Source organism: Duganella sp. Leaf61 (genome assembly GCF_001421905.1).
GTDB lineage: Bacteria > Pseudomonadota > Gammaproteobacteria > Burkholderiales > Burkholderiaceae_D > Rugamonas > Rugamonas zoogloeoides.
On the sequence record NZ_LMLM01000030.1, the window covers coordinates 173,014 to 230,684 of the forward strand.

Annotated in this window: 44 protein-coding genes (2 of these 44 only partly in view); 20 read left to right on the forward strand and 24 right to left on the reverse strand. The window is 64.8% G+C overall.

Annotated elements, in window-relative coordinates; all coding sequences use genetic code 11:
• The 5 genes from ASF04_RS20980 to cphA form a co-directional block, all read left to right on the forward strand.
• A protein-coding gene (locus ASF04_RS20980) for a DEAD/DEAH box helicase (protein WP_056146616.1) crosses the window boundary here: on the forward strand, window positions 1-530 show its final stretch. It extends 3,868 nt beyond the left edge of the window; the window shows 530 of its 4,398 coding nt (coding positions 3,869-4,398); the start codon falls outside the window, past its left edge; its stop codon occupies window positions 528-530.
• Between the two features lie 75 nt (window positions 531-605).
• Entirely contained in the window at window positions 606-2,678 is a 2,073-nt protein-coding gene (locus ASF04_RS20985; RefSeq protein ID WP_056146290.1) for an AsmA family protein, read from the forward strand.
• A gap of 122 nt (window positions 2,679-2,800) precedes the next feature.
• The gene (locus tag ASF04_RS20990; protein WP_056146293.1) at window positions 2,801-4,273 is read left to right on the forward strand and encodes an iron-containing redox enzyme family protein; all 1,473 of its coding nucleotides are present in this window, start codon (window positions 2,801-2,803) and stop codon (window positions 4,271-4,273) included.
• Between the two features lie 32 nt (window positions 4,274-4,305).
• Complete coding sequence (locus ASF04_RS20995) at window positions 4,306-5,124, forward strand: cyanophycinase (RefSeq protein ID WP_056146295.1); 819 nt, start codon at window positions 4,306-4,308, stop codon at window positions 5,122-5,124.
• Window positions 5,121-7,799, forward strand: a complete 2,679-nt coding sequence (gene cphA / locus ASF04_RS21000) for a cyanophycin synthetase (RefSeq protein WP_056146298.1) — start codon at window positions 5,121-5,123, stop codon at window positions 7,797-7,799. The genes ASF04_RS20995 and cphA overlap by 4 nt, the downstream gene beginning before the upstream one ends.
• Here cphA and ASF04_RS21005 read toward each other — a convergent pair whose 3' ends face one another.
• The 5 genes from ASF04_RS21005 to ASF04_RS21025 form a co-directional block, all read right to left on the reverse strand.
• The gene (locus ASF04_RS21005) at window positions 7,800-10,184 is read right to left on the reverse strand and encodes a glycoside hydrolase family 127 protein (protein ID WP_056146300.1); all 2,385 of its coding nucleotides are present in this window, start codon (window positions 10,182-10,184) and stop codon (window positions 7,800-7,802) included.
• A gap of 107 nt (window positions 10,185-10,291) precedes the next feature.
• Window positions 10,292-11,638, reverse strand: a complete 1,347-nt coding sequence (locus ASF04_RS21010; RefSeq protein WP_056146303.1) for a sigma-54 dependent transcriptional regulator — start codon at window positions 11,636-11,638, stop codon at window positions 10,292-10,294.
• The gene (locus ASF04_RS21015) at window positions 11,631-13,496 is read right to left on the reverse strand and encodes an ATP-binding protein (RefSeq protein WP_056146306.1); all 1,866 of its coding nucleotides are present in this window, start codon (window positions 13,494-13,496) and stop codon (window positions 11,631-11,633) included. Before ASF04_RS21015 ends, ASF04_RS21010 begins: the two co-directional genes overlap by 8 nt.
• 46 nt (window positions 13,497-13,542) lie before the next feature.
• Window positions 13,543-14,547 carry a porin gene (locus tag ASF04_RS21020; protein WP_056146309.1) on the reverse strand — a complete coding sequence of 335 codons (1,005 nt, stop codon included), beginning with the start codon at window positions 14,545-14,547 and terminating at the stop codon, window positions 13,543-13,545.
• Between the two features lie 23 nt (window positions 14,548-14,570).
• Window positions 14,571-15,842, reverse strand: coding sequence for a dicarboxylate/amino acid:cation symporter (locus ASF04_RS21025; protein ID WP_019919996.1), 1,272 nt, complete (start codon window positions 15,840-15,842; stop codon window positions 14,571-14,573).
• 290 nt (window positions 15,843-16,132) lie between these two features.
• Between ASF04_RS21025 and ASF04_RS21030 the strand changes: the two genes are divergently transcribed.
• Together ASF04_RS21030 and ASF04_RS21035 are read left to right on the forward strand one after the other, a co-directional pair.
• On the forward strand, window positions 16,133-17,473 hold the full coding sequence (locus ASF04_RS21030; protein WP_056146314.1) for a TrkH family potassium uptake protein: 1,341 nt from the start codon (window positions 16,133-16,135) through the stop codon (window positions 17,471-17,473).
• Window positions 17,463-18,158 (forward strand): TrkA family potassium uptake protein, encoded by a 696-nt coding sequence (locus ASF04_RS21035; protein ID WP_229205147.1) that lies wholly within the window; start codon window positions 17,463-17,465, stop codon window positions 18,156-18,158. Before ASF04_RS21030 ends, ASF04_RS21035 begins: the two co-directional genes overlap by 11 nt.
• Before the next feature lie 2 nt (window positions 18,159-18,160).
• Here the strand turns inward: ASF04_RS21035 and ASF04_RS21040 are convergent, their stop codons facing one another.
• On the reverse strand, window positions 18,161-19,087 hold the full coding sequence (locus ASF04_RS21040; protein ID WP_056146317.1) for an alpha/beta fold hydrolase: 927 nt from the start codon (window positions 19,085-19,087) through the stop codon (window positions 18,161-18,163).
• A 118-nt stretch (window positions 19,088-19,205) separates the two neighbouring features.
• Between ASF04_RS21040 and ASF04_RS21045 the strand changes: the two genes are divergently transcribed.
• Window positions 19,206-19,850, forward strand: a complete 645-nt coding sequence (locus ASF04_RS21045; protein WP_056146320.1) for an ABATE domain-containing protein — start codon at window positions 19,206-19,208, stop codon at window positions 19,848-19,850.
• 7 nt (window positions 19,851-19,857) lie between these two features.
• On the opposite strand, the gene ASF04_RS21050 is transcribed toward ASF04_RS21045, so the two are convergent.
• Window positions 19,858-20,232: a lysozyme inhibitor LprI family protein gene (locus ASF04_RS21050; protein WP_056146323.1), complete on the reverse strand. Its 375-nt coding sequence runs from the start codon at window positions 20,230-20,232 to the stop codon at window positions 19,858-19,860.
• Between the two features lie 32 nt (window positions 20,233-20,264).
• Window positions 20,265-20,531 (reverse strand): UBP-type zinc finger domain-containing protein, encoded by a 267-nt coding sequence (locus tag ASF04_RS21055; RefSeq protein ID WP_056146327.1) that lies wholly within the window; start codon window positions 20,529-20,531, stop codon window positions 20,265-20,267.
• A 184-nt stretch (window positions 20,532-20,715) separates the two neighbouring features.
• On the opposite strand from ASF04_RS21055, the gene ASF04_RS21060 reads away from it, so the two are divergent.
• Window positions 20,716-22,257 carry a catalase gene (locus ASF04_RS21060; protein ID WP_056146332.1) on the forward strand — a complete coding sequence of 514 codons (1,542 nt, stop codon included), beginning with the start codon at window positions 20,716-20,718 and terminating at the stop codon, window positions 22,255-22,257.
• A gap of 13 nt (window positions 22,258-22,270) precedes the next feature.
• Here ASF04_RS21060 and ASF04_RS21065 read toward each other — a convergent pair whose 3' ends face one another.
• Window positions 22,271-23,569, reverse strand: coding sequence for a right-handed parallel beta-helix repeat-containing protein (locus ASF04_RS21065; protein ID WP_056146335.1), 1,299 nt, complete (start codon window positions 23,567-23,569; stop codon window positions 22,271-22,273).
• A 184-nt stretch (window positions 23,570-23,753) separates the two neighbouring features.
• Between ASF04_RS21065 and ASF04_RS21070 the strand changes: the two genes are divergently transcribed.
• Genes ASF04_RS21070 through ASF04_RS21080 form a run of 3 tightly spaced genes read left to right on the forward strand, consistent with a single transcriptional unit; the run spans window position 23,754 to window position 26,055 of the window.
• Window positions 23,754-24,050, forward strand: a complete 297-nt coding sequence (locus tag ASF04_RS21070) for a DUF3649 domain-containing protein (protein ID WP_056146338.1) — start codon at window positions 23,754-23,756, stop codon at window positions 24,048-24,050.
• Window positions 24,047-25,687: a PepSY domain-containing protein gene (locus ASF04_RS21075; RefSeq protein WP_056146339.1), complete on the forward strand. Its 1,641-nt coding sequence runs from the start codon at window positions 24,047-24,049 to the stop codon at window positions 25,685-25,687. Before ASF04_RS21070 ends, ASF04_RS21075 begins: the two co-directional genes overlap by 4 nt.
• Complete coding sequence (locus ASF04_RS21080; RefSeq protein WP_056146343.1) at window positions 25,684-26,055, forward strand: DUF3325 domain-containing protein; 372 nt, start codon at window positions 25,684-25,686, stop codon at window positions 26,053-26,055. The genes ASF04_RS21075 and ASF04_RS21080 overlap by 4 nt, the downstream gene beginning before the upstream one ends.
• Before the next feature lie 26 nt (window positions 26,056-26,081).
• On the opposite strand, the gene ASF04_RS21085 is transcribed toward ASF04_RS21080, so the two are convergent.
• The 5 genes from ASF04_RS21085 to ASF04_RS21110 form a co-directional block, all read right to left on the reverse strand.
• Window positions 26,082-27,044 carry an SIS domain-containing protein gene (locus ASF04_RS21085; protein WP_056146346.1) on the reverse strand — a complete coding sequence of 321 codons (963 nt, stop codon included), beginning with the start codon at window positions 27,042-27,044 and terminating at the stop codon, window positions 26,082-26,084.
• A 28-nt stretch (window positions 27,045-27,072) separates the two neighbouring features.
• Entirely contained in the window at window positions 27,073-28,395 is a 1,323-nt protein-coding gene (gene kdsB / locus ASF04_RS27005; protein WP_229205148.1) for a 3-deoxy-manno-octulosonate cytidylyltransferase, read from the reverse strand.
• A gap of 14 nt (window positions 28,396-28,409) precedes the next feature.
• Complete coding sequence (gene kdsA, locus ASF04_RS21100) at window positions 28,410-29,261, reverse strand: 3-deoxy-8-phosphooctulonate synthase (protein WP_056146349.1); 852 nt, start codon at window positions 29,259-29,261, stop codon at window positions 28,410-28,412.
• Window positions 29,262-29,425: 164 nt separating this feature from the next.
• Window positions 29,426-30,190: an ABC transporter substrate-binding protein gene (locus tag ASF04_RS21105; RefSeq protein WP_056146351.1), complete on the reverse strand. Its 765-nt coding sequence runs from the start codon at window positions 30,188-30,190 to the stop codon at window positions 29,426-29,428.
• 21 nt (window positions 30,191-30,211) lie between these two features.
• Window positions 30,212-34,462 (reverse strand): ATP-binding protein, encoded by a 4,251-nt coding sequence (locus ASF04_RS21110; RefSeq protein ID WP_229205149.1) that lies wholly within the window; start codon window positions 34,460-34,462, stop codon window positions 30,212-30,214.
• A 284-nt stretch (window positions 34,463-34,746) separates the two neighbouring features.
• Between ASF04_RS21110 and ASF04_RS21115 the strand changes: the two genes are divergently transcribed.
• The 4 genes from ASF04_RS21115 (at window position 34,747) to ASF04_RS21130 (ending at window position 40,119) form a co-directional block, all read left to right on the forward strand.
• Window positions 34,747-36,060 (forward strand): sugar MFS transporter, encoded by a 1,314-nt coding sequence (locus tag ASF04_RS21115; RefSeq protein ID WP_229205150.1) that lies wholly within the window; start codon window positions 34,747-34,749, stop codon window positions 36,058-36,060.
• 94 nt (window positions 36,061-36,154) lie between these two features.
• On the forward strand, window positions 36,155-36,514 hold the full coding sequence (locus ASF04_RS21120) for a hypothetical protein (RefSeq protein WP_056146353.1): 360 nt from the start codon (window positions 36,155-36,157) through the stop codon (window positions 36,512-36,514).
• Window positions 36,515-36,649: 135 nt separating this feature from the next.
• Window positions 36,650-39,808 (forward strand): MAC/perforin domain-containing protein, encoded by a 3,159-nt coding sequence (locus ASF04_RS21125; RefSeq protein WP_162241464.1) that lies wholly within the window; start codon window positions 36,650-36,652, stop codon window positions 39,806-39,808.
• 122 nt (window positions 39,809-39,930) lie between these two features.
• Window positions 39,931-40,119, forward strand: coding sequence for a hypothetical protein (locus tag ASF04_RS21130; RefSeq protein ID WP_056146359.1), 189 nt, complete (start codon window positions 39,931-39,933; stop codon window positions 40,117-40,119).
• 12 nt (window positions 40,120-40,131) lie between these two features.
• On the opposite strand, the gene ASF04_RS21135 is transcribed toward ASF04_RS21130, so the two are convergent.
• On the reverse strand, window positions 40,132-41,961 hold the full coding sequence (locus ASF04_RS21135; RefSeq protein WP_056146362.1) for a glycoside hydrolase family 28 protein: 1,830 nt from the start codon (window positions 41,959-41,961) through the stop codon (window positions 40,132-40,134).
• 153 nt (window positions 41,962-42,114) lie between these two features.
• Window positions 42,115-43,857, reverse strand: coding sequence for a M14 family metallopeptidase (locus ASF04_RS21140; protein ID WP_056146365.1), 1,743 nt, complete (start codon window positions 43,855-43,857; stop codon window positions 42,115-42,117).
• 68 nt (window positions 43,858-43,925) lie between these two features.
• Between ASF04_RS21140 and ASF04_RS21145 the strand changes: the two genes are divergently transcribed.
• Window positions 43,926-44,294, forward strand: a complete 369-nt coding sequence (locus tag ASF04_RS21145; RefSeq protein ID WP_019920021.1) for a Fur family transcriptional regulator — start codon at window positions 43,926-43,928, stop codon at window positions 44,292-44,294.
• A gap of 1 nt (window position 44,295) precedes the next feature.
• Here ASF04_RS21145 and ASF04_RS21150 read toward each other — a convergent pair whose 3' ends face one another.
• Genes ASF04_RS21150 through ASF04_RS21165 form a run of 4 tightly spaced genes read right to left on the reverse strand, consistent with a single transcriptional unit; the run spans window position 44,296 to window position 48,638 of the window.
• Window positions 44,296-44,682 carry a MerC domain-containing protein gene (locus ASF04_RS21150; protein WP_227012008.1) on the reverse strand — a complete coding sequence of 129 codons (387 nt, stop codon included), beginning with the start codon at window positions 44,680-44,682 and terminating at the stop codon, window positions 44,296-44,298.
• Window positions 44,683-44,684: 2 nt separating this feature from the next.
• Window positions 44,685-46,772, reverse strand: coding sequence for a TonB-dependent receptor domain-containing protein (locus ASF04_RS21155; RefSeq protein WP_056146371.1), 2,088 nt, complete (start codon window positions 46,770-46,772; stop codon window positions 44,685-44,687).
• Window positions 46,773-46,830: 58 nt separating this feature from the next.
• Window positions 46,831-47,925, reverse strand: a complete 1,095-nt coding sequence (locus ASF04_RS21160; protein ID WP_056146374.1) for an ATP-binding protein — start codon at window positions 47,923-47,925, stop codon at window positions 46,831-46,833.
• A complete protein-coding gene (locus ASF04_RS21165; protein ID WP_229205151.1) occupies window positions 47,922-48,638 on the reverse strand; it encodes a response regulator in 717 nt (238 codons plus the stop codon). The genes ASF04_RS21160 and ASF04_RS21165 overlap by 4 nt, the downstream gene beginning before the upstream one ends.
• A gap of 164 nt (window positions 48,639-48,802) precedes the next feature.
• Here ASF04_RS21165 and ASF04_RS21170 point away from each other — a divergent pair, with 164 nt between their 5' ends.
• From ASF04_RS21170 to ASF04_RS21180, 3 genes are read left to right on the forward strand one after another with little or no spacing between them, the layout of a single operon-like run.
• On the forward strand, window positions 48,803-49,942 hold the full coding sequence (locus ASF04_RS21170) for an efflux RND transporter periplasmic adaptor subunit (protein ID WP_056146380.1): 1,140 nt from the start codon (window positions 48,803-48,805) through the stop codon (window positions 49,940-49,942).
• A gap of 21 nt (window positions 49,943-49,963) precedes the next feature.
• Window positions 49,964-53,113 carry a multidrug efflux RND transporter permease subunit gene (locus tag ASF04_RS21175; protein ID WP_056146383.1) on the forward strand — a complete coding sequence of 1,050 codons (3,150 nt, stop codon included), beginning with the start codon at window positions 49,964-49,966 and terminating at the stop codon, window positions 53,111-53,113.
• Complete coding sequence (locus ASF04_RS21180; RefSeq protein WP_056146626.1) at window positions 53,113-54,522, forward strand: efflux transporter outer membrane subunit; 1,410 nt, start codon at window positions 53,113-53,115, stop codon at window positions 54,520-54,522. Before ASF04_RS21175 ends, ASF04_RS21180 begins: the two co-directional genes overlap by 1 nt.
• On the opposite strand, the gene ASF04_RS21185 is transcribed toward ASF04_RS21180, so the two are convergent.
• The 4 genes from ASF04_RS21185 to ASF04_RS21200 all read right to left on the reverse strand — a co-directional run.
• Window positions 54,519-54,773: a hypothetical protein gene (locus tag ASF04_RS21185; RefSeq protein WP_056146385.1), complete on the reverse strand. Its 255-nt coding sequence runs from the start codon at window positions 54,771-54,773 to the stop codon at window positions 54,519-54,521. The two genes, ASF04_RS21180 and ASF04_RS21185, sit on opposite strands and share 4 nt — an antisense overlap.
• A 65-nt stretch (window positions 54,774-54,838) precedes the next feature.
• The gene (cydX, locus tag ASF04_RS21190) at window positions 54,839-54,946 is read right to left on the reverse strand and encodes a cytochrome bd-I oxidase subunit CydX (RefSeq protein WP_056146389.1); all 108 of its coding nucleotides are present in this window, start codon (window positions 54,944-54,946) and stop codon (window positions 54,839-54,841) included.
• 21 nt (window positions 54,947-54,967) lie between these two features.
• Window positions 54,968-56,122: a cytochrome d ubiquinol oxidase subunit II gene (cydB, locus tag ASF04_RS21195; protein ID WP_056146628.1), complete on the reverse strand. Its 1,155-nt coding sequence runs from the start codon at window positions 56,120-56,122 to the stop codon at window positions 54,968-54,970.
• A gap of 10 nt (window positions 56,123-56,132) precedes the next feature.
• A protein-coding gene (locus tag ASF04_RS21200) for a cytochrome ubiquinol oxidase subunit I (protein ID WP_056146392.1) crosses the window boundary here: on the reverse strand, window positions 56,133-57,671 show its 3' portion. It continues 66 nt past the right edge of the window; 1,539 of the gene's 1,605 nt are visible here — the last part of the coding sequence; the start codon falls outside the window, past its right edge; it ends in the stop codon at window positions 56,133-56,135.

Genomic DNA, 57,671 nt, shown 5'->3' on the forward strand with positions numbered 1-57,671 from the left:
TCGCCGCCGGCGAACCCGCGCCAGCAAATCCCGCAAAAAAGCCGACGGCGCCGGCGAGAAGACCACGCACCGATCCCGCAACGCTCGAGCACATCGCCATGACCTTGTTGCGCCGCTATGGCGTGATGTTCTGGCGCCTGCTCGAGCGCGAGGCATCGTGGATGCCGGCCTGGCGCGAACTGCTGCCCGTCTATCACCGGCTCGAAGCGCGCGGCGACATCCGTGGTGGGCGCTTCGTAACCGGCCTGTCAGGCGAACAGTTCGCGCTGCCCGAAGCGATTCCGCTGCTGCGCGATATGCGGCGGCGCCCGCACGACGGCGCCCTGGTGTGCCTGTCGGGCATCGACCCGCTCAACCTGTGCGGCACCCTGCTCCCCGGCGACAAGGTGCCGGCGCTGGCCGGCAACCGCATCCTGTTCCGCGACGGCCTGCCGGTAGCCACACAGGCGGGCAACAAGCTGCGCTACATGGGCAATCCGGAACCGGTCGAACGCGAACTGCTGCGCGCGCACGTGCTAACCAATAGTTAGCCTTGCGGCAACCAACCTTGCGCGTATGTGGTGAAGCGCACATTAATGGGGCGTTGTCAGGCCTACCATGAAGCCATGACAAAATCACGCCCACTCAATATTTTCCTTGCGATCGTCGGCTTCCTCGTGCTGGTGCTGGTGGCGGTAGTCATCTTCATCCTGACGTTCGACTGGAATCGCGCCAAGCCCTACATCAACAACAAGGTGTCGGAGAGTATCGGCCGCGAGTTCGCCATCAAGGGCGATCTCAGCGTGCGCTTCAAGTGGAAGGAACCGAACGAAACGGGCTGGCGCCACTACGTGCCCCGGCCGCAGATCAACGCTGCCGACGTCCACATCGCCAACCCTGAATGGACCAAGGCCGGGCCGCAGCTGGTCAGCGTGGGCAACGTGGCCGCCGGCATCCACCTGCTGCCGCTGCTGCACAAGGAAGCGCACATCTCCGACCTGGCTGTCGAAAAGCTGGCAGTGGCGGCCGAGCGCCGTGCCGACGGCACCAACACCTGGACCTTCAAGGACAATGGCCCGTCGGAATGGGACGTCAATATCGACCGCGTGCAGCTGAGCGAAGGCACGGCGCGCTATATCGACCGTGGCATCGATCTCGATGTCAACGCCAAGGCGGAAACCTTGTCTGGTGACGAAGCGCAGACTTACGGCCTGCGCTTCATCCTGGGCGGCACCTACCGCGACGCCAAGATTGTCGGCGGCGGCAAGATGGGCAATGTGCTCTCGCTGCAGCAGGACCACCTCAAGTTTCCGATCCAGGCCAATGCCGCCGCCGGCAAGAACAAGCTGGCACTGGAAGGCGTGATCACCGATCCGCGTTCGCTGGCCGGTATCGACCTCAATATGTCGCTGGCCGGCGCCTCGATGGCCGACCTGTACACGATCACCGGCGTGCTGCTGCCGGCCACGCCGCCGTATGCCACCCGTGGCCGCTTGGTCGGCAAAAAAGTCGGTGCTGACTGGAACTGGGCTTACCGCAATTTCACCGGCACGGTCGGGGGCAGCGACCTCGAAGGCACGCTCGAATACAGTGTGCGCAAGCCACGGCCGCTGCTCACTGGTTCGGTGCAGTCGAAGCAGCTGCGCCTCGAAGACCTGGGCCCCACCATCGGCGCCGACTCCAACGAAGACAAGGCGGCGCGCGGCCAGAAAAAAGTCCAGCCGAATGGCAAGGCCCTGCCGGTCGAGCAATTCAATACCGAGAAATGGGACGCGCTCGATGCCGACGTCAAGTTCACCGGTAAAAAGCTGGTGCGCACGGCCGACATTCCATTTACCGACGTGGAAACCCATGTCCGCATGAAGGACAAGGTGCTCACCCTCACGCCGCTCAACTTCGCCATGGCCGGCGGTTCGGTCTCGTCCAACATCCGCCTCGATGGCCGCAACAACACCATCGATGCCCAGATGCGCGCGGCCGCACGTCACCTGAAAATCAAGCAGCTGTTCCCCAAGCTGGAATCGATGCAGGGCAGCGTGGGCGAAGTCAACGCCGACGTGGCGCTCGCTGGCAAGGGTAACTCGGTATCGACCATGCTGGCCACGTCCAATGGTGAACTGGGCGCCACCGTCAGCGATGGCACGGTCAGCAAATTCATTCTCGAAGCGGCGGGCCTGAACGTGGCCAACCTGGTGTTCGTCAAACTGTTCGGCGACAAGCAGGTGCAGCTCAATTGCGGCGCCGGCGACTTCGTGGTGGAACGCGGTAACGCGCAAATCCGCCGCTTCGTGGTCGATACCGACGAAGCGGTAATCAATGTCGCGGGTTCCGTCAACCTGGCCACCGAGCAGCTGGACCTCGACGTCAAGCCGCAGACCAAGGGCGCCCGCATCATCACGCTGCGCACGCCGCTGTACGCCAGGGGCACCTTCACCGACCCGAAAGTGGGACCGCATGCCGGACCGCTGGCGTTGAAAGGTGGCGCGGCGGTGGCACTGGCGTCCGTGGTCAATCCGCTGGCAGCGCTGCTGCCTTTGATTAACGTCAGCAAGGTGGAACCGGTCAATTGCGCTGCGGCGCTGGCCGATGCCACCCGCACCCGCAACCTGGCGCAATCGCCGTCCGCAACGCGCAATGTGCAGGCCAAAAAGCCGGTGCCCGATGCGCAGAATGTCACGCCGGTTCCCAGCAAAAAGTAAGCACTGATCCCCTGAGGCAATACGTGTAATCATCGTCTTACACAGCCTCAGGGGGAGCACCGATATCACGTCTTCCCCCCGCCCGGGATAATGCATCAAATAAACCAGTTTCCGGGCCTCCCATGCAAACCTCCCTCGCGCCACTGTTGTCGTCAGCGCCTTCGGCGTCCTCCACGCCATCGGCGAAAGAACTTTATTTTTTGCTTGAACATGGCGCATTGACCGAGCACCGCGACACTGCGCGCGGCTACCTCGACCGCCAGCTGCAAGCGGCGCGCGCGCTGCAGGACGACGTGCCGGCCGACGTCACCGCAATGGGCGAATGGATGCGCGCGCGCAGCGTGGCCGTCGGCCAGCAGTACCGCGACTATCTCGACGCTCGGCGCAGCGGCGCCCCGCGCCGCTATTTCGCCAGCAAATCCCACGCGATGTACTTCATCAAGGCGGTCGCACCAACCAAGTTGGTCGATGGCGCCTGGCTGTTTGCCCTGCTCGAGCGCTGGGAGGATCCCGATTTCCGTCCGCTGATTCAAACATACCTGGAAGAACTGGGCGACGGTATCGCTGAAAAAAACCACGTGGTCCTGTACAAGAAGCTGCTGGCCGGCCTCGAATGCGACCAGTGGCGCGGCCTCGACGACGACAAGTTCGTGCAAGGCGCCATCCAGCTGGCGCTGGCGGCGGACGCCGAACACTACCTGCCCGAAATCGTCGGCTACAACCTCGGTTACGAACAACTGCCGCTGCACCTGCTCATCACGTCATATGAGCTCAACGAGCTGGGCATCGATCCCTATTACTTCACCCTGCACATCACGGTGGACAACGCCGGCACCGGCCACGCCCACAAGGCGCTGCAAGGCGTGCAGCAGTTGATGGCCAACGCCGCCGACCCGGCCGACTTCCAGCGCCGCATGCTCGACGGCTACCGCCTGAACGACCTGGGCGCCGGCACCACGTCGGTCATCGACGAATTCGACCTGGAAGCGGAGCTGGTGCAGATCATGCAGGACAAAAGCGTGGTCGGTCAGAACATGCACTCCGATTACTGCCGCGTGGCGGGCCGCAGCATCAACGACTGGCTGGCCGAACCCGCGCAAATCCCGCACATGCTGCTGGAACTGGAAAACGCCGGGTGGATCAAGCGCGGCGAACCTGCCGAAAACAGCCGCTTCTGGAAACTGATCCAGAGCGAGCGCGCCGAGATGTTCGGCGTGTTCAGCAGCTATGAACAGCAGATTTTGCGCGACTGGATCGCCACGCCACGCGCGGCCACCGCGCAAGCACCTGCCACGGGCGCGCGCGTGATCAGCTTCCGCGCCCGCCAGCGCGCCATGGAAACGCTCGGTGACGGCGCTGCCACGCGCCCCAATGCCAACAAGCCGCGCGGCGTGATCCGCCACCATCCGGCACGCGAAGCGGACCTCGATGCCGGCGACGGCGGCTCGGAACTGCGCCGCCTGGAACAGCGCCTGGCCGCCGCCGGCAGCAAGCCAGCCGCGATGACCATGCTGATCGACCTGATGTCGCCGGCACGCCATCACAGCGCCGCCGGCCTGATGGCCACGCGCATCTTCCGCCAGCTGCTGGCGTGAGGGTGGATACAAGCGTGAGCACAGGCCACCTGATGATCATAGGCGGAGGCGAAGACCGCACCGATGACAAGAATGTATTGACCCGCTTCGTCGAGATGGCCGGCGGCGCCGAGCGCCGCTTCGTCTTCATTACCACCGCCAGCCGCGTGCCGGACAAGGTGTGGGAGATGTATGACACGGCATTTGCCGACCTCGGTGTCGCTGCCCGCAAACACCTGCATCTCGACTCGCGCGCCGATGCCAACAACCCCGAGCTGGTTGCGGAAATCGAACAGGCAGACGGCATCTTCATGACCGGCGGCGACCAGAAGCGCCTGGTGGCCATCATCGGCGGCACGCTGGCCGACGAAGCCATGCACCGCGCGCTGATCGAACGTGGCGCCGTGATTGCCGGCACCAGCGCCGGCGCGTCCGCCATGTCCAACCACATGCTCGCCGACGGCAAGACCGATCTGCATCCCGAAAAGGGCGCGGTGCACCTGGGTGCGGGCCTGGGGCTGATTAACCGCGTGGTGATCGACCAGCATTTCTCGCAGCGCCACCGGCTCGCGCGGTTGCTCACTATCGTTGCCTCCAATCCGCATTTGCTCGGCATCGGCATCGATGAAGACACGGCGCTGATCGTCACGCCGGGCTTCGGCATCGAAGTGATCGGCGATGGCGCCGTCACCATTGCCGACGGCCGCGACACCATCACCAATATCGCCGACCTGCCGCAGCACGGTTGCCCGGAACTGATCGACGTCCGGCTGCACCTGCTGCCTTCCGGTTCGCGCTACAAGACCGGCGAAGCCCCCGCGCCGCTCGCACATTTTATGCACATCGTCACCCATAGGAACACCCTGTCATGAACATCATCGAACAACGCGTGCTGCGTGGCCCCAATCTCTACAGCAGCGCGCGGTGCCTGCTCACCGTGATCGACCTGGCCGAATTGCAGGGCGTGAGCACCAGCGCCCTGCCCAACTTCAACGACGCGCTGCTGGAACTGATCCCAAGCCTGGGCCAACACTATTCACCGCCCGGTAAGCCGGGCGGCTTCGTGCAGCGCCTGCAGCAGGGCACCTACATGGCGCGCGTGGTCGAACACGTGGCGCTGGAACTGCAAACCCTGGCCGGCGCGCCGGTGGGATTCGGCCGTTCGACGCCGATCGCGGGACAACCGGGCCGCTACCGCGTCGTCTGCGGCTACCAGTTCGAGCAGGTGGCGCAGGAAGCGTTCGCCCTCGCGCTGGACTTGGTGTCCACGCTGGCCCGCGACCAGCCGTTCGACCTGGAAGAACCACTGGCAGAACTGCGCGACCACGCCGAGCGCCGCGCCATCGGCACCAGCACCGCCGCCGTGATCGACGCTGCCACCCGGCGCGGCATTCCGAGCCTGCGCCTGACCGAAGAGGCCAACCTGTTCCAGCTGGGATGGGGCTCGCGCCAGAAGCGGCTACAGGCCACCGTCACCGGCAATACGTCGCTGGTGGCCGCGAACATCGCCAGCGACAAGCAGCTGACCAAGACCCTGCTGGCAGAAGCCGGCGTACCAGTACCGCGCGGGCGCCTGGTCACCGACGTTGAGCAGGCGCAGCGCGCAGCGCGCCGCATCGGTGTGCCGGTCACCATCAAGCCGCTCGACGCCAACCAGGGCAAGGGCGTGACCACGGTGTGCGTCACCCCGGAGCAGATCGAAACCGCGTTCGACCACGCGCGCGGCTACAGCCGCCGCGTGATCGTGGAAAAATACCTCGAAGGCGCAGATTTCCGCGTGCTGGTCACCGGCGGCAAGGTGGCAGCCGCCTCGCGCCGCCGCCCGCCGGAAGTGACCGGCGACGGCGTCCGCACCATCGCCGAACTGGTGGCGCACGAAAACCTCAATCCGGCGCGTGGCGACGGCCATACCAATATTCTGACCAAAATGCGGCTCGACCAGATCGCCGAAGATTTGGTGAAGAAACAAGGCTACGCCTTCGACAGCGTACCGCCGGCGGGCGCCGTGGTGACCCTGCGCGGCAACGCCAACCTGTCCACCGGCGGCACTGCCGAAGATGCAACCGACCTGCTGCACCCGTCCACGCGCGAGATCTGCATCCGCGCCGCGCGCACCATCGGGCTCGATATCGCCGGCATCGACATCATCTGCCGCGACATCGGTGTGCCGCTCGACGAACAGGACGGCGGCATCATCGAAGTGAACGCCGCACCGGGCATCCGCATGCACCAGTACCCGAGCAGCGGCCAGCCGCGCGACGCCGGCGACGCCATCGTGGAAGCCATGTACGGCAAGGACAACGGCCGCATCCCGGTCGTTGCCGTCACCGGCACCAATGGCAAGACCACCACCACCCTGCTGCTGGGCCATGCCGCGCGCGTGGCCAGGCTGGGCACCGGCGTGACCACCACCGAGGGTGTGTTCATCAACGGCGTGCGCGTCGATCAGGGCGACTGCTCCGGCTACTGGTCGGCGCGCAAGGTGCTCACGTCCACGGAAGTGGACTTCGCGGTGCTGGAAACGGCGCGCGGCGGCATCCTCAAACGCGGCCTGGCGTTCGACCGCTGCGACGTGGGCGTAGTATTGAATGTGAGCGCCGACCACCTGGGCATGGACGGCGTGGAAACGCTGGACGATCTGGCGGAAGTCAAAGCCGTAGTGGCGCGCACCGCCAGCCGCGCAGTGGTGCTCAATGCGGAAGACCCGTATTGCGTGCGCATGGCATCGCAGGTCGAGGAAGGCGTGGAAGTGCTGTACTTCTCGCTCGATCCCGAACATCCGGTGCTGCTCACCCACCTGCAACAAGGTGGCCGCGCCACCTGGCTGCAGGGCGGCGTGCTGATGATCGGTCACGGCAGCCGCCACGAGGCGCTGGTCACCACGGCGGCCATGCCGATGTCGGTGCAGGGCCACGCCATGTTCAACATCGCCAACGCGCTGGCTGCCGCTGCGGCACTGATCGCCAGCGATTTCTCGCTGCCCACGATCGCCGAGGCATTGACGACCTTCGTGTCGGACAGCCATAACAACCCGCTGCGCGCGAATATCTACAGCATTGGCCAGGCCACGCTGGTAATCGATTACGCGCACAACCCGGCCGCCTATCGCGCGCTGGGCAAGATGGCCCGTTCACTGGCCGGGACTGGGACCGGCTCGTCCGGCAAGGTAATCGGCGTGGTGACCGCCCCCGGCGACCGCCGCGACGCCGACCTGCGCGATATCGGCCGCAACTGCGCGATCGACTTCAACGAATTGATCGTCTATCAGACCAACCGGCGCGGTCGGGGCGACGGCCAGACCGGCGCCCTGATTGTTGAAGGCATCCGCCAGCAACTGAGCGGCGATGGCACGGCCGTGCAGATCGACGACGTGCAGCAGGCGCTGGCTGTGGCGGTCGCCAAGTGCCAGCCGGGCGATGTGTTGGTGTTTTCGTCGCCGTCCATGCCGCATGTGCTGGTCGAGGCGCTGCGCCCGTTCTACCCGGAAAACGCCGCCATCATCGCGGCCGACCTGCAACCGGTACACAGCGAGTGCAACGACGCCTGATCACCCGGCCCGATACAGCCGCACGCCGAACACCGGGCCGGCGGTGTGGCCCGGTTCCGGTTCGAAGCGCACGGTGATTGCCTGCTTGCCCTGCGTGAGGGCTGGCGGCACCGGGTAGTCTTCATCGAAGAACACGCCGGCATGGCTGGCATCGAGCTTCACCCGCGCCACGCGCACGCCATCGACCAGGATATGAAAGTCGCGGTTGCGTTCCTCGCCCCAGTAGCTGGCCTGCAGCACCAGCGGACCGTCGCCGCACTTGAGGCGGAAGCTGAAATAGCCGCCGGTGCGGGCGTCGCGCCCCATGCGGCCACGATACGACACCGGATACGAGATCTCCGATTGCAGGTCGTGGTCGCGCTCCGGCTGCATTTCGCCCAGGTGCATCACGTCCACCGACCGCGCCGCCAGCGCCTTCAGTCTGGCTTCTTCCTTGCGGAATGCCGCTTGGGACGCCGCCCACTGCGGTTCCGTGTAGGCGTTGAAGTACACGGCCACACGACGCTCGTACTGCGAAAAGAACGGCTTGAATGTCATGTCGCCGGGACGGCCGCTGCCCACGCTGCGGTAGGTGGCGCTCTTGCTGTCCACCGGCGTGAACGCGGCGAGAATGTCGGCGCCCACCAGCGCTGGCGCCAGGCCGTCGAACGGCTGGTCCGACGATCCCAGGTCCGCTGCCAGCACCATCGGCCCGCGCAACAGCGCCTGCACCTGATCGTTGCCGGCCGCCGCTTCCAGGCGCAGTTCCAGTGGCAGCGACAGCCGCACCTTGTCTCCCGCGCGCCAACGCCGACGCAACAGCAGGTAGCCATGGCCGCGCGCGGCCTGATATGGTTTGCCGTTGACCAGCAGCGTGTGGCTCGCAGCCCATGCCGGCAGCCGCAGCGCCAGCGTGGTGGCGCGCGGCGCTGCGATGCGTTCGATCGCGATGTCGATGTCGCCTTCGTACGGGTAGCGCGTGGTCATCTTCAGCGCGGCCGCCGCCTGGCGCCACTCTACCCTGGACGCAATGTAAAGGTTGACGAACAGGGTGTCGCCGTTTTCCCAGTAAATGGAGTCGCCGTGCTTGGCGTGGCTCTCCATGCCGGACAGCACGCAGCACCAGAAGTCGTTTTCCTCGCTCGAATATTCGCGCGCCACGCCGGACATCAATGGCGTCATGTACGTGAACATGCCGGTGCGCGGATTCTGGTGCGCCAGGATGTGATTGAGGTGGGTGCGCTCGTAGTAATCGAAGTAGGCGGCGTGCGGCGCCCAGCCATATAGCTGGCGCGTCATCTTGAGCATGTTGTAGCTGCAGCATGCCTCGCAGGTCTGTTCGGTGATGTGGGCAGCGATGGAGTCGGGCGCGGAAAAATATTCGCGGTCGCCGTGGCCGCCGATCACGTAGCTATGGTGCTGCGTTACACGCTGCCAGAAAAAGCGCGTGGTCTCGGCGTAGCCCGGGTTGGGGTCCACCTCGTGCAGGCGCGCAAGGCCCAGCAGCTTGGGGATCTGGGTATTGGCGTGCAGGTTGGCCAGTTCATCGCGTCCGTGCGCCAGCGGTTCCAGCGCCTTCTTGTGGTACAGCCGATGGGCCAGCGCCAGCCAGCGGCGGTCGTGCGTGCGCGCGTACAGTTCGGCGAAACTCTCGTTGATGCCGCCATGTTCGCAGGCCAGCACCTGCTGCAACTGGTCGTCGTCGAGCGCTGCGCATACATTGGCCAGGTAGCCGGCCAGCCCGATGGCGACTTGCAGCGCCTGCGTGTTGCCGGTGTAAGTGTGGGCGTCGAACAGGCCGGCGAACACCTTGTGCCAGTTATACAGCGGCACCCAGCAGCCATTGAGATCGAAGCCCGCCGATCGGATCTCGCCACGCATGATCTCGGGGAAGATCTCCTTGCCATCGACCACGGTGCCGTCCTTGCGCTTGCGCATGAAACCGCCGATATACCCATCGCCCTGCGCCTGCTGCACGAGCGCCAGTTCGGCCACGATGTAATCGATGCGTGGCTTCAGCGCCGGATCTCCCGTCTGCGCATGCATCAACGCCAGCGCGGACAGGTAGTGGCCGAGTCCTTCGCCGGCGATGGTGTCCGACTCCCAGCCGCCGTAGATGGCGCCCTTGACCGGCAGGCCGGCAAACTTGTGATAGTTGTGCAGGAAGCGGTCGGCGCTCAGGCGCAGCAGGTAGGCCTGGTTGGCATGCACCGCGTCCGCATACACCGATGGCAGCAACCGCACCGCCGACAGTGGCACGGCGCGCGCCGAACCGGGAATCGCGGCCGGTGGCTCACCTGCACTTGCCGCCCGTACGACGGCATTGGCGCCCCACCCGGCCAGTCCGAGGCTGGCAGCGCCCTTCAATAACAGGCGGCGGTGGCGAAACGGAACGGGTACGTGCATGACTGGTCCTCGAACAGGGAATCAGCCCCTAATTTACCGCGACGCCTGCGCTCTCGTCTTGCATGGCCAGCGCGCAAACGATGACGAATTGTGCACAATGGCCTGCATTACGGGTTCTTGTACTCGTCCGACGTCAAGCCATACTTCTGCATCTTGTAATACAAGGTCTGCTTCGGCACGCCCAGCGCCACGCTCACCTCCGTCACGCTGCCGCCGGCCTTGCGCAATTCCTGCTCGATCACCGCGCGCTCGAAGCCGCCCACCTGGTCCGCCAGCGGTACCGGCGCCAGGTTTTTCACCGACAGCAAACCATCCGCGCCGCTCGACAGGCCCAATGCGTACCGCTCGGCGATATTGCGCAGTTCACGCACATTGCCGGGCCAGTCGTGCGCCATCAGCGACTGCATCAGCGGTCCCGGCACCGGCGGCACCACGCGCTGGTAGCGCGCGGCAGCACCGAGCAGGAAGTGCTCGAACAGCAGCGGGATGTCCTCGCGCCGTTCGCGCAGCGGCGGCAGATTCAGCACGATCAGGTTCAGGCGGTAGTACAAATCGCTGCGGAACTTCTGCTGGTCCGACCATTCCTTCAAATCGACCTTCGATGCGGCGATCACGCGCAGATCGACCGGTACCGGCGTATTGGAGCCGAGCCGCTCCACGACCCGCTCCTGCAGCACCCGCAGCAGCTTGACCTGTAACGGCATGGCCAGGCTCTCGATCTCGTCGAGGAACAGCGAGCCGCCGTCGGCATGTTCGATCTTGCCGATCTGGCGCTTGGCCGCGCCGGTAAACGATCCCTGTTCGTGGCCGAACACTTCGCTCTCGAAGATATTCTCGGGGATGGCGCCGCAGTTGAGGGCGACGAAGTGCTTGTTCTGGCGGCGGCTGTACTGGTGCAGGCAGCGCGCGACCATCTCCTTGCCGGTACCGGTTTCGCCGTAGATCAGCACATCGGCCGGTGCATCGGCCAGGTCCAGGATCAGGCGCCGCAGGTCGCGCATGGCCGGTGAATCACCGAGCAGGGTCGCTTCGATGCCTTCGCCATGCTCGATGCGGTGGCGCAGCGCTGCCACCTCCAGGACCAGGCGCCGGGTTTCCAGCGCCCGCTGCACCACTTCCACCAGCTGCTCGGACGAATAGGGCTTGGCGATGAAATCGTAGGCGCCGTCGCGCATGGCATTGACCGCCATGTTGATGTCGCCGTGGCCGGTGACCAGGATCACCGGCAGCTGGGCGTCGATGGCGTGCACCGCCGCCATCAGATCGAGGCCGCTCATGCCGGGCAGGCGCACGTCGGTCACCACCACGCCTGCAAAACCCGGGGTAACGTGCGCCAGCGCGTTTTCGGCCGCGTGAAAGTCCGTCACCTGCAGTCCGGCCAGGTCCAGCGCCTGGGCGCTGCCGGCGCGCACGCTGGCATCGTCTTCAACCAATAAAATTTTCATATCATGCATTGTTTGTCTCCCGCTCCGCCAAAGGCAGCTCAATGATAAACCGGGCGCCACCGGCCGGCGCGGTTTCCACGCGCAGCAGGCCGCCGAATTCGCGCACGATCTGCTCCGAGATCGCCAGCCCCAGGCCCAGGCCCTGCCCTTGCGGTTTTGTCGTAAAAAATGGTTCGAACAGGTGGGCGCGGATGTCTGCCGGCACCCCGGGGCCGCTGTCGGCCACGCCGATCATCACCCGCTCGTCGGTGCGCTCCACCGTCACGGTCAGCTGGCGCACCTCGCTGTGCTGCATGGCGTCAAGCGCGTTGGTGAACAGGTTGACCAGCACCTGTTCCAGGCGATTGCTGTCGCACAGCGCGTGGACGTCGTGGTCGCGCATCGCCATGCGGAAGTTGATGCGCTCCTGCTCCACCCGCCGCTCGACCAGGAACAGTGCGCCGGTAATCGCAGCGGCCACCGGCACTGCCTGCAAGCTGGCGTCGGTCTTGCGTGCGAACTGGCGCAACTGCCCGGTGATCAGGCCCATGCGCGCCACCAGTTGCGAGATGGTGGCCAGGTTGGCGCCGGCTTCGGGCAGGCGTCCGCGTTCGATCAGCACTCGTGCGTTGTCGGCCATGGTGCGCAGCGCGGTCAGGGGCTGGTTCAGTTCATGGGTCATCCCTGCCGACATCTGGCCCAGCACCGCCATCTTGGCAGCCTGGATCAGCTCCGACTGCGCCTGGCGCAGTTGCTGCTCGGCCTTGCGCCGCACCAGGTTTTCTGCGGACAGGTTCTCGGTCATCTGCTGCAGGCTGGCGGTGCGCTCGGCCACCATGGTTTCCAGGTCGTCGTAGGCGCGCTGCAAATCCTCGCGCGCGCGCAGGCGCTGGCGGCCAAGGCGGCGGCGCTGGCGCGCATACAGCACCAGCATGGCCAGCAGCGCCTGCGACAGGCAGGCAAAAACCAGGGCGCTGCGTGCGCTGGCCTCGGCCGGTCCCAGGTCGGAAAAATACACGAACTGCCAATCGCGCGCACCGATGTGCAGCGACTGGCGCAGCATGTGGCCGCTGCCCGGCGCGCCGTCCACGGCCACGATGCTGGTACCGGCTTCCGCGTTCGCGCCGAGCGCTCGCACCTCGCGGTAGCCGATCTGCCTGAGCGAGTGCGAATGGAACTGGCGCGAGCGTTCGAGCTCGCGCCGCACCTCGGGCGCCAGCGGGGCCAGCGTGCCGTATTTCCATTCAGGGACGGAACTCAGGATGGCAACGCCGTTGGCATCGGCCAGCAGCACGCGGTCGCGGCCCTGCACCCAGGACGCTTCCAGCTTTTCGATATTGACCTTGAGCGCGGCCACACCGAGCATATGGCCGTTGCGGTAAATGCCGTGGGCGAAGAAATAACCGGGTTCGCGGCTGGTGGTGCCTACGCCATAGAAGCCGCCCGGCTTGCCGTTCAGCGCATCGCGCACGTAGGGACGGAAGGCGACGTTGTCGCCGACAAAACTGTCTGCCGCGCGCCAGTTGCTGGCCGCCTGGGTAATGCCCTGCAAATTGACGATGTAAATGGTGGCTGCGCGCGACAGCTTGTTGACGCTCTCGAGGTAAGTATTGACCTCGCGCCGCAGCCCGTCGTCGTGCTGGTCGGCGAGCAGCGCGATCACGTCCTTGTTGAGCTCCAGGGTACCGGGCAGGAAGTCGTACTTCGACAGCAGGTTTTCCAGGCCGAGCGCATAGCCTTGCAGGCGCTGGGCGCCCGCTTCGCGCAGGCGCTCGATGGCCGCGTGCTCGGCCCAGCGGCCGGCGACGACGGCCAGCGCCAGCCCGGCCGCCAGCAGTACCGCGAACGTCAGCAACCGCGTCCAGGACGTTTTCTGCGCTGCCGGCATGGATCCCTTTGATTAAACCAGATGAAAGTGTAACTGAGGACCGCTATTAAAACACATGACGCACGCCCAGGTTGAAGCCGCCGGTGCCGGTACCATTGTCGGTGGCATTGCCGACATGGAAAACGGCGCCATTGCGGTTGCTGATATGCGCGTACGCGGTGTACACGTCGGTGCGGCGCGACAGGTTGTGCGTGTAGCCGATGGCCAGTTGCCGCGCGTCCTGGTTCAGCGTGGACTGGTCGCGGTGGAAGATGGCGGATGCGAGCCATTTGCCCTGTCCCATGGCCACGGTGGCGCCGATCAGCGCGTCGTTGCTGGCGCGCTGCAACAGGTCCTGGTTGTGCGACAGCGATGCGTGGGTAGTGACGCTGCCCACGCGGTAGCGGGCAGCGAGCATGGTGGAACGGCTGCGCGCGGTGGCCAGCGCATTGTCGCGTTGGTGGTGGACCAGCACTAGGTTCAAGGGCAACGACTCCGGCCCGGCGTAGCTGACGGCCGCGCCCACGGTGCGGCTTTTTGCCGTGTCGCCCGGTACTTCACCGAAGCCGTACAGCACGTCGGCCGAGAAGCCGTTGACGCGCGGCGTCGTATATTCCACCGAGTTGTCCACGCGCGAGGTGGTGGCGACCATGTTCATGGCGTTACCGGCCAGGCCGACTACGAACGGATCGGCGATATCGCGCAGCGCCTTGTAGTATGGCGAGTACTGTCGGCCGGCGCTGATCGATCCCAGCGTGGTACTCGACAAGGCCACGTAAGCCTGGCGGCCGAACAGCAGGCCGCCCTGGCCGGCCGCGCCGGTGTCGATATTGTGACCGTTCTCCAGCTGGAAAGACGCCGTCAGGCCGCCGCCCAGGTCTTCCTTGCCCTTGAAACCGATGCGCGAGGCCGAAGCCACGCCGCTGCCGAGTGCCTGCACATTGCCGGCCGGGCCGCCGCGTTCGAGCACCAGGCCGGCGTCCGCGACGCCGTAAATGGTGACCGAGGATTGGGCGGCGGCAGTGGATGCGACCACAGCGAGGGCCAGTACGATGGCGAACTGTTGTTTCATGTTGTCTCCGGTGTTTTTATGTTTTATGCGGCGTGCTTGATTGCTTCGACCTGCTCCGGGCGCTCTTCATCGAGCGCGCCTTCCCACTTGGCGACCACTGCGGTGGCCACGGCGTTACCGACCGCGTTGGTGGCCGAACGGCCCATGTCGAGGAACTGGTCGATGCCCATCAACAGCAGCAAGCCCGCTTCCGGGATGTTGAACTGGTTGAGGGTCGCGGCGATCACCACCAGCGACGCGCGCGGCACGCCGGCGATGCCTTTCGAGGTGATCATCAGCACCAGCAGCATGGTGATCTGGGTGCCGAGCGACATGTCGATGCCGTAGGCCTGGGTGATGAACAGCACGGCAAAGGTGCAGTACATCATCGAGCCGTCGAGGTTGAACGAATACCCCATCGGCATGACGAAGCTGTAGATCTTGCGGTGCACGCCGAACTGCTCGAGCGCGGTCAGCATTTTCGGATATGCCGCTTCCGAACTGGCCGTGGAAAACGCCAGCAGGAACGGTTCGCGGATCAGCACCAGCAGGCGGAAGATGCGCTTGCCGATGAAGGCATAGCCGCCCAGCACCAGCAGCGCCCACAGGCACACCAGTCCCAGGTAAAAACCGCCCATGAACTTGGCAAAGGTCAGCAGGATGCCCAGGCCGTTGGTGGTGACCACCGACGCCATCGCCGCGAACACGGCCAAGGGTGCCAGGTTCATGATGGTGCCGGTAATGCGCAGCATGACTTGCGCCAGCTGGTCGATGGCGGATGTCAGCTTCGACGCCGACTCGCCCAGCGCGCTCAAGGCGCTGCCGAAGAACAGCGAGAACACCAGCACTTGCAGGATCTCGTTATTGGCCATCGCCTCGATCGGCGACTTGGGCACCAGGTGGCTGACGAAGTCCTTGAGCGTGAACGCGGCGGTTTTCAGGCCGGTGGTGGCATCGACCGGCGGCAGCGGCAGGCCAAGATGGGTACCGAGTTGCAGGAAGTTCGACAGCACCATGCCCAGCGTGAGCGACAGCAGCGACGCCACCACGAACCAGCCCATGGCCTTGACGCCGATGCGGCTGGCAGCCTTGCCGTCGCCCAGGTGGGCAATGCCGACCGTCAGGGTGGAAAACACCAGCAGCGCGATCACCATCTTGATCAGGCGGAGGAACACATCGGTGACGATCGAGATGTGAGAGGCGATCTGCGCGCTCAGTTGTTTATCGGTGATCGCTTCGTGGCAACCGTAACCTACCGCCACCCCGAGCACCATCGCGACCAGAATGTACAGGGTTAATGGACGTTTCTTTTTCATGTACTCCTCCAAGTTTTAGTCCCAGGGTCGGCGCCCGGGGTATGGGGGAATAGCAATGGTTATGCCAGCCATTATGAAACGATATGAAGCCTGCAAGCCATTGAATTCAAACGAATTTCTTTAAAGAAATTCGGCTCTGACGACAGTATGTGAGCAGAAAACGGTAGAGCTGTGCCAGGCCCATGTATGGAAACTTGGACATCCGCCTCCAGCGTCGGCTTCAATCCGTTATCAAACCCCGGTTCTCGGTATAATCGGCGCCCCACTACCACCAGTCCTCCCGGATCCCCATGAGAACAGTGCTGCACCCCGCGCGCGCGGTCGCCCTTGGCTTCCTGGCCGCGATTGTCGTTGGCACGCTGGTGCTGATGCTGCCGGCAGCGCGCTCGGGCCCAGATGGCGCGCCCGTGCTGGTGGCGTTCTTCACTGCCGTCTCGGCGGTGTGCGTGACCGGCATGGCGGTGGTCGATACCGGCACCTACTGGTCGGGTTTCGGCCAGGGCATGATCATGTTGCTGTTCCAGTGCGGCGGCTTCGGCATGATGACCGCCGCCACCCTGCTTGGCCTGCTGGTCAACGGTTCGCCGCGCCTGCGCACCAAGCTGATGACGCAGATGGAAACCCGTACCCTGGGCCTGGGCGATGTCGCCGCCGTCGCGCGGCTGGTGCTGGTGGTGACGTTTGCTTCCGAGTTGATCATTGCCGCCGTGCTGACGCTGCGCCTGCGCTACGGCTACGACCTGCCGTGGGGCGAGGCCGCGTGGAGCGGCGCATTCCATGCCGTCTCGGCGTTCACCAATGCCGGCTTTTCGATCCACGCGGACAGCATGGTGCGCTACGCCGGCGACGCGCTGGTGCTGCTGCCGATGATGCTGGCCATCGTGGTGGGCGGCGTGGGGTTTCCTGTACTTCACGATTTACGCAAAACCAGCCGCAACCGCTTGAGGGAGTCGCGCCACTGGTCGCTGCACACCAAGCTGACGCTGGCCGGCACCGCGCTGCTGCTGGTCGGCGGCATGGTGGCGATCCTGCTGGCCGAATGGCACAACGCCCGCACGCTCGGCGGCCTGTCGGTGCCGGACAAGCTGCTGGGCGCCTCGTTCATGTCGGTGGCAGCGCGCACGGCCGGCTTCAATGCGGTCGATATCGGCGCCCTCACCCAGGAATCGCTGGCGCTGCACTATTTTTTGATGTTCATCGGCGGCGGCAGTGCTGGCACGGCCGGTGGCGTCAAGGTGGGCACGGTGGCGATCCTGGTGCTGCTGGTGCTGGCCGAGGTGCGCGGCCACTCGGACACCGAAGCGTTCGGGCGCCGCATCGGTGCCTCCGCCCAGCGCCAGGCGATCACCGTGGTGGTAATGGGCAGCGCGGTCGTGGTGGCGGGCACCATGGCGCTGCTGGCAGTCACCGACTTTCCGACCGATCAGATCATTTTCGAGGTAATCTCGGCCTTCGGCAGCGCGGGCCTGAGCACCGGCATCACGCCGCATCTCCCCGCTTCCGGCCAGTTGCTGCTCACGCTCCTGATGTACCTGGGACGGGTGGGCACCATCACGCTGGCCGCGTCGCTGGTGCTGGGCGGGCGCCGCATGCCTTATCGTTACGCAGAGGAGCATCCAATTGTTGGGTAAGATCTTTTCAGAGCAGTTCTCCTTTTCCAGCGGCGACAGCGTGGTTGTCATCGGCCTGGGACGCTTCGGCGGTTCGGTGGCCGAGTCGCTGATGCGCATGGGCCACGACGTCATGGGCATCGACCGCGACGCCGACCTGGTGCAGCTATGGGCAGACAAGCTCACCCACGCCGTGCAGGCCGACACCACCAATGCCAGCGTGCTGCGCCAGCTGGGCGTGGCCGAGTTTTCGCACGCCATCGTCGGCATCGGCGCCGACCTGGCCAGCAGCCTGATGTCGCTGATGGTGCTGACCGAACTCGGTATCAAGGACATCTGGGTCAAGGCGCTCACGCCCGAACACGGCCAGATCGCCCAGCGCATCGGCGCCCACCACGTGGTGTATCCCGAAGTGGACATGGGCGAGCGCGTGGCGCACCTGATCACGGGCCGGATGATGGACTTCATCGAGTTCGACGACGGCTTTGCCATCGCCAAGCTGCGTGCTCCCGCCCTCACCCACAACAAGACCCTGGCCGACGCCCACGTGCGGTCGCGTTTTGGCGTGACCATCGTTGGCGTCAAGCGCGCCGGTGAAGACTTCCAGCATGCGCTGCCGGAAACACTGGTGCGGCCCGGCGACATCCTGGTGGTGTCCGGCGCCACCCACAAGATCGAGGAATTCGCCAGCAGCAAGCAACGCTAGCGTTACCTGACCGCCGCGCCGTCCAGGAACTCCAGCATCGCCGCGCCGATTTCCGCGCCGTGGGTCTCGATGGCGAAGTGGCCGGTGTCGAGGAACCGCACTTGCGCCTTCGGGTTGTCGCGCTTGAAGGCCTCGGCGCCGCCCGGCACGAAGAACGGATCGTTCTGGCCCCAGATGGCCAGCAGGGGCGGTTGCTGACGCCGGAAAAATTCGTGCAGCTTCGCGTACTGCCTGATGTTCTGGCCGTAGTCCAGCAGCAAATCCATCTGCACTTCCACGCCGATGCGTTCGATCGCGGCATGCGCCAGTTGCCAGGTCTCGGGCGCGATCAGCGTGGTGTCACGCACGCCCTCCGTGTACTGCCACCGGGTCATGTCGAGGGTGTTGAAGCGGCGCAGCGCTTCGCGGTTGGCCGCCGTGGGCTCAGCCCAGGCGCGGCGCATGTCGGCCCAACCGGCGCTCAATCCCTCTTCGTAACCGTTGCCGTTCTGGCTGACAATGGCGGTGATCTTGTGCGGATTATTGACCGCCAGGCGCCAGCCCACCGGCGCGCCGTAGTCGAACACGTACAGGGCGTAGCGGTCGATGCTCTTGGCCACCGCGAAGGCGTCGATCACCTTGGCCAGGTTGTCGAAGGTGTAGTCGAACGCGGTGCCTGGCAGCACGCTGGTCTGGCCGAAGCCCGGCAGGTCCGGCGCCACCACGTGGTACTTGTGCGCCAGTTGCGGGATCAGGTTGCGGAACATGTACGACGACGCGCCGAAGCCGTGCAGCAGCAATACCGTGGGCGCGTCAGCAGGACCGGCTTCGCGATAGAACACGTTGACGCCCTGGACTTGCAGCGACTGGTGATGGACGGCGGGTGGTGCCGCGTGGGCGGATAAGGCGGTAGCCATGATGGCGGCAGCGGCAATGGTGGATGTGGTCATGATATTTCTCCGGATGGGATGAGTTTTAATAACCTGTATAATTATCTCAAGCAGGTTACTTGAGCCGAGTATGTCGTGACTTGAGTAACCTGTCAACTGCATTTTTAAAGGTTATTAAATGAATTCGATGACGACAACCGACGAGGCGCCATTGCTGGGCGACCACCTGGCGCTGGATTTGCTCAACACCGAGGCGCGCAGCGACGGCGCTGTAGTGGAATATTGGCATAGCGGCGACGCTGTGCGCGCGTGGCTGGCGCGACAAGGCATCGCAGCGGCGCAGCCGGCAGGCGGGCAAGCAGACAGTCAATCAGGTGAGGAAGTGAGTGGGCAAGCCGGGGGCGCAGCGCTGCTGGCGCGGGCACTGGCCTTGCGCGCGCTGGCGCGGCGGCTGATCACGCGACACAAAGACGATGCGGAAAGCGGCCCCGATGCATTCGACAAGGCAGATATCGCAGCACTCAACGACTACCTGCACGCCTACCTCGGCGCGCCGCACCTGGCGCGCAGCGAGCACGGCAAGCTGGCACTCACCCGTACCGCGCGCGGCGACGCGATAGCTTCGCTACTGGGCCCGGTGGCCGAAGCGGTGGCGCAGTTGCTGGTGGAAGGCGATTTCACGCTGGTGCGGCAGTGCGAACATCCCGACTGCATCCTGTGGTTTTACGACCGCACCAAGTCGCACAAGCGCCGCTGGTGCAGCATGGCCTTGTGCGGCAACCGCTACAAGGCAGCGCAGTTCAGGAAGAAGAATAGCCAGTAATGGCAGCCTAGCGGTCGCCTTGCAACATCTCGAGTTCCCTGGTGCGGGTCTCGGCCCGATTTTGCAGGCAGCCCAAATACATCACCGTGCGGATGGTGCCGGTGCCGTACAGCGCCTGCACGGTCTTGCAGTCGGCTTCGCGGTACTTGATCCATAACCGCTGGGCGGCGACGAACTGGGTGCGCACCTTGCGCTCGGTGACGGTCTTGAGCACGCGCTGGTACGTAGCGTTGAGATTGGCCTCCGCCGCTTTTTGCGTGCGCGCCGCGCATTCGTTCATGTCCGGCGTGGCAGTGGCGTTGGCGCAGTCGAGCGCTTGGGCGCTGGCACCGCCCAGCCCGAGGGCCATGGTGAGGACTAGCGTGAACAATGGTTTGGACATGGAACTCCTGGCAAGCAAGGTCGGATCGAAGGTCAGATCGGGTCGAACATTTCCTCGTCAATATAGCACCAGCCCCAGGTCTCGCCGCGCTCCTTTGAGCGCATGATCGGGTGGCCGGTGGCCTCGAAATGCCGGGTGGCGTGGCGGTTTTTCGACTGGTCGCAGCAGCCGGTGTGGCCGCAGGTCAGGCACACCCGCAGGTGCACCCAGGTGTCGCCCATTTTCGTGCACTCTTCGCAACCGCTGGTATTGGCGGCATGCGTATGAATCTGGTTGAAGTGTTGGCAGCCGGCACTCATGTCATGTCTCCCGTAATGAATCAACACCAGTCTAGCGCAAGGGCGCTTGATTTCCCCCTGTCCTATGACGGGGTCGGGCAAGGTGACTATCAGTAAAACACTATCGATTTCATAGTAATAATTGACTAGGACAATGAATAACCCGGCAGTAATGTTGTCTTCCTTACCCTGAATTGGAGACATCATGAACCCTACTATCCTGGCCACCCTCGCCCTGTCGGCAGCGATGGGATTTGGCGCCGCCCATGCCCAGAACGCCACGCAGGCTGGTACCCAGCTCACGCGCGACAACGGCGCCCCGGTCGGCGACAACCAGAACTCGCAAACAGCCGGACCCAACGGCCCGGTCCTGCTGCAGGACGTGCACCTGATCCAGAAACTGCAACGCTTCGACCGTGAGCGCCAGCCCGAGCGCGTGGTCCATGCGCGTGGCACCGGCGCCCACGGCGTGTTCGTCGCCAGCAAGGACGTCTCGGAATACACGCGCGCGGCAGTCTTTACGCCGGGCCAGCAGACACCGGTATTCGTGCGTTTCTCCAGCGTCATCCATGGCAACCACTCGCCGGAAACCCTGCGCGATCCGCGCGGCTTCGCGACCAAGTTCTATACCAGCCAGGGCAACTGGGACCTGGTCGGCAATAACCTGCCCATCTTCTTCATCCGCGACGCCATGAAGTTCCCGGACATGGTGCACTCGCTCAAACCTGCACCGGATACCAACATCCAGGACCCGAACCGCTTCTTCGACTTCTTCTCGCACCAGCCGGAATCGACGCACATGCTCACGCGCCTGTACACGGACCTGGGCACGCCGGCCAGCTACCGCGAAATGGACGGCAACAGCGTGCATGCCTATAAATTCGTCAACGCAAAGAACCAGGTCAGCTACGTCAAATTCCACTGGAAAAGCCTGCAAGGCGAGAAGAACCTGAACGCGACGGAAGTGGAAGCCATCCAGGCCCGCGAATTCAACCACCTGACGCGCGACCTGATCGGCGCCATCAAGGACGGCCGTTATCCGCAATGGGATTTGTATGTGCAGGTATTAAAACCCGAGCAGCTGGCCAGGTTCAACTTCGATGCGCTTGACGCCACCAAGATCTGGCCCGGCGTCCCGGAAACCAAGATCGGCACGATGACCCTGAACCGCAATCCCGATAACGTGTTCCTCGAAACCGAGCAGTCGGCAATGGCGCCGTCGAACCTGGTGCCGGGCATCGAGCCGTCGGAAGACCGCATGCTGCAAGGCCGCCTGTTCTCGTACGCCGACACCCAGCTGCACCGCATCGGCGCCAATGCCCTGCAACTGCCGATCAACCGTCCGAGGAACGAAGCCGCCAATTACAACCAGGATGGCGCCTTGAACAGCGGCAGCCGCAAAGGCGACGTCAACTACCAGCCAAGCACCCGGGCGCCGCTGGCCGACACTGCCGAATTCAAGGCCACCGAGCTGAAACTGACCGGCACCACCCAGCAGGCGCGCACCGTCAAAACCCTGAACTTCGCCCAGGCCGGCGACTTTTACAGGTCGCTCAATGCCGGCCAGCAGGCCAACCTGGTAAGCAACCTGGCGGGCGACCTGGGCCAGGTCAAGGATGACGGCATCAAGTACACCATGCTGTCGTACTTCTACAAGGCCGACGCCAATTACGGCCGCGCCATCAGCACGGCCGTAAAGGCAGATCCCGAACGCGTGGCGCAGCTGGCGTCGAAGCTCAAGGAGTAAGCGGAAGAAGTCGTTATTGCTTCTCGAACGCGCCCAGGTCCGGCGCGGCGCCCAGGAACGGCAGGTTGACGTCGCCGCCCTTGTCGATCAAGTCGCTGCCGGTGCGCAGGCGGTAGGAGCGCAGCACCGGCAGGCTGCCGTCGGCCTGGCGCGGCGCATCCCAGCCGGTGGCGGAGACGTCGTCGAAGTCGGCGTCGGACACCGTCACCGGCAAATTCCACGAGTTGTAGCGCATATTGGTGCCGTCGATATTGCGCGACTGCTGGCCCTTGTACGAGATGTTGTTGCGCAGCGTGCCGAAGTTGACGGGCGTGCCGTCGGCCGAGATGCCCAGCATGTCGTAGTTGTAGCCGTTGTCGAATGACGTGTTGTTGAAGAAGTCCAGCGCCAGCGGATGGTGGTTGGCGTAGAAGCCGGCCGCCTTGTTCTTGAACGCCACCGAGAAGCGCACCGTGTGCTTCACCCCATTCGATACATAGGCGCCGCCGTAGCCGCCGGCCTTGATGCCGTTGCCGTTACCGGCCTGCAGCGGCGTAGTGGTGCCGGGCAGGTAGCCGTGCGACCAGGCCCACGAGTTCTCGATGACCACCGGCGAAAACGCGTTGATCAGGTCGAAACCGTCGTCGGAGTTGGCCCAGGCACGGCAGCCGCGGAACACATTGCCCGGGTTGTTGGCCTTGATGTGGGCGCCGAAGCCGTCAGCGCTCTGGCCTGCGCCGTTGGACGTGTACGGGTCGTAGTTGTGGTGCGAATCGCTGTTGAGCACCAGGTTGTAGCTGCCGTTCTGGATGAACAGGCCCGGTCCCATATTGTGGTGCAGGTCGAGCTGCTCGAACGTATTGCGGCTGCCGTTGACCCAGATGCCCCACGATTCGTGATTGAGGCGGTTGCCCGGCTGCTGCGGCGCGCCCGTCACTTCCAGCCCCTTCAAATGCAGCCAGCTGCCGGTGACATTGAAGCCCTTGACCCGGCAGTCGTCCTTCATCGCCGAGAAGTCGAACACCGGCTTTTCGCCCGGGTAGGCCCAGTAGCGGATCGGCCGCCCTTCGGCGCCGCTCTTGTCGAGCGTGATGGCGTTGACGATGGCGGTGCGGCTGGCGCAGCTTTCCACGCCGGCGGTATAGGCATACCGGCCGCCGCGCAGGTACACCGTGTCGCCGGGCTGGGCCTGGGTTTGCGCGCGCGCGATCGTGGCGAACGGCGCGGCCTGGGTGCCGGCGTTGCTGTTGTTGCCATTGGGCGCGACGTAATACGTGGCGGAGAAGGCCGGCGCAGACGCCAGGGCAAGCAGCAAGGGAGCGAATGTTTTCATGAGTCTCTTCATGTAGTTTTATGGTCCATTGATTATAGTCACAGCTCAAACCATGGCATACGCCGGCCAAAAAAATCACGTTCGTGAGCCAATCGCGGCAACTACTTCCTCATTGACAACACTGCAATAATGAACGAGAATTATTCGCATTTAGCGCTTCGAGCGTGCATCTGAAGGAAGTTGTATGGTCTCTACCATTCGTTACCGCGCGGGCGTGTTGTCGCGCACCGTCGCCGCCATTGCCGGCGGCTACGCCTTGTCCGCGCTGGTCGCCGCCGCCCTCGCCCTCACCCTGCCCACCACCCGCGCCGAAGCGGCGATGACCGGCACCCTGACTGCCTTCGTGGTGTATCCGGTGGCGGTGATGTGGGTATTCGCCTGCGCCAGCGCGCTGCGCGCCTGGACCGGTCTGCTGCTCGCGTCCCTGTTGCCTGGCGCCGTGGTGCTGGCCCTGGGCGCCTTCACCGGAGGTGCGGCATGAAGGAAGGATTGCGCCAGTCGATGGCATGGCTGCACACCTGGACCGGCCTCTTGGCCGGCTGGATCCTGTTCCTGGTGTTCTGCACCGGTACTGCCTCGTATTACAAGGACGAGATCACGCTGTGGATGAAGCCGGAGGTCCACCAGTCGATGACGCGCCAGGTGGCGCCGGCCGCTGCCACCGCCAATGCCGTGGCCTTCCTGGAGCAGCGCGCCCCCAAAAGCGACCGCTGGATCTTCACGCTGCCCAGCGAGCGCGAACCGACCTTGCGCACCATGTGGGCGCCGCCGCCAGCCGACCCGGCCAGGCAGGGCGAGCAACGTCCGCGCCGCGCGCGCTTCGGCAATGCCACGCTCGATCCGGCCACCGGCGAGGAACTGGCGGCTGCGCGTGACACGCGTGGCGGCGAATTCCTGTACCGCATGCACTTCGACCTGCACTACATGCCGGTGATCTGGTCGCGCTGGATCGTCGGCATCTGCGCCATGTTCATGCTGGTGGCCATCCTGTCGGGCATCGTCACGCACAAGCGCATTTTCAAGGACTTCTTCACGTTCCGGCCGGCCAAGGGCCAGCGCTCGTGGCTCGACGCCCATAACGCCAGCGCCGTGCTGGCCCTGCCCTACCACCTGATGATCACGTACACCGGCCTCGTCACGTTGATGTTCCTGTACATGCCGTGGGGCGTGAAGGCCGTGTACCAGGACGAACGCGACAAGTTCTTCACCGAACTGCGCCAGGACGTGGCCATCGATCCCAAGGCCTCGCGCGTGCCGGCCGCGCTCACGCCATTACAGCCGCTGCTGGCGCAGGCCACGGCCGCCTGGGGCGAAGGCGGCGTAGGGCGCATCGTTGTCAGCCATCCCAAACAGACCAATGCCGCAGTGGCGTTGTATCGCCGCGACGGCAAGCAGATGTCGGTGGACCAGCCGGCCATGGTGTTCGATGGCGTGACCGGTGCACTGGTCTCGCCGCCGGAGCAGGCGGCAGCACCGGCTGCACAAACCCAGGGCGTGATGATCGGCCTGCACGCGGCGCGCTTTTCCAGTGCCGCGCTGCGGGCGCTGTTCTTTGTCGCCGGCCTGGCCGGTTGCGCGATGGTGGCCACTGGCCTGATACTGTGGGCCGTAAAAGAACGCCAGAAATACGCCAAGGCGCTGGCCAAGGGGGGACGGGTCGGCTTCGGCCTGCGGCTGGTCGATGGCCTGAACCTGGGCGCCATTGCCGGCGTGCCGATCGCCATTGCCGCCTACTTCTGGTCCAACCGCCTGGTGCCGGTGGAACTGGCCGAGCGGCCGGCCATGGAAGCGGCCTGGTTCTTCGGCGCCTGGGGTACGGCAGCCGTGCTGGCAATGGCCCGGCCCTCGCGGCGCATGTGGCAGATATTGCTGGCCGTCGGTGGCGTGTTGTTTGCCGGTCTGCCGATACTCAATATGTTCACTACCGAGTCGCACCTTGGTTACAGCCTGTCGCACGGCTTGCTGCAGATCGCCGGTTTCGACCTGGTGGTACTGGTGATTGGAATCGGATTGTTATTTGCGGCTAAACGGATGGGTAATTCAAGAATGAATAAAGTAAATAAAGTTGACAAGATCAATGAGCCGGCACCGGTGCTGGCGAGTGGAGGCGCAGCATGAGCGCGCTGACCAACGGTTTGCTGATCTACGCGGCGCTGGCTGCCGCGCTGGCCGGTTTTGCCGGGTTGAGCCTTGCAATGGACCGGCACTGGGAAGCGTTGTACGGGCGCGGCTCCTCCCCGGGCGACAAGACGCGCTGGTTGCAGGCATGCGGCACGGCCGGATTGCTGCTGTCGCTGGCCGCGTCGCTGGCGCTCAAGGGCGCCACCCAGGGGTGGGTCATGTGGCTGGGCGCGCTGACTGCCGGCGCGGTTGTCGTGGTGCTGACCCTGACGTACCACGCGCAGCGCCTGATTCCCGTCGCCAAGGCTGCCGCGGTATCGGCGGTGGTTGCGGCCATCGCAGCACAGGCTGCGTACGCCCTGTGAAACCGCTGGCTGCAGGTCGAGGATCTTTACACGACCGGCTTGTCAGGAACGACATCGTGAATCTGCAGCACGCCAACAACTTCACCGGCCTGGTTCTTGACGACCAGCGCGTTGATCCTGGCGGCGCGCAGGCGCGCTTCTGCATCGGAGAAGCGCTCGTCCGGTGCAGCCAGCTTCGGCTCGGACGACATGATGTGCCGGGCCGCGATCTCGCGGTAGTCGGCGGCGGAATCGAACGCGCGGCGCACGTCGCCATCGGTGATGATGCCCAGCAAATCACCGTCTTGCATCACCAGTACCAGGCCCAGGCGGCCACGGTTGATTTCGTGTACCACGTCACGGAACGACGCATCGGGACGGCACACGGGCAGATTGTCCTTGTGCATGACGTCGGCCACGCGGGTGAGCAAACGACGGCCCAGGCTGCCACCGGGGTGGAAGCGGGCGAAGTCTTCAGGCTGGAAATTGCACTTCGACGAGAGCACCACGGCCAGCGCATCGCCCATCACCAGGGTGGCGGTGGTGGAGCTGGTGGGCGCCAGGTTGTTATTGCACGCCTCGCGCTCGACCGACACGTCCAGCACCGCGTGGGCGTGCCGGCCCAGGGTGGAATCGCGGCGGCCGGTCATGGCGATGATCCGGTTTTCCTGGTGCTCGAGGAAAGGCAGGATGCGTACCAGCTCCTCGGTTTCTCCACTGTTGGAAATCATCACCACCACGTCTTGCGGACCGATCATGCCCAAGTCGCCGTGGAAGGCTTCGGCCGGATGCACGAAGAAGGCCGGGGTGCCGGTAGAGGCCATGGTGGCGGCAATCTTCTTGCCGATCAGGCCGGATTTCCCCATCCCCACCAGCACCACGCGCCCCTGGCGGGCCAGGACAATGTCCACAGCGGCGTCGAAATCGGCGCCGATGCGGTCAGCCATGGCCGACAACGCATCGATTTGCATCGCCACCACCTGGCGGGCCTGGGTAATTGATTCACTCATTACTGCATCCATTTCAAAATACAAAAAATTACTGGGCCATGCCCGCCATCACCGTGGCAAAGCCCTCGGCCGAACCGAATACGTGTTCCTTGCCCTGCGCTACCAGGATCGCATCGGCCAACTCGCGGAACGCACCCTTGCCGCCCGCCGTTGCCAGCACGGCGCTGGCGCGGCGCTGCACGTACACGGGTGCATCGGCCACCGCGTACGACAGGCCGCAGGCGGCAAACGCCGGCAGATCGATGCTGTCGTCGCCAATGCAGACGGTTTCGTGGACGGCGACGCCCGCCTGCTCCATCAGCGCGCGGCAGGCGCCGTGCTTGTCCTTGACGCCGAACTGGTACAAGGTAATGCCAAGGTCGGCCACGCGCTTGCGCAGCGTGGGCGAATCACGGCCCGACAACACCGCCACGCGCACACCGTTTTCTTCCAGCAGGCGCATGCCGAGGCCGTCGCGCACGTGGAAGCGCTTCAGGCATTCGCCGGTGGCATCGTAATAAATGCCGCCGTCGGTCAGCACGCCATCGACGTCGGTGATCACGAGCTTGATACCGGCCAGGGAAGGCAATGGCGCGGGCGCCGCTGCTGCAGCCGCAGCCGCAGCCGCGCCAGTCTCCCCTGCCATCAATGCGCGCACGCGCACCAGGCACTCGGGCGTATCGACGCCGGGGCCGGTCGGTTCCACCTCGAACGCGCGGATGCGCATGCCGGCTGCCAGTAAACGCAGCTGCTCCAGTTTTTCCACCTGTTCCAGCATCGCCGGCGGCAGGCTCGAGTAAGCAGCCAGCACGTCGCGGCGATAGCCATACACGCCGACATGCTTGAGGTAGCGCGCCGGTGCGTCATCGCGGGCGAACGGAATCTTGGCGCGGCTGAAATACAGCGCATCGCCATTGCCGGCCAGGACCGCCTTGACCGTGTTCGGGTTATCTGCTTCGTCGGCGTCGATCGGGTGGCACAGGGTACCGACCTGGACCGAGCTATCGGCCCACATGCCATGGGCCAGCATGGCGATATCGCCGGGGCGCACCATCGGCTCGTCGCCTTGCAGGTTGATGTAGATCTCGGCCTCGACCGACTGCATGACCTCGGCCAGGCGATCCGTACCGGACGGATGGTCGGGCGAGGTCATCACGCAGCGGCCGCCGAAGCCGCGCGCAGCCTCGGCCACGCGTTCATCGTCGGTGGCGATTACCACCGCATGCACGCCCGGCACTTCGAGTGCGCGTTCATAAACGTGCTGCACCATGGGCTTGCCGAGGATGTCGGCCAGCGGCTTGCCAGGCAAGCGCGTGGAACCGTAACGGGCCGGGATAACGATGGCCAGGCGCTGGGTGGTGATATCGTTCACGCTGCGATTCTCCATCAAGCGATATTAAGTGCCGGGAACGACTTCACCAGGTCGTCGAGCGACTTCAGTTGCGACAGGAACGGTTCCAGCTTATCGAGCGGCAAGGCGCTTGGACCGTCACAAAGAGCGTGGTCCGGATCGGGATGCGCTTCCAGGAACAGGCCGGCGATACCCACGGCAATGCCCGCTCGCGCCAGGTCGGCCACTTGCTGGCGGCGGCCACCGGAAGCGGCGCCGCCCGGATCGCGTTGCTGCAGCGCGTGGGTGACGTCGAAGATGATCGGCAGGTCGTTGCAGGTCTTCTTCATCACGCCAAAGCCCAGCATGTCCACGACCAGGTTGTCATAACCGAGGCAGGTGCCGCGATCGCACAGGATCAGCTGTTCGTTGCCCGCTTCCTTGAATTTCTCGACGATGTTGGCCATCTGGCCCGGGCTGAGGAACTGCGGCTTCTTGATGTTGATGACCTTGCCGGTCTTGGCCAGCGCCACCACCAGGTCGGTCTGGCGTGCCAGGAAGGCCGGCAGTTGCAGCACGTCGACCACTTCGGCGACCAGCGGCGCCTGGAATGGCTCGTGCACGTCGGTAATCACCGGTACGCCAAACGCCGCCTTGACATCCTGGAAGATGCGCATGCCCTCTTCCAGGCCAGGACCGCGATACGAATGGATCGACGAACGGTTGGCCTTGTCGAAGCTGGCCTTGAACACGTAGGGAATGCCCAGCTTTTGCGTCACGCGCACATATTCTTCGCATGCACGCATGGCAAGATCGCGCGATTCGAGCACATTGATGCCGCCAAACAGCACGAAGCTACCGGTGTTGCTGACATTGATACCGTTCACATTGACATTGACATTGGCCATACGAATTCCATTCCACTTAAATAAATACAATTGATAACAGCCGCCAACCCGGCTTGGCCAGGGGCGGAAAATTCATTCTTGTCGCCAGGCGCGTCTGCGTCGCCATTCGATACCGCAGGATAATTTAAGATTATAAATTCAAACCACCGATTGCCATGGGCCGTTCAGCGCGTATATTTGTCGCGTATCCTGCGCAGCGAGCCGTCCTTGCGCATATTGCTGAGGGTCTGGTCGAACGCCGTGACCACCTCCGGCGCGACCGTGTTGCGGTTGAAAATCAGGTAACTTTGGGTCGTCTCGATCGGCGGACCGATCACTTTGGCCTTGTCCAGCGCATTCAGGCGCTTGAGCACTGCGGCGCCCATCACCCGGCTGCTCACCAGGGCATCCATGCGCCCGGCCAGCAATTTGCGGAAGTTGGCTTCGTAGGTCTGCGCCACTTCCAGGCGATGCAACCCACCCCGGGCGGCAGCGCCATCGAAAATGGCCCCATACGACACCTTGTTGACCACGCCCAGGCGCACCTCGGCCAGCTCGCTGACGTTACCCTGGAACGCCATGCGCGAACCGGCGCGCACGAAGATCACGAAATCCTGGGTCAGCAGCGGTTCGCGCGGGAACAGGTATTTCTGCTCGCGCTCTTCGTTCTTCTTGATGGTGAAAAAACCGTCGGCGCGCGGTGTGTCAATCAGCGACAGGCTGCGCGCCAGTGGATAGAACTGCATGTCGATGGGTTGGTCCATGCGCGCGAAGATGGTGGTCACCAGCTCCACCATCATGCCCGTCGGCGGCTGACCCGGCTGCACCTCCATGAACGGCGGGTAATCGAAGCTCACCAGTACCAGCGGACCTTCGCGCGCCGGCGCGGCCCGCAACACCGCAGCACCGAGCAGAACACCAAGCAGCGCGTGGACAAACAGGCGTTTCATGGCGCTCCCCTTCGGTTCGTATCAGGTTTCGACCCGGCCGGCCAGATCGGCCATCAGCCGCACGATCTCGTCGAAGCTCACCGGCTTGGTCAGGTGGTGGTCGAAGCCGGCCGCATCGGACTTGAGGCGGTCGGCATCGGTACCCCAGCCGGTCAGCGCCACCAGCACCACGCCGTCGAGCGCTTGTTGCGAACGCAGTTCGCGCGCCACGTCGTAGCCGCTCATGCCGGGCAGGCCGATGTCGAGGAAGACCACCTGCGGCAGGAAGCTTTGCGCACGGCCCACGGCGTCGATGCCGTCGTGCACCGTGGCCACGGTGTGCCCCTTGATCTCGAACAGCGCCGACAGCGTTTCGGCGGCATCGACATTGTCGTCCACCACCAGCACGCGCAGGCTGGTGTTCGAAGTGGCATCCACCCGCACCGGCGCGGAGATGGCAGCCGTCGCTGGCGTGGGCGTTTGCGCCGCCAGCAGCGACTGCATGGCCGGCAGCATCACCGGCAGGTGCAAGGTGAAGGTACTGCCGCAACCGGCGCCCGCACTGTGCGCGCTCACCTTGCCACCATGCAGCTCGGTCAGGCGCCGCACCAGGTTCAAACCGATACCGAGGCCGCCCTGCGCCTGCGCCTCACTGCCCGGCACCTGCGTAAACATGTCGAATACGCTGCCCAGCGCGTCGGCCGGAATGCCCACGCCGTTGTCGCTCACGCTCACTGTCAGCTCGCCGTCGGCGACGGCTGCGCGCAACTCGATGGCGCCGTGTTCGGGCGTGTACTTGGCGGCGTTGTTGAGCAGGTTGCCGATCACCTGGGCGATGCGCTGGGCGTCGAGCCACAGCGGCGGCGGGTTGTCCGACACCGAAATTTTCAAACGGTGATGGCGGGCGTCGATCAGCGGCGTGCTCAGTTCCACGGCGTTGCGCACGATGGCGCTCAGGTCGGCCGGACCGAATACCAGCACTTCCTTGCCGCGCGCAATACGCGCCAGGTCCAGCAAATCGTCCACCAGGTGCACCAGGTGGCCCACCTGCCGCTCCATCATGGCGCGGATGCGTTCGATTTCCTCGTGCGCCAGTTTCTGGGCGCGCATCATTTCCAGGCCGCTGCGGATCGGCGCCAGCGGGTTGCGCAACTCGTGCGCCAGCGTGACCAGGAATTCGCGTTGCGCCTGGTTGGCCTGCGACAGTTCGCCGGCCTTGCTGCGCAGCTCGGACTCGCCGCTTTTCTGGTCGGTGACGTCGAGCGTCACGCCGTCGAAGTGGATCATGCCGCCCTGCTCGTCGTGCTGCGACCAGGCGATCATGCGGATCCAGCGCGGCGTGGTTTGCCCCGGCGCCGGGGCCACGCGGAACTCCGCTTCGTAGCCCTCGCCCTCCACCATCGCCCGCTGGAACTCGTCTTCCAGGCGCGCCCGGTCTTCGGGATGCACGCGCTGGTAAAACTGCGAGACCGGCACCAGGCCGTCGGCCGGCAGCGCGAACTGGGTGCGCAACTGGGCGTTGGCCTGCATGGTCGATAGCGGCGAATCGGCATACCACACGCCGATGCCGCTGGCGCGCGTGACATTGGCGAAGCGGTCCTGCAACAGGCGCCGCTCGTGGACGTCGATCACGGTGCCGATATAGCCGAGCAGCCGGCCGTCGTTGCCGAAGCGCGGCGCGCCGGCGTCGATCACCCAGCGGTAGCCGCCCACGCGGTCGCGCAAGCGGTAGTCGATCGAGAACGGCCGGTTGCGGTCGCAGGCGGCGGTGTAGGCATCGGCCACGCCGGCGGCGTCGTCCGGGTGGATCAGCTCCATCCAGCCGCGCCCGAGGTCCTGCTCCAGCGAGCGGCCGGTGTAGTCGGACCAGCGCTGGCTCAGGAACGTGCATTGGTGGTGTTCGTCGGTGGTCCAGAACATGGCCGGCGACGCATTGACCAGCGAGCGGAAATACTCTTCGCGCTCGCGCAGCGCCAAGGTGGCCAACTCGCGTTCGCGGGCCTGCTCGATGTGGTTGCGCACGCGCGCCAGCAGTTCGTTGGCGGAAAACGGCTTGACCAGGTAATCGTCGGCGCCCGCCTCCAGGCCTTCGATGCGGGCCTCCTCGCCGGCGCGGGCCGACAGCAGGATGACCGGCACGTGGCGGATATCTTCGTCGGCGCGGATGGTCTTGAGCAGCGCGAAGCCATCGAGGCGCGGCATCATCACGTCGCTCAGCAGCAGGTCGGGCGGGTTGCGCCGCACGGCGTCGAGCGCATCCTGGCCGTCGGCGCAAGTCTCCACCGTGAATTCGCGTTCGAGCAGCGAGCGCACGTAGCTGCGCATGTCCTGGTTGTCGTCGGCGATCAGGATGCGGGGGCGTTGCAGCGGCCTGGCTGCGACAGCGACTGTCGTCGCGGCAGGCGCAGCGCCTGCCGGCGTACGGGCTTCGACGCCTGGCTCCGCGCCTGTTTCCAGACCTGGTTCAGCGTTTGAGTCCAGCAGGGCGCTGTCGGGCAGCCAGCGCAGCGCCTCCTCGACGAACGCCGAGCCCATGCGTTCGCCGGTGGAACTGTCCGAGTGCGCCACCACGTACTGCGGCGGCAGGTGGCTTGATCCGAACGGTAACTCCACCGTGAACGTGGTGCCCTCGCCCAGCGTGCTCTCGGCGGCGATGGCGCCGCCGTGCAGGCGCACCAGTTCCTGGATCAGGGCCAGGCCGATGCCGGTGCCCTCGTAGCTGCGGCCCTGCACGCCCTCCACGCGGTGGAAACGCTCGAAAATGCGCGGCAGTTCGGCGGCCGGGATGCCGGCGCCGGTATCGCGCACGGTCAAACGCGCGCCGGTCCCGGTTTGCTCCAGCCGCACCACCACGCCGCCGTGCATGGTGAATTTGAACGCGTTCGACAGCAGGTTGAACACGATCTTTTCCCACATGTCGAGGTCGATGAACACGGGTTCGGACAGCGGCGCCGTCTCCACCCGGTAGGCCAGGCCCGCCTTGTCCATGGCCGCCTCGAACACGCTGGCCAGGTTGGCCGTCAGTTGCGCCAGGTCCACCGGCGCGAACCGCGCCTGCACCCGGCCCGCCTCGATGCGCGAAAAGTCCAGCAGCGAATTGACCAGCTTTAACAGGCGCAGCGCATTGCGGTTGGTGAGGTCGATGCGCTCGCGCTGGCGCGGCGCCAGCGGCTCCGCGGTATCGGCCAGCGCGTCTTCCAGCGGACCCAGGATCAGCGTGAGCGGCGTGCGGAATTCGTGCGAGACGTTGGAGAAGAACGCGGTCTTGGCCTTGTCGATTTCGGCCAGCGCGGCAGCGCGCTTTTGCTCCTGCTCGTAGGCCAGCACATTGCCGAGCGCCGTATTGAAGGCGCCGCGCAGCAGTTCGTAGAAATTCAGATAGGCGGCATCGAGCGCGCGGCGGGCGCTCACGCCGGCCACCAGGAAGCCGTACGGGCGCTCCTGTCCGGCCACCGTCAGCGGCAGCACCATGGCGGTGTGCGGCGCTTCTTCATATGGCGCGCAGTCGAAAGCGCCGAAACGCGCGGCCAGGTCTTCCATCCGGTGACTGCCCCCGGCGGCCAGCGCGGCGGCGAAATCCCAGCCGCCATGGCCGTGCAGCGCCGCTTCGGCTGGCGCCAGCGGGCTGTCGGCCGGCAGGCCGACCTGGGCGCGCAAGGCCAGCGTGCGGCCGTCGCCGGCCAGCTGGTAAAGCAACATGAACGGCACATCCATCGCCAGCGTATCGCTGTCATAGACCATGAAGCGCGCCACTTCGTCGCCGGTGCGCGCCAGGGCGATATGGCCGGTAAGGTCGCGCAGGTTCTGGGTGCGGCGCGCGTCCAATACCGCCGCCGTGCCTTCGCTGATTGGGTGGAAGATGCCGCCCACGTTGCCCGATTCGGCCCGGATCGGCGAGAACGAGAACGTCATGAACGCTTCTTCCATGTAGCCGTAGCGGTCGAGGAACATGCGCTGGTCGCGGATATACACGCCCTCACCGGCGTGGGCGCGATCGAAGGCGTCGCCAACGACCGGCAGCGCGGTGGCCCAGCAGATCTTGAACGGCTCGCCCATCGACTGCGGGTGCTTGGCGCCGCAGATCGGCCGGTAGGCATCGTTATAGATCTGCACATCCTCGGAACCCCAGGCCACCAGCATCGGGAACGTGGACGACAGGCACAGGCTGACGGACGTGCGCAAGCTTTGCGGCCAGCCGGAGACAGGCCCCAATGGCGTCGTGGACCAGTCCATCGAGCGGATTAATTCGCCCATGTCGCCACCGCCAGACAACCATCCCAGATCGTCTGCCATCGCCTGTCCGGCCTCTTGCGCCACCGTTCCCTGCTGCTCCATCCATCCCCCGGCTTGTCTTGCGTCCGGCGGCAATTCCGCCGGTCATGCAGTATAACGCTTTCCACATGGATACCCGGAAAAGCGCGTACAGTGCCGCAGTTTTAATGTGCGGTGGCAATAATCCGTTTCAGTGATACCTGTCATCACCATTTCGATATAGGGGAATTCTATTTAGTTATTGGTGTTATACCCGCTTTGCCCCTAAGATTGCGATCCAGGCAAGTCTATAAAAAGGATACAAAGTGGCGGCACCAACACCTTCGAGCAGCACCGCGATCAGCGCATCGCACGCAAATACGGCAAAATCGGCGATGTACCTGCTGACCAGCCTGTTCTTCACCTGGGGCTTCATCACCGTTATCAACAACACCCTGCTGCCACACCTGCGCAGCGTGTTCGAGTTGAACTACACCCAAACCACGCTGATCGAATCGGTCTGGTTCATCGCCTACTTCTTTGCTTCGATTCCGTCCGCGCGGCTGATCGAGCGCGTGGGTTACAAAAAATCGCTGGTTACCGGCCTGGTCATCATGGCCGTCGGCGCACTGATGATGATCCCCGCCGCCCACCTGCCGTCGTATCCGGTCACGCTGTTCGCGCTGTTCGTCATTGCCTGCGGCATCACGCTGCTGCAAGTGGCGGCCAACCCGTACGTGGCAGTGGTCGGTCCGGCCAGCTCGGCGTCGGCCCGTTTGAACCTGGTACAAGCCTTCAACTCGCTCGGCACCATGCTGGCGCCACTGTTCGGCGGCTACCTGATCCTGGGCCGTTCCAATTCGGGCACCGCCACCACCGACCAGGTGCTGACCCAGGCCGAGCGCCTGGCCGATGCCCGCGCCGTGGAACTCCCGTACCTGATCGTAGCCGGCGTGCTGATCATCCTGGCCATCGTCATCGCCCGCTTCCCGCTGCCGGAAATCGGCGCCTCGACCAACCGCGAAGCCGCCAAGGCTGCACGCAAGAACCACTCGCTGTGGAAGCACCGCAACCTGGTGTTCGGCATTCCCGCCATCTTCATCTACCTGATCGCCGAAATCGGCGTGGCCAACCTGTTCATCAATTTCGTGTCGCAGCCGGACATCGGCAACGTGACCCACGAAAAAGCGTCGCACTACCTGATCATCCTGTGGGGCGGCATGATGGTGGGCCGCTTCGCCGGTAGCGTACTGATGCGTAAATTCTCGGCCGAAAGCGTGCTGGCAGGTTGCAGCATCGGCGCGGCGATCGTGATGACGATTGCCACGTTCGCCGGCGGCTCGGTGGCGATGTGGGCGTTGATCTCGGTGGGCCTGTTCCACTCGGTGATGTTCCCGACCATCTTCACGCTGGGCATCAAGGGACTGGGCCCGATGACCGAAGAAGGTTCCGGCCTGATGATCATGGCGATTGCCGGCGGTGCGCTGGTGGTGGTGCAAGGCATGCTGGCCGACCATTTCGGCCTGCAGCAATCGTTCCTGCTGACCGTGGCCTGCGAAATCTACGTGCTGTTCTACGCACTGTGGGGCGCCAAGGCAACCAACGCCTTCCCGGAAGAGCCGGTGGCAGACACCAAATAATCAGCTTGCTGATACGACAGAACCCCGGTGCGCCGGGGTTTTTCTTTTGCTGCCACCGTGCCGCGCTCCACCCTTCGAACAGGAGTTCGCCAAGATGATAGTCCCATCGCGCGCCGCCGCCTTGCTGCCACTGCTGGCGCTGGGCGCGTGCTCCAACAGCATGCAGCCGCTCGAAGCGCACCTCGGCGATGATGGCATCTGGTCGCTGGTGATCGTCAAGCCGGGCACCACGGGGGACGACGGCATCGAACACCTGCTGCTGCGCAGCAGTACATTTGACGTGATCAATTCGGCCGCAACCCTCGCCAAGCTGGTGGAAAAGGTGCCGGCGGACTTTGAAGCGCTCGATTGCGTTGCAGTGGAACATGCCAGCGTGCTGACCACGCGTTCGCGGGTAACGCAAAGGAAAATCATCAGCTTCGGACGCCAGAGTGTCCCTTCTGCAACAATTTAACAGTTTCTGCAGATCAATTTTTTATCTATACTGTTGGTGATCGACACCCTTCTACCATCAGCTTATGGCTATCGGTCAGGCAATTCGAAGATGCTGTATCGCTGGCGGCAACTGACCAACAGGAGCATTGACACAATGAGCAATCAAAACGCCTCCGGGCAGGAGAGCATTGAAGTTGAGGACAAACCGGTTACAGAAGCGCTGTCCGGGGTTGAGCAGGCGCCACGCGGGCCGGAAGATAACAGCGGCAGCGGTGAGGCAAAAGCCGAGAGCGGTACTGAATCCAAAGTTGAAGGCAATGCTGACGCAATAGCCGGTGTTAAAACCGATGTTAAAGCCGATGGCAATGGTGACGCCAAGCCTGACGCCAATGCCAATATCAATGTTGAAGCCAAACCTGACACCAATGTCAAACCTGACATCAAGTCAGATGCAACACCTGCAACAGTCGTCACGGTGGAAGACAAGGCGGCAAGCACGCCCGTCACCAAGTCCCTCGAGGAAGAAGAGCTCGAACTCAGCAAGCAAGAGAAAAAGGAGCGCCTCGCCGAACGCAAGAAGGAACTCGCGCAACGCGAAAAAGAAGCCAATGACCGTCGCTCGCAGTTGATCAAAGCGGTGCGGTTTTCGGCCCCGGCCATCGACAAGGCGCTGGTCGACAAATTTGAAGCGCTCAGCATCGACAGTCATGCATTTGCCGCCAAGGATGTCGTCAAGCTCATGACCAATGACGCCAAGCTGCCGGAAAAGGTGCTGGACTTTTTCGATCTCAACCTGGCGCAGCGCGAAGATCTGCTCGACCGGATCGGCTACTACAAGGGCATCGTCATCGATCACAGTGCCGCCAACCCGGTGGAGACCGGATTCCGGGAAGTGCTGCAAAGAACGCGCGTCGCCAGCAAGCTGAGCAAGCACGGCGGCAACCTGGTCACCGGCATCCTGTATCGCAAGCCGAATTTTTCGGGTTACCACGAGAATTACTACACGTCGTCGGAGTCGCTGCACCAGGTGCAAAAAAATGGCGTGACCGACATCAAATCCTCGCTCAGCGTGGCCGGAGGCAAGGCGGCGTCGGTCGGCGTCGGTGTGTCCGGCTCATCCCATGAGTCCAACAGCTCGAACAGCGGCACGGTCAAGAAAAAACTGTACATCACGGCCAACTATTTCCTGCCCAAGATAGAGCTGTCTTTCGACGATAGCTTCCCTTGCGCCAGCGATGAATTCGAGGCTGCCTGCGAAGAAGCGTTGGCTACTTCGACGCCAGAGAGCCGCTTCGAGGGACTGGTTGCCGTGCTCGGCAAATTCGGGCAGTTCGTCGCCACCCAGACACTGGTGGGTGGCCGCCTGTTTGCCACCAGCGTCAAGGAATTTTCCGGTAACGAATCGCAGGAAGAGATGGTTCAGCGCTACGCCGCCCGTATCAAGGTCGCAGCGGAAAGCGTGACGGCGTCGTTCGAATCCGACACCAGCGTTGAAAAAAGCAACCAGACAAACGACCGCGACAAGGGGCGCAATGAACAACAGTCGGCGACCATCCATGGTGTGGGCGGCGAAGGCGCAGTGGTGGAACAGGCCGGCCGCTGGGCCGAGTCGCTGTACGACTACCGGCGCTGGGCCGCGGTACAGCGCGAAAACCTGATTCCGAGTATCGACCTGCTCAACAAAAAATTGCGTGCGCGCGTGTGGGATGCACTGGGTACCTTCGCGGTCAAAAATACCGCGCTGCACCTGGTGGGCGAATACAAGGCCTATTTCCTGTTCTACGGTCGCTACGACGTCGAAATCGGTCAACTGACCCGGCACGATAACGTCATCCTGAAGAACAAGGGTAGCGAGCGTTGCCTGGCCGTGCTGGGCGAGACCCCGCTTAGCGGTGGCGTGATCGGCAAGCCGTTCGAATGGAGCCAGCAATTGCTATGGCGGATCACGCCAAACGGCAACATCGTCAGCACCATCCCGGTCAGCAGCGGTTTCCCGGGACGCAAGCAAGCAGTCGATTTCGCGCTGACCGTGGTGGGCAAAGTGCCTGAAAAGGACGCTGCGCGGCCACCAACGCTGGCCGTTGAACTGCGTGAACTGGGCAGCGGCGCCAACCAGGTGTGGGATTTCACGGGACGCGGCGAACTGCGCAATGCCGCTTGCGGCGCCGGTTATGCGCTCAGCATGCCGCTCGACCACAAACCATCGCTCAAGCTGGTGGGCGATGGCAAAGACGATACGACCATCTGGAGCGTGCGGGAAGCGGCGCCCGAAGACATCGCCAAAATGGAGGCGCATAAAGCGTACGGCAAACTGGTCCATCCGTCCGGGCTGGTACTTGCCATCGACGGCTACGAGGACAGCGCCAACACGTTTGCCTTGGCCGACCGGCGCCGCGTATTGCTGCAACCGGACAATGGCAGCAAGCACCAGTTGTGGCACGTGCGCAGCGATGGCGTGATCATCTCGGCATTGACCATCGGATCGAACAATTCGTCCATGACCGCCGATGTCTATCTGGCCCTGGCCGACGACAAACGGGTATACGCCCAGGGCGAAAGCATCGCTGCAAAAGTGTTCAAGACCGACGACAAGGGGCGCGCACATGTCCTCGACGCTGCGCAAAAGGCGTTGTATGCCGGTGCGGTCGTGGCCAAACCCGCCTCCGGCCAGCGCGTGACGGTGATGGAGGGACACGGCGATGCGCTGACCTTCACCGCCATGCCAGCCGATACCCGGCCGATCACCTACTCCACCGGCACGGCGGTCAAGTCAGACGGCTGCTACCGCCTGAAGACCGTCGACAAGCGCGAACTCAAGATCGACGGCTATCTGACCGGCATCGAGTTCGTGCTCGAGCAACGAAATCCTGGCAGGATATTCAAGATTGATGAATATTTCCGCATGCGCATGCGCCTGTCGGTCGTGCGCAAAGCCGGCGCCACCACCATGGAATTGAAGGATGAACCTGACAACGACACCGACCGCGATTTCGTGTCGGATGCCGATGGCGTTAGCGACATTCGTGTCGATGAGCGCTTCCTGCTGCTGCCGGAGGGGCCGATTTACTCGCTGCGCCTGCATACCGGCGGCAAGAAGCGGCTCGCGTTCGAATATCGGTTGGTGGAAAACGGCCCGTGGATCGGCCTGTCCGACTCGGACGATCCGACCCAGCCCCTGAACGTCAACCTGCTCAACGTGGGTTCCGCGCTGGACGCCGCCGCCAGTGGCACCCGGGTGGTCGGGGTGGCGCTCGAATACGATGCCAGCGCCCAGCTCCTGAAACCAAAACTGCTGCGCAAGCTGCTGAGCTAATTGGTCGTCAAGCCGGGATTCTTGATTTGCATCAAGGAAACCGGCTTTATATCGATGGGACAATGCGTGCCGTGCAAGACCTCTTATCCGCGCGCACGCGCACCTGGCGACAAGGACCACCGATGGCAAAATATTTCAGCCGGCTGTTCGGCAACGACGACTACCGCATCCACGTGATGCAGGACGATGCACCGCATCCGATCCGGCGCCACCTGCAACCGGCACGCCGCGACGAGCTGGTGCAAGCATTATTCGGCACCGGACCGGCGCGCAGCGTCAAACGCAAGCGCGTCAGCCGGGCCGGCCGCTGACAATCGACGCTGTCAGGCGTCGATCTTCTTGCTGATCGCCTTGCCAGCGATTTTCACATTCGTGAGCACCAGGTTTTTCACGTTATAGGCAAACCACGGCTGCTCCGCGTTGCGCGGGGTGCCGAAATCGCAATTGGTGATGGTGATGTTGTCGAGCGGGAGCGTGGGCTTGCCGGCCGGTCCGTTGTAGGTGCCGGCCACCGGTCCCAGGATCACGAACGCCTGGAAGCACGAGTGCTTGCCGGTCGGCGTTTGCACATCGGAGACGCGCAGGTTCGAGATGTGCACGTCGGAGACCTCGGGTGGGCGGATACGCACGCTCTCGTCCACCGGCGTGTAGTCGCAATCGATGGTGATCACGCCGCCGGCCGTGGTGTGCGGCACCGCCGGCAGCTCGGTGCCCGGCAGTTGCGAATAAGTGCGGCCGATGGTGGCCACGCCGTTGGGCAAGGTGCAGTCGCGCACGTAGAAGTGGCGCAGGAAGCCGCCACGGTTCATATTGGTCTTCATGCGGATGGCGGTATTGAGGCCCGACGTCTGCCAGTACTTGTTGCGGAACTCGAGGCGCTGCGCATACACATGCTCGATGCCGCCGGCCATCTCGCTGCCCAGCGTCATGCCGCCATGGCCGCTGTTCATCACGCAGTCCTGCACCAGCACATTGCGGGTGGGGCCGAACTGGATGTCGCGGTTGCGGCCCGCCTTGATGGCGATGCAGTCGTCGCCCGCGTTGAACTCGCAGTGTTCCACGAACACCGTGTCGCAGGCTTCGGGGTCGAAGCCGTCGCTGTTCGGGCCCTGGCTCTCCATGCGCACCTTGCGGATATGGACATTGCGGCAGTTGACCGGGTGGTGCTGCCAGAACGGTGTGGCGGTCACCATGTAACCCTGCAGCAGCACATCGGTGCAGCCGATGAATTCGATCATGCTCGGACGCAGATAGTGGCCCACGCCGAACACGCGCTTGGCCACCGGCACGCCGGCTTCCGACAGCGCCGGCAGATAGCGTACGTCGGCGCGGAAGCTCTGGCGCGTCGCTTCGATCATCTCGCGGTCATGCGCGGGCAGGTTGGGCGCGACCTCGCTCATCGACTTGGGATTGCGCTCGTTGACGGCGATCTCGGTCTGCACGCTGCCCTTGTTGTGGCGGCCCTTCCAATCCCACCAGCAGCCTTCGCCGTTCTCGAACGGCACGCCGCCCTGGCCGTTCAATACGCTGGTCCAGTCCTCGCCGGTGAGGGCGATGTTGGTCTGGCCGTAGGCGTACACCAGCGGCGAATAATTGAGCACGTCGTTTCCCTGCCAGCGCGAAATCGACAGCTTGCCATTCGGGCCGCAATCGATGTCGCCGTACTTGGCAAAGTCGGCCGGGTTGGCGCTGAAATAGACGTGGGCGCCCGCCGCCAGGTACACGTGCACATTCGAGCGCAGCACGATCGGACCGGCCACGTACCAGTCGCCTTTCGGGATCACCACGCGCCCGCCCCCGGCCTTGTGGCAGGCGGCAATCGCCGCAGTAATGGCGGGATAGGCGTCGGGCGAACCGCGCACCGGCGACGGTACGTCGGCTTTTTCGGTGTAACGGATGGTGGCGTTGACCTTGGCCGTTTGGCAGGGTTTGGCGCCGAAGGCGGTGATGACGAAATCCTCGTCGCGGAATTTGAGCGGCTTGGCGAATTTCTGTTCGATGTCGCGTGCGCGCTGCCAGGGGTCGGCAGCCATTTTTTTATCCTCGGCGCTGGCCGTGGCATGCAACAGCGCCGCCGGCACACTGGCCGCCGCCATCATGCCTGCACCGCTGCTCATCAATACGCGACGTTTTTGATCAATCTCCACCTTCATGGTCTGGTCTCCGTGGTTAGCTATTTGCCCGGATTGTTCCGGATCTGGCACTGCGGGACCATTCTAGCAAGGTTTCAAGGTGGTTAGACCACTTTATATCTGGTCTAACCACATCGGTGCAACCAAACAATCGCAGCGGTGATCAATTACCGCTCAACGCTCCGCCAGTACGGGATAAGTCCAGCGTGCGCGATCGAGGTACGGCGAGCGTGCCAGCCACCAGCGCAGGCGCGCCTGCGGATCGCCGGCCAGCGTGGCGTCCGCCGCCAGCGCTGCGGCAAAGCTGGTGCGCAGGGCCGGATCGGCTGCCATCATGCGGTCCGCCATGGGCGCCAGCAAGTGGCGCGGCAATTGCGATTCAAGCGGCAGGGCGTTATCGAAATGGCCGGTGGCCAGGAACGAATCGTCGCTCTCCGGCTCCAGCAGCGCCGCCGCCAGCAAGTGAAATGGCTGATCGCGCGGAACCCGCACCGAACCTGCCGGCAGCGTCCACTGCTTTTGCGCGCGCAGCATACCGGTGCGGTCCTTGCCGCTGGCCAGTTGCACCGTCTCCAGTGTCAACGTGCGCGGCGCCTTCAATTCCTCCACCACGATGCCGTGGCGGCGCAGCGCCGCGATCATGCCCTGCTGTTCGGCGCCGATCCACCACGCCGCCGGCAACGTCACCTCTCTGGTCGAGCGCACGCCGAAGACCGGCATGGCGATATCGACCGGCTCACCGGTCCAGCGCCGCTCGCGCACTCCGGACGCCGGCGACAGGTACGAATCGTAACGATAGCCCTTGAAGGTTTTGACTTCGAGCGGCGCAGTCTCCTTCTCCCAGCGCACCAGCAACTGCGCCGGGCGCGCAGCGCGGTCGCGCGCCTTGGCGGCTGCGATGCCCTGCCCTTCGCGCGCCACGGTCTTGAGTGACTGTTCGAGCAGCACATACGTGCCCAGCACCCGGCGTTTATACGGCTTCATGGCGTGGTTTTCGACCAGCACTGTCGGAATGCCGACAAAATCGCCATAGCCGGTCGAATAGCGCGGCCCTTCGGCGCTGATGCGCAGCCCCTTCTCGGGCGCATCTTCGTCCACCCAGCTCGGATAGATGTCGGGCGTGTGACCCTGCGCGGTGAGCGCCGCGTTGACGTCGGCGTGATAGGTGGTCATCAGCCAGTCGGCGGTCGCGCGCGCGCGCGCATAGGTGCCCCAGCCGGCAAAGGTGTAGGTCACGTCGTACTGGTAGTCGATGCCGTCGCTCACGTGCACGTCGATGTACAGTGCCGGATCGAACGTTTGCAGCAGCTTGACCACGGCCGCAATCTCGGGCGACTGCAAGCGCGCGTAATCGCGGTTGAGGTCCAGCCCCTGGCCGTTGGTGCGCGCGCCCCTGGTGTCCGGGCCGTGCTGGTGCGGGCGGCCGATGTCGCTGGCGTTTTCATGGCCGTCAACGTTGAGGATCGGGATGAACACCAGGTCCACCGCGTCAAGCAGGTCGTCGCGGCCGCGCAGGGCGATATCGCGCAGCAGCATCAGGCCCGCATCCTTGCCGTCGATTTCGCCCGAGTGGATGCCGGCCTGGATCACCACCACCGGTTTTTTGGCGCCAGGCTTCCTGGCCAGCACGTACACCAGGTCGCGCCCCTGCAGGCTTTTGCCGAAGGTGTGCAGCGACAGCAGCTTCGACGTTCCCGCCAGCGTGCGCAGGTAGTCCAGCGTTTGCGCATAGCTGGGCGAAGAACGAAAATCGGAACGCTCGGCCGGTGTGGCCAGGCGGTCGGCAGCCGATACGATCAGCTGCTCGCTCTTGCCGTTCCACGGCGCGGCAGGTGGCAGCACTTGCGGCGCTGGTGCGGCGGAGGTTGGAGCTGCTGCGTACAGCGAGGTGATGAAAAACAGCGATCGAAACAACATGTGAAGGTTCCCGGTTATATAATGAAGGCCTGTCCGGGCCGTCGTCCGGCGCCGAGGAACAGAATCGAATGGAACGAAATACCCGCCAGCGCACCGCCATCCACCAGTGCATCACTGCCGCAGGGCGCCCGCTCGCGCCGCAGGAAATTCTCGAACACGCTCAGCAGGCCGTGCCGGGCATCGGCATGGCCACCATCTACCGCAATATCAAATCGCTGCTGGAGTCGGGCGAGATCGCCGCCGTGTCGCTGCCCACTGGCGGCGACCGTTACGAAGTGGCCGGCCACGGCCATCATCACCATTTTCACTGCCGCGCGTGCGACAAGGTGTTCGAAGTACACGCCTGCCCCGGCGACATGCAGAAGCTGGCGCCCAAGGGCTTCCAGCTCGAGTCGCACGAGCTGACCTTGTACGGCCTGTGCGACCAGTGCAAATAGATTAATCGGTCGCGCAGCTCTTGCAATTGCCGTGGTTGCGGCGATGCGCGACAATCAGCAGCAGGCTGCTGCAAATGGCCAGTGCAGTCTCCCAGGCCTGGCCGAACAGCGGCCCCACCACGTACACCGCCACGATAAACGCTGCCAGGCCGGCAGCGCCCAGCAGCAGCGCCACCGGTTCGCGGTGCTTGATAAAGCCCGGCAGCAGCGCCACGATCACCGGTATCGTCACGCCCAGCACCAGCAGCGAATGTACGGAATCATGTTCGTGGCCCAGGCCCAGCATGGGAAACGCTGCCAGCAGGAACGGCATCGCCACGCAATGCACCAGGCAGATGCCTGATGCCGTCATGCCCGCGTAGTCGCCCCACCGGATCAGGTATTTCATCATCAAAACGACACGCGCACGCCGGCGGTGACATTCCGGCCCGGCAGCGGGGCCGAGTTCTTGATGAACGACGTGTGGCTGTACGCCAGTTCGTTGGTCAGGTTGTTCAGGCGCGCATAGATCTGCGCCGGCATGCCGCCGAGGCGCAGCGTGTAGTGCGTACCCACGTTGAGCATGTTGTAGCCGGGCGTGGCGCCTTCGAAGTCGGCGACCTTGTCCTGCTTGTTCACGCGATAGAACTCCACCTGGCCGTGCAGCTGGCCCAGGTTGCCATCGACGCGGGCGCCCAGGCGCGCGGCCGGAATGCGCGGCAGGTTGCGGTCGCCGCCGGCGCTGTCGAAGCGCGCACGCACGTAGTCGCCGAACACGGTGGCCTCGAACGCTGGCGAGAACTTGTGTTTCACTTCGCCTTCCAGGCCGGTGAAGGTGGCGTCGCGCTGGGCGTATTCGATCAGCTGGAAGCCTTCGAAGTTGTCCAGCGTACGGGCGTAGATATAGTTATCGACCTTGTTGTGGAAGGCGCTCAGCGAGAACGTGGTGGCGCCCGCATACTTGCGCAGCGTGAGATCGACGTTGTTCGAAGTTTCCTTGTCCAGGTCCTGGTTGCCGATCTCGTAGGTGCTGGTCGCCATGTGCACGCCATTGGCATACAGTTCCTCGGCGGTGGGCAGACGGTGCGCGCGCGACAGCGACGCGCGCAGCGAGTACTCGGGCGCAAACTTCCACACCGCGCCCAAGGCGACCGACGTACCGCTCACATCGTGATCGCGCAAGCCGGCCTGGTTGACGGTGATGTCCTGCCACTCGTGGCGGGCGCCCGCTTCGAAGCGCCAGTCCTGCAGCTTGTATTCCTCGGTGACATACACGGCATTTTTCTTGGTGATGGTCGCCGGTACGTAGGCTTCCTCGCCGTCGGCGACGAAATCGCGCTTGGTCGTTTGCACGCCCACCACGCCGCGCCAGCCGCCCAGCGGTGCGTGTTCCGCTTCCACGCGCACGTCGTGCGCCTTGTTGCGGAAGCTGGTCGCCACTTCGGTCCCTTCCAGTTCGTCGTGCTGGTAGTCGGTGAGCGAGGCGCGCAGGCGCACCTTGGTGATGCCGGCCACCGGCGCGCGGTATTCACCGCGCAGGTCCCAGCGGTTGCTGTCGAGTTTTACGGTGGGGATCGCGCCTTCCTCGTGTTCGTGGTCGTGATCGTGGCCTTCTTCCTCTTCGTGCTCGCCGCAATGCAGGGTGGCGCCATGCGGGTGGCAGCCTTCGAATTCGTGGCTGTGGCCGGGAATGCCGTAGCTGGTGCGCTCCTTGGTGTAGGCCAGGCCCAGGTAGCCGTTGGCGCCGATCCACGACACGCCCACGCTGCCGGTGTCGGTGTCCTTGAAACTGCCATCGACGGTGCGGCCTTCGCTCCATCCCTTACCGACCTTGTAGGCGTCGGCTTCGCGCTTGACGCCTTCGGCGTGGAAGGCGAAGCTGCCGGCGCCGCCGGTCACTTCGAATGCACCCGCTTTTTCACGTGCGACCGAGTTGGCGCGCAGTTCGGCGCTGCCTTCCAGGCCGTTGACTGGAATCGCGGTCGGAATCTTGCGGTCGATGATGTTGATGGTGCCGCCTACCGCACCGCCGCCATAGGCCAGCGCCGACGGACCGCGCAGCACTTCGATGCGCTCGGCCAGCATCGGCTCGAACGCCACCGCGTGATCGGGGCTGATGGTGGAGGCGTCCTGGATTTCCGCGCCGTCCGACAGGATTTTGACGCGCGGGCCGTCCATGCCCCGGATGATCGGGCGGCTGGCGCCGGCGCCGAACTGGCTCGACGAAATGCCGGGCTGACGGTTGAGGGTCTCGCCCAGGGTCGATTCGCGCATGCGCACCAGCTCATTGCCGCCGATGGACGTCACCGGCGTGATCATGTCGTCGCCGACCACGCCCAGCGCGCTGGCCGAGACGATCACGGTCGGCACCGACTCCGGATCGGCCGCCAGACGGCTTTCGGCCTGAACCGGGGTTTGGGCGTGGGCCAGCGGGAAATGGCTCAATGCCAGCGTGATGGCCAGGGCGATCGGGGTGCGGTTGCTGCGAAAAACGGACATGGGAAGTTCCTTATCGATGCTTGATAGTCGGTAATGATAAGTCATTATCATTAAACACTCAAGCGTTACGTGTATCCCGTACGTCGATATGGTCCGCCGGCCAGCGCAACTCGAACAGCGTGCCGCCCAGGGCAGACGGCCGGCACGCCGCCTGGCCGCCGTGCGCCTTGGCGATGGCGCCCACCACCGCCAGACCGAGGCCGCTGCCGCCGCTCTCGCGCGAGCGCGAGTGCTCGCCGCGCTGGAATGCCTCGAACACGTGCAGCGCCAACTCGGGTGCAATGCCGGGTCCCTCGTCCTCCACCCGCAAGGCGCACATGCCGTCCGCCACGACGGCGGCGATGCGCAGCCGGCCCGGCGTGGCGTGGCGGCGGGCATTTTCCAGCAGCGCCAGCAAGGCCTGGCGCATGCGCATCGGATCGCACAGTACCGGCTCGCCGTCCGCGACCACCTCGATGCGGAAGCCCGACGCCTGCAAGGCCGGACCGGCCAGTGCGATCACGGTGGCGATGTCGCCGGCCAGGTCGGTCTCCACCCGGTGCAGCTCCAGGTGGCCGCTGCCGGCCAGCGCCACGATGCGCAAGTCCTCGATCAGCCGGCCCAGTCCCTCGACATGCGTGAGCAGGCTGCGGAACTGCGCCTGGTCCGGCACGAACACGCCATCCGTAAATCCTTGCAGGCGGCCACGCAGGATGGTGACCGGCGTGCGCAGTTCGTGGGCGATGGCGGCATTCCAGAAGCCGCGCTCCTGCTCCATGTGCTGCAGGCGTTCGGCCATGCTGTTGAAGTCTTCCACCAGTTGCGAGGCTTCACCGATCGGGCGATCATCGACGGCAGCGCGCGCGGCCAGGTCGCCGCCAGCCACCCGCCGCAGGCTGGCGGCAACGGCGTTCAGCGGCGCCAGGATGCGGCGCGACAGCTTGCCCGCCACCGACACGGCAATCGCCAGCGAACAAAGGGTGGACACGCCCATGTACGCCCACTCCTCCACGCTGGGACTGTAGTCGTGCGGGTTGGCGAAGAACTCGGGCTGGTAGCGCAGCAGCAGCGCATACAGGATGTAGGAACTGATCTGCACCAGCAGGATGATGCCCAGCACCAGGAGCGACATCGAAATGGTGATCTGCCGACTCAGGCCGCCCTTGATCTTCATGCACCGCCTCCCAGCCGATAGCCCACGCCACGCACGCTCTCGAGCAGGCCGGTGGCGCCGGCGCCCTCCACCTTCTTGCGCAGCTTGCTGAGGTGGCTGTCCACGGTGCGCTCCAGGGTTTCGCCTTCGGGCAGGCAGGCGGCCAGCAGTTCGGCGCGGGTAAATACCCGCTTGGGCGCGCGCGCCATGTGCGCCAGCAGACGGAATTCGGTGATGGTCAGCGCCAGCACCTGGCGGCCGGCCACGCCGCACACAGCCGCTTCATAATGTTCGAGATCGACCTCGATGCCTTCGGCGCGCAGCAACTGGTGCGGCTGCGCCCCGCCCTGCAAGGTACGCCGCAGCACCGCCAGCGTGCGCGCCACCACCTCGGCCGCGTTGAACGGCTTGACGATGTAGTCGTCGGCGCCGATGCGCAGGCCGGTGAGCTTGTCGATATCCTGGTCCATCGCGGTGAGCATGATGACGGCAGTGTGACCGCGCCGGCGGATTTCGGACAGCACCGCCCAGCCATCGAGCCGGGGCATCATCACGTCGAGCAGCACCAGGTCGGGCTTGAGCGCATGGTGCATATCGAGCGCGGCCTGGCCGTCGGCGGCGTGCGCCACGCGCAGGCCGGAGCGCGCCAGGTAGGCCATCAGGATCTGGGCGATTTCCGCCTCGTCCTCGGCCACCAGCACCAGCGCCTGGGTGGAATCCGGAGGAGCTTCCATAGTGTCGTGAGGTTTTTGCATAGGCGACCATGATACCGCCGCCCGGCGCGCGTTTGCCAGTGCGGAAAAATATCGTTCGCCTCCACCGAATCTCCACACTTCCCCCATCGAACTTGCATGTACGAAGCGTAATCTCGCTGCACGACCACCTGAATAAATAACCTATGCATACCCTGTTGAAGAAATCGCCGTTGATGATCACGGCCGCACTGGCCCTGGCCGCATGCTCCGAACAAGGCGCCGCGCCGCCGGCTGCGCCGCCACCGGCAGTCACCGTGGTGGCCCTGAAGCCGGCCGCCGTCACCCTCGACGACGACCTGCCCGGCCGCGTGGCGGCGCTGCGCACGGCCGACATCCGCCCGCAGGTCGGCGGCATCGTGCTGCGCCGCCTGTTCGAACAGGGCGCCGAAGTGAAGGCCGGCCAGCCGCTGTTCCAGCTCAACCCGGCGCCGTTGAAAGCGGAGTTCGATTCCGCCGCAGCGTCGCTCCAACACGCGCAGGCCACGCTGGCGCGCACCACGCGCCAGGCCGAGCGCCTGCAACCGCTGATCGACGCCGACGCCATCAGCCGCCAGTCGTTCGACGACGCCGTCTCCGAACGCGACCTGGCTGCCGCCAATGTGGCGCAGGCCCGCGCCGCGCTGGAACGCCGCCGCCTGGACCTGGCGTTTACCACCGTGCAGGCGCCGATCTCGGGCCGCATCGGCTCCGAGCTGGTGACCGAAGGCGCGCTGGTGGGCCAGCTCGACACCAACCCGATGGCCCGCATCCAGCAGACCGACCAGGTGTACGTGGACGTGCGCCAGCCGGCAGCGATGATCGCCTCGATTCACGCGCTGGGCGCACGCGCAGCCGATGGCGTGGCCGTCACCATCCTCGACGCCGACGGCAAACCGCATGCCGCCAAGGCGCGCGTCCTGTTCTCGGACATGAGCGTGGACGCCGGCACCGGCGACGCCACCCTGCGCATCCTGGTGGACAACGCCGACCGCGCGCTGCTGCCCGGGATGTTCGTGCGCGCGCGCATTGCCCGCAGCGCCACGTCGAACGAACTGATGGCGCCGCAGCAGGCGGTGCAGCGCGGCGCCGACGGCGAAGCACTGGCCTGGACGCTCGACAAGGACCTCAAGGCCAGCCTGCGCAAGATCGAAGTGGGACCGGTGGTGAACCATCAATACGTGATCCGGTCCGGCCTGAAAAGCGGCGACGTGCTGGTGGTCGAGGGCCAGGAACGGCTGCAGGACGGCCTGCAGGCGGCGCCACAACCGTGGCAGCCGGTGGCGTCGAAGACGGCGCAACGCTGATCGCACAGGAAAATACCAGCCATGTCTCAATTCTTTATCAACCGCCCCATCTTCGCCTGGGTGGTCGCCATTTTCATCGTGCTGTTCGGACTGATTGCGCTGCCCAACCTGCCGATTGCCCGCTTCCCGTCGGTGGCGCCGCCCAGCGTCACCATCAGCGCCGTGTATCCCGGCGCCTCGCCGCAAACCATGAACGACGCGGTGGTGGCGCTGATCGAGCGCGAACTGTCGGGCGTCAAAAACCTGCTGTACTACGAATCGTCCACCGACACCTCGGGTTCGGCCTCGATCACCGTCACCTTCAAGCCCGGCACCAACCCGGAGCTGGCGCAGGTCGATGTGCAAAACCGGCTCAAATCGATCGAGCCGCGCCTGCCGCAGACGGTGCGCCAGAACGGCGTGACGGTGGAATCGGCGTCGTCCGGCTTCCTGATGATCATCAGCCTCAATGCCGATGCAAAGGACGGCAAAGGCGCCGATGCACTGGAGCTGGGCGACTACCTGTCCCGCAACGTCATCGAGGAACTGCGCCGCGTACCCGGCGTAGGCAAGGTGCAGCTGTTCGGCGCCGAGCGGGCCATGCGGATCTGGGTCGATCCCGAGAAGCTGATCGCCCATAACGTTTCGATGGGGGACGTGACCGCCGCCATCGCCGCGCAAAACGTGCAGATCGCGCCTGGCCGCGTGGGCGACACGCCGTCCGTGCCCGGCCAGCGCGTGACCACGCCGCTCACGGTGCAGGGCCAGCTGCGCAATGCGCAGGAATTTGCCGCCATCGTGCTGCGGGCGGGCCGCGACGGTTCGCTGGTCACGCTGGGCGACGTGGCCCGGGTGGAACTGGGCGCGCAAAGCTACAACTTCCAGGCGCGCGAAAACGGCGTGCAGTCGGCCGGCGCGGCAGTCTCGCTCTCGCCCGGCGCCAACGCCGTGGCCACGGCTGCCGGCATTCGCGCACGGATGGCGGAACTGGCCAAATCGATGCCGCCCGGGATGGCGTATTCGGTGCCGTTCGATACCGCGCCGTTCGTCAAGATCTCGATCGAAAAAGTGGTTACCACGCTGGTGGAAGCCATGGTGCTGGTATTCCTGGTCATGTATCTGTTCCTCCAAAAAGTGCGCTACACGGTGATACCGGCCATCGTCGCGCCGATTGCGCTGATGGGCACTTTTGCCGTGATGGCGGTGGCAGGTTATTCGATCAATGTGCTCACCATGTTCGGCATGGTGCTGGCGATCGGCATCATCGTCGATGATGCCATCGTGGTGGTGGAGGCCGTGGAACGGCTGATGGCCACCGAGCGCCTGTCGCCGCACGAGGCGACGTCGCGGGCGATGAAGGAAATCAGCGGCGCGGTGGTTGGCATCGCGGCGGTGCTCACCGCCGTGTTCATCCCGATGGCGCTGGCCGCCGGTTCGGTGGGCGTGATCTACCGCCAGTTCACGGTGGCGATGGCGGTAGCTATCCTGTTCTCGGCATTTTTGGCGCTCACGCTCACGCCGGCGCTGTGCGCCACCATGCTCAAACCGATCGGCCCCGAAGACCATGTCAAAAAAGGTTTCTTCGGCTGGTTCGACCGTGGCTTCGACCGCATGACGGCCCGCTACGCGGCCGGCACCACCGCGCTGCTCAAGCGCGGCGGGCGCATGATGCTGCTCTATGCGGCGATTGCCGCCGCCGTGGCCTGGGGCTTTACCCGCCTGCCGTCCGCCTTTTTGCCGGAAGAAGACCAGGGCTATTTCATCACGTCGTTCCAGCTGCCGTCCGACGCCACCACCGGCCGCACGCTCGATGTGGTCGAACAGTACGAGCAGCACGTCGCCAGCCGTCCCGGCATCGACGTCAATCAATCGCTGCTGGGCTTTGGCTTCTCCGGTTCCGGTCCCAATGCGGCCATGGCCTTCACCATGCTCAAGGACTGGCCGGACCGCGACGGCGCCAGCGCCCAGGAGGAAGTGCTGCACGCGCAGATGGCGATGGGCGCCGCGCGCGAAGGCATGATCATGTCGGTGCTGCCACCGGCCATCGATGAACTGGGCAACTCGTCCGGCTTCGTGCTGCGCCTGCAGGACCGCGCCAACCAGGGCGCCGCCGCGCTGCAGGCGGCGCAAAACCAGTTGCTCGGACTGGCGGCGCAAAGCCCGTTGCTGGGCATGGTCTATCCGGACGGCTTGCCGCCCGGCGCCAGCGTGCGCCTGGAAATCGACCGCAAGAAGGCCGAAGCCCTGGGCGTATCGTTCGCCGCCGTGAGCGACATGCTTACCACTGCCACCGGCTCGACCTATGTGAACGACTTCCCCAACGCCGGCCGCATGCAGCAGGTGATCGTGCAGGCCGACGCCTCGGCGCGCATGCAGCTCGACGACCTGCTGGCGCTGCGCATCCGTAACAGCGACGGCGGCATGGTGGCGCTCAAAGAAATCGTCCAGCCGGTGTGGCAGCAAACGCCGCTGCAACTGGTGCGCTTCCAGGGCTACCTGTCGAGCCGCATCAGCGGCGGCGCCGCGCCCGGCGTCTCCAGCGGCGCAGCGATGGCCGAGATGGAGCGCCTCGCTGCGCAACTGCCGCCCGGCTTCGGCGTGGCCTGGGCCGGTCAGTCGCTGCAAGAGAAGGAATCAGCCGCGCAGGCGCCCCTGCTGATGGCGCTGTCGATGCTGGTGGTGTTCCTGGTGCTGGCTGCCCTGTACGAAAGCTGGGCGATTCCCGTCTCGGTGATGCTGGTGGTGCCACTGGGCCTGCTGGGCGCGCTGCTGGCGGTGGGCTTGCGCGGCATGCCGAACGATGTGTTCTTCAAGGTGGGCATGATCACCATCATCGGGCTGTCGGCCAAGAACGCGATCCTGATCGTGGAGTATGCACGCCAGTTGCACGCAGAGGGCAAGGGCCTGGTGGAAGCGGCCATCGAAGCGGCGCGCCTGCGCCTGCGGCCGATCGTGATGACATCCCTGGCCTTCACGCTGGGCGTGGTGCCGCTGATGCTGGCCACTGGCGCCAGCGCCGAGACCCAGCAAGCTATCGGCACCGGCGTGTTCGGCGGCATGGTGGCAGCCACCGTGCTGGCGATTTTCTTCGTTCCGGTATTTTTCGTAATGGTAGTGGGCGGCGCCGAGCGCCTGGCGCGCTGGCGCCAGCAGCCATCTGCCGCACCCAAGCTCGAGGAGCAAGCGCCATGATGCGCCATAAACTGATGACTGTCTTCGTGGCCGGCGCGCTGTCGGCGTGCTCGCTCGCGCCCCCGCTGGAAAAGCCGGCGCTGCCGGTGGCGGCCAGCTATGACGCTGCCTCTGCCGCCTCATTTGATTCGAACGCCGGCACCGGCGCAGACGTGGCCTGGCGCACCATGCTGCCCGATCCGCGCCTGCAACAGCTGGTGCAACTGGCGCTGCTCAACAACCGCGACCTGCGCGAAGCTGCACTCAATGTCGCCGCAGTCCAGGCCCAGTACCGGGTCGAGGACGCCAACCGCCTGCCCAAGGTCGATGTCGCGGCCGGCGCCACGCGCCAGCGCGTGATCGGCACCAACAGTGCCGGCGGCTTCCAGCCACGGACGATCGAGGAAAGCAGCAATGCCGGCCTGGCGATCAACGCCTTCGAGCTCGATTTCTTCGGCCGACTGCGCTCGCTGTCGGACGCCGCCTTCGCCCGCTACCTGGCCTCGATGGAAGGACAGCGCGCCGCGCGCCTGACCCTGATCGCGGCCGTGGCGGACGCCTACCTCGAACAGCGGCTGGCGCAGGAGCAGGCGCAGCTCACGGAGCGCACGCTGGACGACTGGAGTCAGTCGCTCGCGCTCACCGAGCGCCTGCACACGGCGCAGCAGCGCAGCGGCATCGACCTGGCCCAGGCGCGCGGCCAGGTGGCGACGGCGGAAGCGGACCTGCAGGCGCGCGAACGCGCGCTGCGGCTGGCGCACAACAACCTGGAACTGCTGGTGGGCGCCGCCATCCCCGCCGACCTGCCCGACGGCGCGCCGCTGTCGCAACAACCGGTGCTGACCACCCTGCCCGCCGGCCTGCCATCGGACCTGCTGGCGCGGCGGCCGGACATCATCCAGGCCGAGCACGCGCTGGTGGCCGCCAACGCCGATATCGGCGCCGCCCGCGCGGCGTTCTTCCCGCGCATTTCGCTCACCGCACAACTGGGCTTCGCCAGCCCGGAGATCGGTGGCCTGTTCCGGGGCAGCCAGCGCAACTGGTCGTTCGCGCCGCAGCTGACGCAACCGATCTTCCACGGCGGCCAGCTGCGCGCCGAGCTGCGACTGGCCGAAGTGCGCAAGTCGATCGCGGTGGTGCAGTACGAACGGGCGATCCAGTCGGCCTTCCGCGAAGTGGGTGACGCGCTGGCCGGCAGCCAGACGTACCGGCTGCAAATCGACGCGCAGCAACGGGTGGTGGACGCGGCCGAACTGCGCGAGCGGCTGTCGAAACTGCGCTACGGCGCCGGCCAGGACAGCCGCCTGGAACTGCTCGACGCCCAGCGCCAGTCGTACGCCGCACAGGGTACCCTGCTCGACCTGCGGCGCGACCAGTTCCGGTCGGCGGTGGCGCTGTACAAGGCGCTGGGGGGTGGCGCGGAGGGCTAGTTCGGTGCCGGCGGCGGATTGCGCACCTGCTCCAGCAGCGCCAGCGCCGCCTGCTCGGCCGCGCCTTCGGCCTCCGCTTCGGTGCCGAATACCTGGTCGGCCGCCACGCGCTGGCGCGCATGAATCACATTCAGGTGCATGGGCGTGGCGGACGGCGCCGAGATGGCGACAAACGCGCCCCACTGGTCGCTGCCCTCCAGCGGCTCGGCCATGTATTCGACCTGGTACTCATCGATGGTTTTGATCGGCATAACGGACCTCCAGAACGTTGAATGGCCAATATAACCGCAGTGTTGCCCAGCGTGGCGCGCGCCTACTATTGCACGATCTCCGCATCGTCCTCCGCCATCTCGTACCACATCGCATTGAGCACACCAAACATCGCTGCCAGCGGCAGCCCCAGAATCCAGGCGAAATACCACATGATTGACTCCTTTATCGACAATTAATAAGCATGGCCGCGATGGTCGGCAATCGCCTCGCCATCGACCTTGCCCCACAAGACCTTGTACACCCAGCTGGTGTAGGCCACGATCAGCGGAATGAACACGCTCGACACCACCAGCATGATGAACAGCGTCAGATGGCTCGACGACGAATCCCACACCGTCAGGCTGGCGCGCGGGTCGAGCGACGATGGCAGGATGAACGGGAACATGGCCGCGCCCACGCCCAGGATGATGCCGGCAATCGCCGCGCCGGAAGCGAGCAGCGCCAGGCCGCCGCGCCGCGCGCGCATCAGCACCAGGGCCAGCAGCGGCGCGGCCAGGCCCAGTACCGGTGCGGCCCAGGTCCACGGATGGTTTTCGAAGTTGGCGAACCAGGCGCCGGTGGCTGCCTGCGCGGTCTTGAACAGCGGGTTCGACGGACCTTCGGTAACCATGGCGCTGGTGATGCGGTAGCCATCGACCGCCTGCCACAGCGCCACGCCGGCCGCGGCGTACAGCACCACGGTAGCCACTGCCGCCACGCTGCCGTAGCGGCGCGCACGGTCGGCGACCTCGCCGTCGGTTTTCAACTGCAGCCAGGCCGCGCCGTGCATCACCAGCATGGCCACCGACACCAGGCCGCACAGCAGGGCGAAGGGATTGAGCAGGCCGAAGAACGTGCCTTCATAGAGGATGTGCATGTCGTAGGTGAAGCGGAACGGCACGCCCAGCAGCACGTTACCGACAGCCACGCCGAAGATCAGGGCCGGCACCACGCCGGAGAAGAACAGCACCCAGTCCCAGCGCGCGCGCCAGCGCGGGTCTTCGCGCTTGCTGCGGAATTTGAAGGCGACCGGGCGCAGGATCAGTCCCGTCAGGATCACGAACATGGCCAGGTAAAACCCCGAGAACGACACCGCGTACAGTTGCGGCCACGCGGCGAAGATGGCGCCGCCGCCCAGGATCAGCCACACCTGGTTGCCCTCCCAGACCGGGCCGATGCTGTTGATGATGACGCGCCGTTCCAGGTCGGTCTTGCCGGCGAACGGCAGCAAGATGCCGGTGCCCAGGTCGAAACCATCGGTGACGGCAAAGCCGATCAACAGCACGCCAAGCAGTATCCACCACACCAGGCGCAGGGTTTCGTAAGACAGTAATTCATGCAGGATCATCATGTGCTCCTCAAGCGGATTGGGGTTGGTTGACCGATGGCGCGGCCAGCGTGCGGCGCTTCGGTGCCGCTGGCACGGCGGCCACGGTGAATTCCTCCGGGCCCTTGCGGATCGCCTTGAGCATCAGCTTCATTTCGATCACCAGCAGCACGGTATAGATCGCGGCAAAGCCGGCAATCGTCGCCAGCAGCGTGGCCACGCCCAGGTGCGACACGGCCATGGCAGTGGGCAGCACGCCTTCGATCACCCAGGGCTGGCGTCCCAGCTCGGCGACGATCCAGCCGGCTTCCACGGCCACCCACGGCAGCGGAATCGCCAGTACCGCCACTTTCAGCAGCCAGCGGTGCCGGTCGAGCGTGCGGCGCACCGACAGCACGAAGAAGGTCGCGGTCAGGGCGATGAAGAAGATGCCCAGGCCGACCATCACGCGGAAGGACCAGAACAGCGGCGCCACGGGCGGCACGGTATCGAGTGCGGCCTGGTGGATCTGCGCGGGCGTGGCCTGGCGCGGATCATCGACGTAGCGCTTGAGCAGCAGGGCATAGCCGAGCGCCTGGCCCTTCTCTTCGAATACCGCTTTGGCGGCGGCGGGTACCGGGCTGCCCGGCGCCACGGCGCGGATGGTTTGCAGCGCGTCGTAGGCGACGATGCCGTCGCGGATGGTGTCCTCGCCCTTGCGGACCAGTTGGGCGATGCCGGGAATTTCGGTGTTCAGTGAACGGGTGCCGATCAGGCCCATCACCATCGGAATATGCAGCGCATAATGCGTCTCGCGCGCCTGCTGGTCAGGGAAGCCCAAGGCGGTGAAGGCCGCCGGCGCGGGTTCCGTTTCCCACATGGCTTCGATGGCGGCCAGTTTCATTTTTTGATGCTCCGACGACTGGTAGCCGCTCTCGTCGCCGAGTACCGCCACCGACAGCGAAGCGGCCAGGCCGAACGCGGCGGCCACCGTCATCGACCGCTTGGCCAGCGCCACATGGCGGCCCTTGAGCAGGTACCACGCCGAGATGCCCAGCACGAAGATGGCCGCCACCGTATAGCCGGCCGACACCGTGTGCACGAACTTGGCCTGCGCCACCGGGTTGGTGAGCACGGCGCCGAAGTCGGTCACTTCCATGCGCATGGTTTGCGGATTGAGCGCGGCGCCGACCGGGTTCTGCATCCAGCCGTTGGCGATCAGGATCCACAGCGCCGACAGGTTGGAGCCCAGTGCGACTAGCCACGTCACCACCAGGTGCGCGCGTTTTGACAGCTTGTCCCAGCCGAAAAAGAACAGGCCGACAAAGGTCGCTTCGAGGAAGAAGGCCATCAGGCCCTCGATGGCCAGCGGCGCGCCGAAGATGTCGCCCACGTAGTGGCTGTAGTAGCTCCAGTTCATCCCGAACTGGAATTCCATGACGATGCCGGTGGCCACGCCCATGGCGAAGTTGATGCCGAACAGGACGCCCCAGAACTTGACCATGTCGCGCCAGATGGTGCGGCCGGTCATGACGTACACGGTCTCCATGATGGCGAGGATGATGGACAGGCCGATGGTGAGCGGCACGAA

Bases quoted from the DNA above. Each gene is read 5' to 3' on its own strand.
- ASF04_RS21075 (WP_056146339.1), top strand. From the start codon at position 24,047: ATGAAGGAAGGATTGCGCCAGTCGATGGCATGGCTGCACACCTGGACC.
- ASF04_RS21050 (WP_056146323.1), bottom strand. From the start codon at position 20,232: ATGTCCAAACCATTGTTCACGCTAGTCCTCACCATGGCCCTCGGGCTG.
- ASF04_RS21140 (WP_056146365.1), bottom strand. From the start codon at position 43,857: ATGTTGTTTCGATCGCTGTTTTTCATCACCTCGCTGTACGCAGCAGCT.
- ASF04_RS20995 (WP_056146295.1), top strand. From the start codon at position 4,306: ATGATCATAGGCGGAGGCGAAGACCGCACCGATGACAAGAATGTATTG.
- kdsA (WP_056146349.1), bottom strand. From the start codon at position 29,261: ATGGCCAATGTCAATGTCAATGTGAACGGTATCAATGTCAGCAACACC.
- ASF04_RS21080 (WP_056146343.1), top strand. From the start codon at position 25,684: ATGAGCGCGCTGACCAACGGTTTGCTGATCTACGCGGCGCTGGCTGCC.
- ASF04_RS21125 (WP_162241464.1), top strand. From the start codon at position 36,650: ATGAGCAATCAAAACGCCTCCGGGCAGGAGAGCATTGAAGTTGAGGAC.
- ASF04_RS21010 (WP_056146303.1), bottom strand. From the start codon at position 11,638: ATGCATGATATGAAAATTTTATTGGTTGAAGACGATGCCAGCGTGCGC.
- cydX (WP_056146389.1), bottom strand. From the start codon at position 54,946: ATGTGGTATTTCGCCTGGATTCTGGGGCTGCCGCTGGCAGCGATGTTT.
- cphA (WP_056146298.1), top strand. From the start codon at position 5,121: ATGAACATCATCGAACAACGCGTGCTGCGTGGCCCCAATCTCTACAGC.
- ASF04_RS21105 (WP_056146351.1), bottom strand. From the start codon at position 30,190: ATGAAACGCCTGTTTGTCCACGCGCTGCTTGGTGTTCTGCTCGGTGCT.
- ASF04_RS20990 (WP_056146293.1), top strand. From the start codon at position 2,801: ATGCAAACCTCCCTCGCGCCACTGTTGTCGTCAGCGCCTTCGGCGTCC.
- ASF04_RS21015 (WP_056146306.1), bottom strand. From the start codon at position 13,496: ATGCCGGCAGCGCAGAAAACGTCCTGGACGCGGTTGCTGACGTTCGCG.
- ASF04_RS21060 (WP_056146332.1), top strand. From the start codon at position 20,716: ATGAACCCTACTATCCTGGCCACCCTCGCCCTGTCGGCAGCGATGGGA.
- ASF04_RS21065 (WP_056146335.1), bottom strand. From the start codon at position 23,569: ATGAAAACATTCGCTCCCTTGCTGCTTGCCCTGGCGTCTGCGCCGGCC.
- ASF04_RS21180 (WP_056146626.1), top strand. From the start codon at position 53,113: ATGCGCCATAAACTGATGACTGTCTTCGTGGCCGGCGCGCTGTCGGCG.
- ASF04_RS21085 (WP_056146346.1), bottom strand. From the start codon at position 27,044: ATGAGTGAATCAATTACCCAGGCCCGCCAGGTGGTGGCGATGCAAATC.
- ASF04_RS21120 (WP_056146353.1), top strand. From the start codon at position 36,155: ATGATAGTCCCATCGCGCGCCGCCGCCTTGCTGCCACTGCTGGCGCTG.
- ASF04_RS21110 (WP_229205149.1), bottom strand. From the start codon at position 34,462: ATGGCAGACGATCTGGGATGGTTGTCTGGCGGTGGCGACATGGGCGAA.
- ASF04_RS21165 (WP_229205151.1), bottom strand. From the start codon at position 48,638: ATGGAAGCTCCTCCGGATTCCACCCAGGCGCTGGTGCTGGTGGCCGAG.
- ASF04_RS21040 (WP_056146317.1), bottom strand. From the start codon at position 19,087: ATGACCACATCCACCATTGCCGCTGCCGCCATCATGGCTACCGCCTTA.
- ASF04_RS21155 (WP_056146371.1), bottom strand. From the start codon at position 46,772: ATGTCCGTTTTTCGCAGCAACCGCACCCCGATCGCCCTGGCCATCACG.
- ASF04_RS21170 (WP_056146380.1), top strand. From the start codon at position 48,803: ATGCATACCCTGTTGAAGAAATCGCCGTTGATGATCACGGCCGCACTG.
- ASF04_RS21030 (WP_056146314.1), top strand. From the start codon at position 16,133: ATGAGAACAGTGCTGCACCCCGCGCGCGCGGTCGCCCTTGGCTTCCTG.
- ASF04_RS21145 (WP_019920021.1), top strand. From the start codon at position 43,926: ATGGAACGAAATACCCGCCAGCGCACCGCCATCCACCAGTGCATCACT.
- ASF04_RS21025 (WP_019919996.1), bottom strand. From the start codon at position 15,842: ATGAAAAAGAAACGTCCATTAACCCTGTACATTCTGGTCGCGATGGTG.
- ASF04_RS21160 (WP_056146374.1), bottom strand. From the start codon at position 47,925: ATGAAGATCAAGGGCGGCCTGAGTCGGCAGATCACCATTTCGATGTCG.
- ASF04_RS20985 (WP_056146290.1), top strand. From the start codon at position 606: ATGACAAAATCACGCCCACTCAATATTTTCCTTGCGATCGTCGGCTTC.
- ASF04_RS21070 (WP_056146338.1), top strand. From the start codon at position 23,754: ATGGTCTCTACCATTCGTTACCGCGCGGGCGTGTTGTCGCGCACCGTC.
- ASF04_RS21130 (WP_056146359.1), top strand. From the start codon at position 39,931: ATGGCAAAATATTTCAGCCGGCTGTTCGGCAACGACGACTACCGCATC.
- ASF04_RS21055 (WP_056146327.1), bottom strand. From the start codon at position 20,531: ATGAGTGCCGGCTGCCAACACTTCAACCAGATTCATACGCATGCCGCC.
- ASF04_RS21020 (WP_056146309.1), bottom strand. From the start codon at position 14,547: ATGAAACAACAGTTCGCCATCGTACTGGCCCTCGCTGTGGTCGCATCC.
- ASF04_RS21175 (WP_056146383.1), top strand. From the start codon at position 49,964: ATGTCTCAATTCTTTATCAACCGCCCCATCTTCGCCTGGGTGGTCGCC.
- ASF04_RS21135 (WP_056146362.1), bottom strand. From the start codon at position 41,961: ATGAAGGTGGAGATTGATCAAAAACGTCGCGTATTGATGAGCAGCGGT.
- ASF04_RS21005 (WP_056146300.1), bottom strand. From the start codon at position 10,184: ATGCACGTACCCGTTCCGTTTCGCCACCGCCGCCTGTTATTGAAGGGC.
- cydB (WP_056146628.1), bottom strand. From the start codon at position 56,122: ATGATCCTGCATGAATTACTGTCTTACGAAACCCTGCGCCTGGTGTGG.
- ASF04_RS21185 (WP_056146385.1), bottom strand. From the start codon at position 54,773: ATGCCGATCAAAACCATCGATGAGTACCAGGTCGAATACATGGCCGAG.
- ASF04_RS21045 (WP_056146320.1), top strand. From the start codon at position 19,206: ATGAATTCGATGACGACAACCGACGAGGCGCCATTGCTGGGCGACCAC.
- ASF04_RS21150 (WP_227012008.1), bottom strand. From the start codon at position 44,682: ATGAAATACCTGATCCGGTGGGGCGACTACGCGGGCATGACGGCATCA.